Source organism: Citromicrobium bathyomarinum, from assembly GCA_001306305.2.
GTDB classification, from domain to species: Bacteria; Pseudomonadota; Alphaproteobacteria; order Sphingomonadales; family Sphingomonadaceae; genus Alteriqipengyuania; species Alteriqipengyuania bathyomarina.
Map to the genome: position 1 here is coordinate 952,954 of CP155577.1, position 54,210 is coordinate 1,007,163.

At 64.7% G+C, this 54,210-nt stretch carries 63 protein-coding genes and 1 tRNA gene (2 of these 64 cut by a window edge); 38 read left to right on the forward strand and 26 right to left on the reverse strand.

The window, feature by feature from the left end; translation table 11 throughout:
- Positions 1–270: the 3' portion of a response regulator gene (locus tag VO57_004900; GenBank protein XBL70685.1), read on the forward strand. 114 nt of this gene lie to the left of the window's left edge; the window shows 270 of its 384 coding nt (coding positions 115–384); its start codon lies off the left edge, out of view; it ends in the stop codon at positions 268–270.
- Positions 271–282: 12 nt separating this feature from the next.
- Here the strand turns inward: VO57_004900 and VO57_004905 are convergent, their stop codons facing one another.
- Positions 283–1,707, reverse strand: a complete 1,425-nt coding sequence (locus VO57_004905; GenBank protein ID XBL70686.1) for a S41 family peptidase — start codon at positions 1,705–1,707, stop codon at positions 283–285.
- Positions 1,708–1,881: 174 nt separating this feature from the next.
- On the opposite strand from VO57_004905, the gene VO57_004910 reads away from it, so the two are divergent.
- Positions 1,882–2,460, forward strand: a complete 579-nt coding sequence (locus tag VO57_004910; GenBank protein XBL70687.1) for a YbhB/YbcL family Raf kinase inhibitor-like protein — start codon at positions 1,882–1,884, stop codon at positions 2,458–2,460.
- Here VO57_004910 and VO57_004915 read toward each other — a convergent pair.
- Both VO57_004915 and VO57_004920 read right to left on the reverse strand, forming a co-directional pair.
- Positions 2,457–2,858: a hypothetical protein gene (locus VO57_004915; protein XBL70688.1), complete on the reverse strand. Its 402-nt coding sequence runs from the start codon at positions 2,856–2,858 to the stop codon at positions 2,457–2,459. The two genes, VO57_004910 and VO57_004915, sit on opposite strands and share 4 nt — an antisense overlap.
- A gap of 4 nt (positions 2,859–2,862) precedes the next feature.
- Entirely contained in the window at positions 2,863–3,294 is a 432-nt protein-coding gene (locus tag VO57_004920; GenBank protein ID XBL70689.1) for a cupin domain-containing protein, read from the reverse strand.
- A 69-nt stretch (positions 3,295–3,363) separates the two neighbouring features.
- On the opposite strand from VO57_004920, the gene VO57_004925 reads away from it, so the two are divergent.
- A complete protein-coding gene (locus tag VO57_004925) occupies positions 3,364–4,623 on the forward strand; it encodes a dipeptidase (GenBank protein ID XBL70690.1) in 1,260 nt (419 codons plus the stop codon).
- Between the two features lie 15 nt (positions 4,624–4,638).
- On the opposite strand, the gene VO57_004930 is transcribed toward VO57_004925, so the two are convergent.
- From VO57_004930 to VO57_004965, 8 genes are all read right to left on the reverse strand, one after another.
- Complete coding sequence (locus tag VO57_004930) at positions 4,639–4,830, reverse strand: DUF3008 family protein (protein ID XBL70691.1); 192 nt, start codon at positions 4,828–4,830, stop codon at positions 4,639–4,641.
- 10 nt (positions 4,831–4,840) lie between these two features.
- Positions 4,841–5,071 (reverse strand): DUF2945 domain-containing protein, encoded by a 231-nt coding sequence (locus VO57_004935; protein ID XBL70692.1) that lies wholly within the window; start codon positions 5,069–5,071, stop codon positions 4,841–4,843.
- A 21-nt stretch (positions 5,072–5,092) separates the two neighbouring features.
- The gene (locus tag VO57_004940; protein ID XBL70693.1) at positions 5,093–5,407 is read right to left on the reverse strand and encodes a hypothetical protein; all 315 of its coding nucleotides are present in this window, start codon (positions 5,405–5,407) and stop codon (positions 5,093–5,095) included.
- Positions 5,408–5,476: 69 nt separating this feature from the next.
- Positions 5,477–6,298 (reverse strand): 2,3,4,5-tetrahydropyridine-2,6-dicarboxylate N-succinyltransferase, encoded by an 822-nt coding sequence (gene dapD, locus VO57_004945; GenBank protein ID XBL70694.1) that lies wholly within the window; start codon positions 6,296–6,298, stop codon positions 5,477–5,479.
- A gap of 85 nt (positions 6,299–6,383) precedes the next feature.
- Positions 6,384–7,427 (reverse strand): phosphotransferase family protein, encoded by a 1,044-nt coding sequence (locus tag VO57_004950; protein ID XBL71287.1) that lies wholly within the window; start codon positions 7,425–7,427, stop codon positions 6,384–6,386.
- Between the two features lie 256 nt (positions 7,428–7,683).
- Positions 7,684–8,769, reverse strand: coding sequence for a Zn-dependent alcohol dehydrogenase (locus VO57_004955; protein ID XBL70695.1), 1,086 nt, complete (start codon positions 8,767–8,769; stop codon positions 7,684–7,686).
- Positions 8,770–8,838: 69 nt separating this feature from the next.
- Complete coding sequence (locus VO57_004960) at positions 8,839–10,131, reverse strand: acyl-CoA dehydrogenase family protein (protein ID XBL70696.1); 1,293 nt, start codon at positions 10,129–10,131, stop codon at positions 8,839–8,841.
- Between the two features lie 111 nt (positions 10,132–10,242).
- Entirely contained in the window at positions 10,243–11,679 is a 1,437-nt protein-coding gene (locus VO57_004965; protein XBL70697.1) for an MFS transporter, read from the reverse strand.
- A gap of 228 nt (positions 11,680–11,907) precedes the next feature.
- Between VO57_004965 and VO57_004970 the strand changes: the two genes are divergently transcribed.
- From VO57_004970 to VO57_004980, 3 genes are all read left to right on the forward strand, one after another.
- A complete protein-coding gene (locus VO57_004970; protein ID XBL70698.1) occupies positions 11,908–13,086 on the forward strand; it encodes an acyl-CoA dehydrogenase family protein in 1,179 nt (392 codons plus the stop codon).
- Between the two features lie 139 nt (positions 13,087–13,225).
- A complete protein-coding gene (locus VO57_004975) occupies positions 13,226–14,365 on the forward strand; it encodes an acyl-CoA dehydrogenase family protein (protein ID XBL70699.1) in 1,140 nt (379 codons plus the stop codon).
- 123 nt (positions 14,366–14,488) lie between these two features.
- Positions 14,489–15,295: an SDR family NAD(P)-dependent oxidoreductase gene (locus tag VO57_004980; protein ID XBL71288.1), complete on the forward strand. Its 807-nt coding sequence runs from the start codon at positions 14,489–14,491 to the stop codon at positions 15,293–15,295.
- Between the two features lie 76 nt (positions 15,296–15,371).
- Here the strand turns inward: VO57_004980 and VO57_004985 are convergent, their stop codons facing one another.
- The 4 genes from VO57_004985 to VO57_005000 form a co-directional block, all read right to left on the reverse strand.
- The gene (locus VO57_004985) at positions 15,372–16,325 is read right to left on the reverse strand and encodes a DUF1499 domain-containing protein (protein XBL70700.1); all 954 of its coding nucleotides are present in this window, start codon (positions 16,323–16,325) and stop codon (positions 15,372–15,374) included.
- A gap of 83 nt (positions 16,326–16,408) precedes the next feature.
- The gene (gene gmk / locus VO57_004990; GenBank protein XBL70701.1) at positions 16,409–17,074 is read right to left on the reverse strand and encodes a guanylate kinase; all 666 of its coding nucleotides are present in this window, start codon (positions 17,072–17,074) and stop codon (positions 16,409–16,411) included.
- Between the two features lie 66 nt (positions 17,075–17,140).
- Complete coding sequence (locus VO57_004995) at positions 17,141–17,539, reverse strand: hypothetical protein (protein XBL70702.1); 399 nt, start codon at positions 17,537–17,539, stop codon at positions 17,141–17,143.
- Between the two features lie 57 nt (positions 17,540–17,596).
- Positions 17,597–18,109: a ClpXP protease specificity-enhancing factor SspB gene (locus VO57_005000; protein XBL70703.1), complete on the reverse strand. Its 513-nt coding sequence runs from the start codon at positions 18,107–18,109 to the stop codon at positions 17,597–17,599.
- Between the two features lie 85 nt (positions 18,110–18,194).
- Between VO57_005000 and hisB the strand changes: the two genes are divergently transcribed.
- From hisB to VO57_005090, 18 genes are all read left to right on the forward strand, one after another.
- Positions 18,195–18,788: an imidazoleglycerol-phosphate dehydratase HisB gene (gene hisB / locus VO57_005005; GenBank protein XBL70704.1), complete on the forward strand. Its 594-nt coding sequence runs from the start codon at positions 18,195–18,197 to the stop codon at positions 18,786–18,788.
- Complete coding sequence (gene hisH, locus VO57_005010) at positions 18,781–19,398, forward strand: imidazole glycerol phosphate synthase subunit HisH (GenBank protein ID XBL70705.1); 618 nt, start codon at positions 18,781–18,783, stop codon at positions 19,396–19,398. Before hisB ends, hisH begins: the two co-directional genes overlap by 8 nt.
- Positions 19,399–19,495: 97 nt before the next feature.
- Positions 19,496–20,218 carry a 1-(5-phosphoribosyl)-5-[(5-phosphoribosylamino)methylideneamino]imidazole-4-carboxamide isomerase gene (gene hisA / locus VO57_005015; protein XBL70706.1) on the forward strand — a complete coding sequence of 241 codons (723 nt, stop codon included), beginning with the start codon at positions 19,496–19,498 and terminating at the stop codon, positions 20,216–20,218.
- 172 nt (positions 20,219–20,390) lie between these two features.
- Positions 20,391–20,648 (forward strand): hypothetical protein, encoded by a 258-nt coding sequence (locus VO57_005020; GenBank protein ID XBL70707.1) that lies wholly within the window; start codon positions 20,391–20,393, stop codon positions 20,646–20,648.
- A complete protein-coding gene (gene hisF, locus VO57_005025; GenBank protein XBL70708.1) occupies positions 20,645–21,433 on the forward strand; it encodes an imidazole glycerol phosphate synthase subunit HisF in 789 nt (262 codons plus the stop codon). The genes VO57_005020 and hisF overlap by 4 nt, the downstream gene beginning before the upstream one ends.
- A gap of 34 nt (positions 21,434–21,467) precedes the next feature.
- Positions 21,468–21,806 (forward strand): phosphoribosyl-ATP diphosphatase, encoded by a 339-nt coding sequence (locus VO57_005030; GenBank protein ID XBL70709.1) that lies wholly within the window; start codon positions 21,468–21,470, stop codon positions 21,804–21,806.
- The gene (locus tag VO57_005035; GenBank protein XBL70710.1) at positions 21,796–22,170 is read left to right on the forward strand and encodes a histidine triad nucleotide-binding protein; all 375 of its coding nucleotides are present in this window, start codon (positions 21,796–21,798) and stop codon (positions 22,168–22,170) included. The genes VO57_005030 and VO57_005035 overlap by 11 nt, the downstream gene beginning before the upstream one ends.
- Before the next feature lie 106 nt (positions 22,171–22,276).
- Positions 22,277–22,759, forward strand: coding sequence for a YbgC/FadM family acyl-CoA thioesterase (locus tag VO57_005040; protein ID XBL70711.1), 483 nt, complete (start codon positions 22,277–22,279; stop codon positions 22,757–22,759).
- Entirely contained in the window at positions 22,760–23,473 is a 714-nt protein-coding gene (gene tolQ, locus VO57_005045; GenBank protein ID XBL70712.1) for a protein TolQ, read from the forward strand.
- Between the two features lie 37 nt (positions 23,474–23,510).
- Positions 23,511–23,954, forward strand: coding sequence for an ExbD/TolR family protein (locus tag VO57_005050; GenBank protein ID XBL70713.1), 444 nt, complete (start codon positions 23,511–23,513; stop codon positions 23,952–23,954).
- A gap of 13 nt (positions 23,955–23,967) precedes the next feature.
- Positions 23,968–24,789, forward strand: coding sequence for an energy transducer TonB (locus VO57_005055; protein XBL70714.1), 822 nt, complete (start codon positions 23,968–23,970; stop codon positions 24,787–24,789).
- Complete coding sequence (gene tolB, locus VO57_005060) at positions 24,786–26,189, forward strand: Tol-Pal system beta propeller repeat protein TolB (protein ID XBL70715.1); 1,404 nt, start codon at positions 24,786–24,788, stop codon at positions 26,187–26,189. Before VO57_005055 ends, tolB begins: the two co-directional genes overlap by 4 nt.
- A gap of 73 nt (positions 26,190–26,262) precedes the next feature.
- Positions 26,263–26,769: a peptidoglycan-associated lipoprotein Pal gene (gene pal, locus VO57_005065; protein ID XBL70716.1), complete on the forward strand. Its 507-nt coding sequence runs from the start codon at positions 26,263–26,265 to the stop codon at positions 26,767–26,769.
- A gap of 137 nt (positions 26,770–26,906) precedes the next feature.
- Positions 26,907–27,440: a J domain-containing protein gene (locus VO57_005070; protein ID XBL70717.1), complete on the forward strand. Its 534-nt coding sequence runs from the start codon at positions 26,907–26,909 to the stop codon at positions 27,438–27,440.
- 142 nt (positions 27,441–27,582) lie between these two features.
- Positions 27,583–28,023, forward strand: a complete 441-nt coding sequence (locus tag VO57_005075) for a hypothetical protein (protein XBL70718.1) — start codon at positions 27,583–27,585, stop codon at positions 28,021–28,023.
- A gap of 34 nt (positions 28,024–28,057) precedes the next feature.
- Positions 28,058–28,948 carry a hypothetical protein gene (locus tag VO57_005080; protein XBL70719.1) on the forward strand — a complete coding sequence of 297 codons (891 nt, stop codon included), beginning with the start codon at positions 28,058–28,060 and terminating at the stop codon, positions 28,946–28,948.
- A 127-nt stretch (positions 28,949–29,075) separates the two neighbouring features.
- The gene (locus VO57_005085; protein ID XBL70720.1) at positions 29,076–29,312 is read left to right on the forward strand and encodes a hypothetical protein; all 237 of its coding nucleotides are present in this window, start codon (positions 29,076–29,078) and stop codon (positions 29,310–29,312) included.
- A 188-nt stretch (positions 29,313–29,500) separates the two neighbouring features.
- Positions 29,501–31,858, forward strand: coding sequence for a TonB-dependent receptor (locus VO57_005090; protein ID XBL70721.1), 2,358 nt, complete (start codon positions 29,501–29,503; stop codon positions 31,856–31,858).
- Positions 31,859–31,920: 62 nt separating this feature from the next.
- Here the strand turns inward: VO57_005090 and VO57_005095 are convergent, their stop codons facing one another.
- A complete protein-coding gene (locus VO57_005095) occupies positions 31,921–33,237 on the reverse strand; it encodes a cystathionine gamma-synthase family protein (protein ID XBL70722.1) in 1,317 nt (438 codons plus the stop codon).
- A gap of 243 nt (positions 33,238–33,480) precedes the next feature.
- On the opposite strand from VO57_005095, the gene VO57_005100 reads away from it, so the two are divergent.
- The gene (locus VO57_005100) at positions 33,481–34,140 is read left to right on the forward strand and encodes a hypothetical protein (protein ID XBL70723.1); all 660 of its coding nucleotides are present in this window, start codon (positions 33,481–33,483) and stop codon (positions 34,138–34,140) included.
- A gap of 13 nt (positions 34,141–34,153) precedes the next feature.
- Here VO57_005100 and VO57_005105 read toward each other — a convergent pair whose 3' ends face one another.
- From VO57_005105 to pdeM, 3 genes are all read right to left on the reverse strand, one after another.
- Complete coding sequence (locus tag VO57_005105) at positions 34,154–34,705, reverse strand: hypothetical protein (protein XBL70724.1); 552 nt, start codon at positions 34,703–34,705, stop codon at positions 34,154–34,156.
- A 36-nt stretch (positions 34,706–34,741) separates the two neighbouring features.
- A complete protein-coding gene (gene infC, locus VO57_005110) occupies positions 34,742–35,284 on the reverse strand; it encodes a translation initiation factor IF-3 (protein XBL71289.1) in 543 nt (180 codons plus the stop codon).
- A 109-nt stretch (positions 35,285–35,393) separates the two neighbouring features.
- On the reverse strand, positions 35,394–36,110 hold the full coding sequence (pdeM, locus tag VO57_005115) for a ligase-associated DNA damage response endonuclease PdeM (GenBank protein ID XBL70725.1): 717 nt from the start codon (positions 36,108–36,110) through the stop codon (positions 35,394–35,396).
- A gap of 69 nt (positions 36,111–36,179) precedes the next feature.
- On the opposite strand from pdeM, the gene hemF reads away from it, so the two are divergent.
- The 4 genes from hemF to VO57_005135 are packed head-to-tail and all read left to right on the forward strand — an operon-like array spanning position 36,180 to position 41,274.
- Positions 36,180–37,034 (forward strand): oxygen-dependent coproporphyrinogen oxidase, encoded by an 855-nt coding sequence (hemF, locus tag VO57_005120; protein XBL70726.1) that lies wholly within the window; start codon positions 36,180–36,182, stop codon positions 37,032–37,034.
- Between the two features lie 58 nt (positions 37,035–37,092).
- On the forward strand, positions 37,093–38,988 hold the full coding sequence (locus tag VO57_005125; GenBank protein ID XBL70727.1) for a M1 family metallopeptidase: 1,896 nt from the start codon (positions 37,093–37,095) through the stop codon (positions 38,986–38,988).
- Between the two features lie 59 nt (positions 38,989–39,047).
- The gene (locus VO57_005130; protein XBL70728.1) at positions 39,048–41,141 is read left to right on the forward strand and encodes a bifunctional (p)ppGpp synthetase/guanosine-3',5'-bis(diphosphate) 3'-pyrophosphohydrolase; all 2,094 of its coding nucleotides are present in this window, start codon (positions 39,048–39,050) and stop codon (positions 41,139–41,141) included.
- On the forward strand, positions 41,113–41,274 hold the full coding sequence (locus VO57_005135) for a hypothetical protein (GenBank protein XBL70729.1): 162 nt from the start codon (positions 41,113–41,115) through the stop codon (positions 41,272–41,274). Before VO57_005130 ends, VO57_005135 begins: the two co-directional genes overlap by 29 nt.
- A gap of 221 nt (positions 41,275–41,495) precedes the next feature.
- Here the strand turns inward: VO57_005135 and VO57_005140 are convergent, their stop codons facing one another.
- The 3 genes from VO57_005140 to VO57_005150 form a co-directional block, all read right to left on the reverse strand.
- Positions 41,496–42,029 carry a GNAT family N-acetyltransferase gene (locus VO57_005140; GenBank protein ID XBL70730.1) on the reverse strand — a complete coding sequence of 178 codons (534 nt, stop codon included), beginning with the start codon at positions 42,027–42,029 and terminating at the stop codon, positions 41,496–41,498.
- The gene (locus VO57_005145; GenBank protein ID XBL70731.1) at positions 42,026–43,015 is read right to left on the reverse strand and encodes a peptidylprolyl isomerase; all 990 of its coding nucleotides are present in this window, start codon (positions 43,013–43,015) and stop codon (positions 42,026–42,028) included. The genes VO57_005140 and VO57_005145 overlap by 4 nt, the downstream gene beginning before the upstream one ends.
- 103 nt (positions 43,016–43,118) lie before the next feature.
- A complete protein-coding gene (locus VO57_005150; GenBank protein ID XBL70732.1) occupies positions 43,119–43,523 on the reverse strand; it encodes a metallopeptidase family protein in 405 nt (134 codons plus the stop codon).
- An 82-nt stretch (positions 43,524–43,605) separates the two neighbouring features.
- On the opposite strand from VO57_005150, the gene VO57_005155 reads away from it, so the two are divergent.
- Both VO57_005155 and VO57_005160 read left to right on the forward strand, forming a co-directional pair.
- A tRNA-Ser gene (locus VO57_005155) sits at positions 43,606–43,696 on the forward strand.
- Positions 43,697–43,855: 159 nt separating this feature from the next.
- Complete coding sequence (locus VO57_005160) at positions 43,856–44,497, forward strand: integrase arm-type DNA-binding domain-containing protein (protein ID XBL70733.1); 642 nt, start codon at positions 43,856–43,858, stop codon at positions 44,495–44,497.
- A gap of 145 nt (positions 44,498–44,642) precedes the next feature.
- Here VO57_005160 and VO57_005165 read toward each other — a convergent pair whose 3' ends face one another.
- Complete coding sequence (locus VO57_005165; GenBank protein XBL70734.1) at positions 44,643–45,641, reverse strand: biotin/lipoyl-containing protein; 999 nt, start codon at positions 45,639–45,641, stop codon at positions 44,643–44,645.
- Between VO57_005165 and VO57_005170 the strand changes: the two genes are divergently transcribed.
- Positions 45,609–45,809, forward strand: coding sequence for an EscU/YscU/HrcU family type III secretion system export apparatus switch protein (locus tag VO57_005170; protein XBL70735.1), 201 nt, complete (start codon positions 45,609–45,611; stop codon positions 45,807–45,809). The two genes, VO57_005165 and VO57_005170, sit on opposite strands and share 33 nt — an antisense overlap.
- 38 nt (positions 45,810–45,847) lie before the next feature.
- On the opposite strand, the gene VO57_005175 is transcribed toward VO57_005170, so the two are convergent.
- Complete coding sequence (locus VO57_005175) at positions 45,848–46,264, reverse strand: flagellar assembly protein FliX (protein XBL70736.1); 417 nt, start codon at positions 46,262–46,264, stop codon at positions 45,848–45,850.
- A 98-nt stretch (positions 46,265–46,362) separates the two neighbouring features.
- Between VO57_005175 and VO57_005180 the strand changes: the two genes are divergently transcribed.
- From VO57_005180 to VO57_005190, 3 genes are read left to right on the forward strand one after another with little or no spacing between them, the layout of a single operon-like run.
- Positions 46,363–47,454, forward strand: coding sequence for a flagellar basal body P-ring protein FlgI (locus VO57_005180; protein ID XBL71290.1), 1,092 nt, complete (start codon positions 46,363–46,365; stop codon positions 47,452–47,454).
- Positions 47,451–47,765 carry a rod-binding protein gene (locus tag VO57_005185; GenBank protein ID XBL70737.1) on the forward strand — a complete coding sequence of 105 codons (315 nt, stop codon included), beginning with the start codon at positions 47,451–47,453 and terminating at the stop codon, positions 47,763–47,765. The genes VO57_005180 and VO57_005185 overlap by 4 nt, the downstream gene beginning before the upstream one ends.
- The gene (locus VO57_005190) at positions 47,762–48,184 is read left to right on the forward strand and encodes a hypothetical protein (GenBank protein XBL70738.1); all 423 of its coding nucleotides are present in this window, start codon (positions 47,762–47,764) and stop codon (positions 48,182–48,184) included. The genes VO57_005185 and VO57_005190 overlap by 4 nt, the downstream gene beginning before the upstream one ends.
- 150 nt (positions 48,185–48,334) lie before the next feature.
- Here the strand turns inward: VO57_005190 and VO57_005195 are convergent, their stop codons facing one another.
- Both VO57_005195 and VO57_005200 read right to left on the reverse strand, forming a co-directional pair.
- On the reverse strand, positions 48,335–48,754 hold the full coding sequence (locus VO57_005195; GenBank protein ID XBL70739.1) for a flagellar basal body protein: 420 nt from the start codon (positions 48,752–48,754) through the stop codon (positions 48,335–48,337).
- A gap of 23 nt (positions 48,755–48,777) precedes the next feature.
- Positions 48,778–51,540, reverse strand: a complete 2,763-nt coding sequence (locus VO57_005200) for a hypothetical protein (GenBank protein ID XBL70740.1) — start codon at positions 51,538–51,540, stop codon at positions 48,778–48,780.
- An 83-nt stretch (positions 51,541–51,623) separates the two neighbouring features.
- Between VO57_005200 and VO57_005205 the strand changes: the two genes are divergently transcribed.
- From VO57_005205 to fliF, 3 genes are all read left to right on the forward strand, one after another.
- Entirely contained in the window at positions 51,624–52,658 is a 1,035-nt protein-coding gene (locus VO57_005205; protein ID XBL70741.1) for a flagellar motor switch protein FliG, read from the forward strand.
- 4 nt (positions 52,659–52,662) lie between these two features.
- Positions 52,663–53,352 (forward strand): FliH/SctL family protein, encoded by a 690-nt coding sequence (locus VO57_005210; protein XBL70742.1) that lies wholly within the window; start codon positions 52,663–52,665, stop codon positions 53,350–53,352.
- Between the two features lie 179 nt (positions 53,353–53,531).
- On the forward strand, positions 53,532–54,210 hold the start of the coding sequence (gene fliF, locus VO57_005215) for a flagellar basal-body MS-ring/collar protein FliF (protein ID XBL71291.1). The gene runs 857 nt beyond the window's last position; the window shows 679 of its 1,536 coding nt (coding positions 1–679); its start codon is at positions 53,532–53,534; its stop codon lies beyond the right edge, outside the window.

Genomic DNA, 54,210 nt, shown 5'->3' on the forward strand with positions numbered 1-54,210 from the left:
GAGGCGCTGGCGCATATAGAGGCGCAAGGAAGTGTCTCGTGCGCGGTGCTCGACGTGACGCTGCGCGATGGAGAAACCTGCATGCCGGTCGCACGCGAGCTGGAGCGGCGCGAGATCCCCTACATCCTGCACTCGGGCGACCTCAACCGGCAGGAAGGCACGCTTGCCGCGCTCAACGCGCGTTTGATTGCCAAGCCGGCGTGCTCCAGCAAGGTCGTCGATGCGGCGCTCGCACTCGCAGAGCCTGCCGCAACCCGCCAGGCATCCTGAACACTGCCCGGGCTAGAACAGCCCGGGGATGCGGTATTGGGCCGCGCTCGGCTCGGTCGGCCTGATCGCCTGATATTCGACCTGCTTGATCTGTCCGCGCTGGCTCTGGCCTGCCGTCCCTGCCTGACCGATGGCATTGCACGCTGCTCCGCGCAGGAAGCCTAGCGCCGCACCGGTGGAAGCTTCGTCGACCGAGCCCAACGGATCGAAGATGTCGTCCGTCGCTGCGCAGGTCTGCGGATAGACGCTCGCGAGGCCATTGTAATAATCGCCACCGCCGGCGGCATTGACCGTGCGGAACGCGACCACGCGCAGGCGGTCGTCACACTCGGCCTTGTCGCGCGCGATCTGGCCGACCGGCTTGCCATAGGTGTTGCTGCCGACCAGCGCGGTGTTGTTGCCCAGATATGGGATGAAGGCATTGCCGACCAGTTCGCTCGCCGAAGCGGTAGAGCCGGTGCCGATCAGCGCGATCTTGGTCGCAGCGATGGCCTGAGGCCGGGTTTCGAACAGTCTGGTCGCGTTGTTGCTGGAGAGCGAATCGCGGAAGATCGTGCGACTGAATTGCTGGCCTACCTTGTCCGCGCCGAGCAGATCGCCGAGCGTTTCCGCCACCGAGACGAGCCCGCCGCCATTGTAGCGGAAATCGAGGATCACCTCGCTGATCCCCTGCTGGCGGAAACCGTCGATCGCCGCGCGCAACTGCGTACCTGCATCTTCGACGATGAAGGTGCGCAGGTTGATATAGCCGACCGGGGTGCCGCCATTGTCGATCACCTTCACACCGTATCGGTCGGAGATCGGATCGAGCTCGTACTCGCTCTTGATCACGCTGACAGTCGCCTCGGTCTGGTCTGGCTGGCGGATCGTGAAGGTGCGGGTAACGCCAGGGTTGCTGGACCCCAGCGCATCGCTGAATGCCTGCGGCCCGCCAGAGGCAAGCAGGCTGGCGGTGGAGGTACCGTTGACCGCCAAAATCTCGGTCCCACGATCGAAACCTTGCGCGAAGGCTGGCGCATTTTCGAACGCCTCCAACACGAACACCCTTCCCGCCGAGGTGTCGTAGGCCAGACGGATCCCGAAGCCTGCCGAGGCCCCCGAATTGATCAGCCGGGTCTCTTCCTCGATCGACGTGATGTAGGTGAATGAGCGGTCGCGGCCCAGCGCGCGGGCAGGGGCAACCAGCGCGTCGATATAGGATTGCACGGTCGGATAGGCCGCCGGGTTTACGCCGGTATCGAGCAGGTCGGGGAACAGGTAATAGGTGCGCAGCTGGTCGAGCACCCATGCCTTGCGGTTCTCGAGCGAGCAGGCCGAGGTCGCCGGGCTCGGTGTAGGCGTGCCTCCCGTTGCGGGCGACGAATTGCCGCCGCCACCTCCGCAGGCAACAAGCGTCCCGGCGAGTGCCAGTGCAAGCGAGGTGCGACCGATCGACATTGCTTATTTTCCTCTCAACTTCCCGTATCCACGGGATATTCCCCAGCGCCCTTGCTTGTCTATCTCGAAAAGCCCCGTGCGCGCGGTGCTCTTCACTAGCGAGCGAGCGCCGGGCCCTTACATCGATCGCCGCAAACGCCTACCCGGGGGGGAACAAAGGAGATTCACCGACCCATGACCGACTGGCTTTCCGCAGTTCTGCCCTCGTCTTGCCCTGCCAATGCCAAGCTTGCGATCGCGCGATTCGCAAAGCGCGAGACGATCGGGCGCAACGGCTTTTCCCTCACCAGCCCCGCCTTCGGGCAGGGCGAGGAGCTCGACCCGTGCTTCACCGCGGATGAAGAAGACGCGGTTGCGCCGCCGATGGAATGGACCGCACCGCCCAAGGGCGCGGAGGAATTGGTTCTTGTGGTCGAGGATGCGAGCCAGGCCGATCCGACCTGCCACTGGCTGGTCTGGGGCCTGCCCGCGCAGAACGGCAAGCTGCTGGAGGGCGAGACCCCGCCGCGCACGGGTAAGAACGACCAGGGCAATTCCGAATGGCTGCTGCCCAAGGTCGATCCCGATGGCGCGCCGCACTGCTTCGTGTTCCAGCTGTTCGCGCTCGACCTGCCGATCGCGCTGATGCCCGGCGCGGGCAAGGCGGAGCTGTTCGCCGCGATGGAAGGCCATGTGATGGCTGCCTGCGTGCTCTCAGCGAGCTACAGCGGTTCGGATGAAGAGGATCTGGGCGACTTCGAAGACGACGCCTAGACCCGCTTCGCGAAGGGCCAGTCGATCACCCGGCTGGCCCACAGCGCGGCCCAGATGATGACCGGCTGCGCGAACATGCGCGGGATGTGATAGCCGAGGCCGAGGCCGCCATCGGCGCTGGCGAGGTCTGTGATCATGTGCTGGACGTTCGCCGGCCATACGCACAGCGCGTAAAGCGCCAGCCCGATGCCTCCGGCCGCTCTCAGCGCAGGCGAGACGGGCTGCGCAAGCGCGATGGCGCCGAGGATTTCGGCAACTCCGGTGGCGAACACCACCGCCTCGGGCAGCGGCACGAAGCCGGGCATGATCGACAGGAACGGGCCGGGCACTGTGACGTGCAGGATGCCCGCGGCGAGGTAGGCGAGCGTGAGGAACCAGCGGATTGCGGTGCGGGCCATCGCCTCAGGCCCGCTTCGGCGCCCAGCCGGGCGGTGCGAGTTCGAACCCGTCGAAGGAGAAGCCCGGCGCGACGACGCATGAGACGAACGCGTAGCCGTGCGATCCGGGCAGGGGCAGCGCCGCCTGCCACTGGCCTTGCGGCACCACGCCCTGCCATTGCGGCGCGTTCGCGTCACCCAGCACGATCGTCTCGACCGCTGCATCCTCGGTTTCCGCGACCCTGAGCGCCAGCGGGTCGCCCGCGTGCCACAGCCATAGCTCGTCCGCATCGACGCGGTGCCAGTGCGATGCCTGTCCGGCCTCCAGCAGGAAGTGGATCATGGTCGCGCTCGACCGGCCATCCTTCTCACCTGCGCGGAAGGTCTCGCGGTACCAGCCGCCTTCGGGATGGGGGGCGAGGCCGTGGCGCTCGATCATGTCGCGGGCACTGGTCATGGGGCGTCCATCTTCCTTTTTGCTGCTGCGTCGGTATGCCTAGGCCGACAGATGCAGGGGAGTCACCACATGCTGCGCCGTTTCGCCACCGCTTCCGCTCTCGCAGCGCTTTTGTGCGCACCCGCGCTGGCGCAGACGCCCGAAGAGATCGCGCAGGCCGCCCTTGAAGCCGCGCCGGTGTGGGATGGGCACAACGACGTGCCGATCCAGCTGCGCAGCCGCTTCGGCAACGAGCTCGGCGAGTTCGACTTCACCAATACCCGCGCGACGAAGACCGAGACGCGCAACGCGATGCATACCGATCTCGCGCGGTTGCGGGCCGGGCATGTCGGCGCGCAGTGGTGGTCGGTCTACGTTCCCGCCTCGCTCGACGAACCCGAAGCGGTGCAGATGACGCTGGAGCAGATCGACGTCGCCAAGCGGCTGATCGCACTTTACCCGGACGACATGACGCTGGCGCTGAGTGCCGATGATGTCGAGGCGGCGCGGGCGCAAGGCAGGATCGCCGGTCTTATCGGGATGGAGGGCGGCCATTCGATCGGGTCGAGCCTCGCCGTACTGCGCCAGATGTACGATCTGGGCGCGCGCTACATGACGCTGACGCACAGCCGCAACACGCCGTGGGCGGACAGCGCGACCGATGATCCCGAGCATGGCGGGCTGACCGATTTCGGCAAGGATCTGGTGCGCGAGATGAACCGGATCGGGATGGTGGTCGACCTCAGCCACGTGTCCGAGAAGACGATGATGGACGCGCTGGATGTGAGCCGCGCGCCGGTGATCTTCAGCCATTCCTCCGCCCGCGCGATCAACGGCCACGCGCGCAACGTGCCCGATGCGGTGCTGCGGCGTCTGCGCGAGAACGGCGGGATCATCATGGTCACCGCGGTGCCCGGCTTCATCAGCGAGGACGCGCGGGTGTGGAACGCGCAGCGCGATGCCGAGGAGGCGCGGCTCAAGGCGCTCTGGCAGGGGCAGCCCGATGCGGTTGCGGCAGGCATGTCTGCGTGGGACATGGCCAACCCCTATCCGCCCGCCAATATTGCCGACATGGCCGACCATATCGATCACGTGCGCAAGATTGCCGGGATCGACGCGATCGGGATCGGCGGCGACTACGATGGCATTCCTTTCGGGCCTGAGGGGCTGGAGGATGTCTCGACATACCCCGCTCTGTTCACCGAACTGGCGGGGCGTGGATACTCGCAGGAGGATCTGGAGAAGATCAGCCTCCGCAACATGATGCGGGTGATGCGCGGGGTCGAGGCGACCAGCGCCGCGATGGCCGATGTGCCGCCCTACGAGTACCCCACGGGCGGCGGGGAGTAAGGAGGGCCGGCCCGTTCAGTCTCCGTCGACTTCCTCGGGCAGGTCTTCGCGATCGGTGGAGGCCATTTCCTCCAGCTCGTCCTCGGTCATGCTTTCGTACATGCCGACAGACGCGCCCTGAAGGTCGGACTTGTCCGTCTCGCCGCGCTTGGCGGAGAGGGCGGCGCCTGCCGCCTGTTGCTGCTTCTTCGATTTGGCCTTGGGCATGGCGTGATCCTCAGCTGTCTTGTGCTTCGATTTCGGAGCCCAGCTTGAGCACTTCGTCGCCATCATCCTGTTTGATGAGGTAGGCGGGGTCGTCTTGGGAGCCATTCCTGGTGATCTCGCTGCCCTGCAGGGTGCGGGTCACCTCGCGTTCGAAACGCTCCTTGATCTGGCCCTTGGCAGTGCCGTTGCCCCAATCCCACTGCACATACTGATCGCTCTGGAAGCTGTTCGTATTGCTCATGAAATCGGGGCTCCTGGCCGGTTATTCCTGTTCGGTAGCAACAACTTCGTCGTTGGCCGCCGGTTCCTCGGCAACGCCTTCGTCGCCCGGAGCTTCTTCGATGATGCCGTCCGTGTCGCTGCCGATGGGCGCACCGCGTGCTTCCATCGTACCCGTCATCGTGGCCTCTTCCTCAGCATCGCCCTGCATCAGTGCGGGGACGATCCAGATGACCGACAGCAGCACGATCGCGAGAAGCAGGCCGATGCCCAGAACCCAGCGCACGACGCCTTCCTTGCTGCCGCCGCTGACGTCTTCTTCGTCGATACGAACTTTGCTATCGCGGTTATCAGTCATCTCAAATTACCTTTCCGTCCACCGAAAATAACCAACGGCTCGTCTGCCGCGCGGTTCCTTGACTGCCGATCAGTCGCGCAGCAATTCGTTGATGCCGGTCTTCTCGCGAGTCTGTGCGTCGACCGTCTTGACGATCACCGCACATGCCAGCGACGGCCCGCCATCCTTGCCCGGAAGGCTGCCCGGCACCACCACCGAATAAGGCGGGATGTGTCCGCGCAGCACTTCGCCCGTGTCGCGCACCACGATCTTCGTCGACTGGGTGATGAACACGCCCATCGCGACCACGCAGCCTTCGCCCACGATCACGCCCTCGACGATTTCGGAGCGCGCGCCGATGAAGCAGTTGTCGCCGATGATCGTCGGGTTGGCCTGCAGCGGTTCGAGCACGCCGCCGATCCCTGTGCCGGCGGAGATGTGGCAGTTCGCGCCGACCTGCGCGCAGCTGCCGACGCTGGCCCAGGTGTCCAGCATGGTGTTTTCACCCACATAGGCACCGATATTGGTGAAGCTGGGCATCAGCACGCAGTTCTTGCCGATGAAGCTGCCGCGCCGCGCGATCGCACCGGGCACGACGCGGAAACCCGCTTCGCGGAAGCGCGCTTCGCCCCAGCCGGCGAACTTGCTGGGCACCTTGTCGAACGCGGGCGAGCCGACCGCGCCGTCCATCACCCGGTTGTCCGACAGGCGGAACGAGAGCAGCACGGCCTTCTTCAGCCACTGGTTGACCTGCCAGCCGCCATTGCCGTCAGGCTCCGCAACCCGCGCGCTGCCTTCGTCGAGGCTGGTAATCGCACTTTCGACCGCTTCGCGCAGGTCTATATCGCCGGTATCGAGAGAATCGCGGTTCTCCCATGCCTGTTCGATCACCTGCCGGTGTTCGTCGCTCATCCTCAAATCACTCCTGCACCGGGGATCGGCCCCGTCTTCGCCATGCCTGCTAGCGAGCCCCTGCGCGGTTGTGAAGCGCGCCCGCTCAGTCGAGCCCGGCGCGCTTGGCGAAGTCGTAGGCGGACTGCACCAGCGGGCGCACCCGCTCGCTCATCTGCTTGGCATGCGCTGACGAGGCAGTGCCGTCGATCACGCGCTTCTTGATGCCCTGGATGATCCCGGCAAACTTGAACAGGTTGAACGCGAAGTACCAGTCCATGTCGGGCACCGGGTAGCCGGTCCGTTCGACATAGCGCTGGGTGACTTCCTCCGCGGTGGGGATGCCCAGCGCCTTCAGGTCTTTCCCGCCGAGCCCGGCCCGACCGTCGGACGGGTTGTGCCAGTTGAGCACGAAGTAGCTGAAATCCGCGATCGGATCGCCCAGCGTCGACAGCTCCCAGTCGAGCACCGCGGCAACGCGGTTCTCGTCTGCATGGAAGATCATGTTGTCGAGCCGGTAGTCGCCGTGCACGATCCCGCTGGCGTGCTGTTCGGGCACGGTCTCGGGCAGCCACGCGATCAGCGCCTCCATCTCCGGAATCTCTTCGGTTTCGGAGAGCTTGTACTGCTTGGTCCAGCGGGCGATCTGGCGCGCGCAGTAATCCTGCGGCTTGCCGTAGTCGCCAAGGCCGATCTTCTTGGGATCGGTGGTGTGCAGATCGGCCAGGGTGTCGACCATCGCGTGGTAGATCTCGCGCCGCTCGTCCGGCTGGTAGTCGGGCAGGGCGCCGTTCCACAGGTTGCGGCCCTGGATCAGTTCCATGACGAAGAACTTGGAGCCGATCACGTCGCCGTCTTCGCACAGCCCGAAGGTGCGCGGCACGGGGAAGCCGGTGGGCCCAAGCGCGCTCATCACGGTGTACTCGCGGTCGACCGCGTGGGCCGATGGCAGCAGCTTGCCGAAGGGCTGGCGGCGCAGCACGTAATTGCGGCTGGAAGTCGCCACCTTGTAGGTCGGGTTGGACTGGCCGCCCTTGAATTTCGAGAGGGTGAGGGGCCCTTCGAAGTCCTCCACATTCGCCTCGAACCACGCGGTCAGCGCCGCTTCGTCCAGCTTGTCGGCCTCGGGCACGTCGACCGTGCCGACCATTTCCTTCTCGTAGTCGATAGCTGCCACGAACTTCCTCTCCTAAACCAATGGCGGCCAGTCTCTATGCTGGCACCTGTACCGCGCCCGTTCGCGAAATTCCGGTCATGGCGTGCAGTCGCACTATTTCGCCGGGCCGGACCGCAAACGAGAGCGGCAAGTGTCACCTTTCAAAATTCATCACCCTGCGCCGGATGATCTGTCCGACGCAGGTTTTAACGCGCCAGCCCGGTGTAGGACAGGCGCGGTCCCGTAACCGTCAGTCGAACACCACGATGCTGCGGGCGCTGTGCCCTTCGCGAAGCTTGTCGAACCCGGCGTTGATGTCTTCCAGTGCGATCCGTTCGGCAATGATCGTGTCGAGGTCGAGCAGGCCACGCAGGTAGAAGTCGACGAGGCGCGGGAGATCGACCGGGAAGTGGTTCATCCCCATGATTGCGCCCATCAGCTTCTTGCCGCCGAGCAGGTCCATCGCGCCGAGCCCGACCTTGCAGTCCAGCGGCATCATGCCGAGGACCACGGCGGTGCCGCCGCGGCGGAGCGATGCGACCGCGAGATCCGCGCTCGCCTGCCGTCCGACCGCTTCGATGCCGTAATGCACGCCGCCACCCGACAGCTTGACGATCTGCGAAGCGGCATCTTCCGCCAGCGCGTCGATCGTGTGTGTCGCGCCCAGCGTTTCGGCGAGCGCGCGCTTCTCGGGCAGCGGGTCGGCGGCGATAATCATGCCTGCGCCCGCGATCTTGGCCGCGTTGATCGCTGCAAGGCCGACGCCGCCGCAGCCGATCACCGCGACGCTCTCACCCGGCGTCAGCTTGATCGCGTTGAAGATGGTGCCCGCACCGGTGGTCACCGCGCAGCCGAGCACGGCGGCCCGGTCGAACGGCATGTCCTTGTCGATCGCTACGCAGGCATGTTCGTGGATCAGCATCTGTTCGGCAAAGGCCGACAGGTTGAGCAACTGCTGCACAGGCTCGCCGCCCCGGGAAAGGCGCGGGGCCGCACCCTTGCCGCGCCGGGTTCCCTGACCGAGGCACAGCGCCATGCGGCCGGTGACGCAGAATTCGCACTGGCCGCAGAACGCGCTGAGGCACGAGACGACATGGTCGCCCGGCTTCACCATCGTCACTTCGCTGCCCACCGCGCGGACCACGCCCGCCGCTTCGTGCCCGGGCACCAGCGGCAGCGCATGCGGATAGGCACCGTCGATGAAGTGCAGGTCCGAATGGCACAGGCCGCACGCCTTGGTGTCGATCAGAACCTCGTGCGGGGCGGGTTCGGCAAGTTCGATCTCGCCGATCACCATCGGTTCGCTGGGCTTTTCGAGGATTGCAGCCTTCGCCATTCTCAACTCCGTGTGATTTTTCCGCTCGCCCTGAGCCTGTCAGGGCGAGCGGTAGTGTTGCTTCGAGCGTTAGCGCGTCGCGCCCATGTCGCCCGAGCTGTAGGTTTCCATCTCGTCCTCGCTCGGCGCGTGCCGGGCGAATTCCATGCGCGCGATGGAGCGTGCGTGAACCTCGTCCGGGCCGTCCGCCAGACGCAGCGTGCGCTGGTGGGCGTAGGCCTGCGCGAGGCCGAAGTCGTCCGCCACGCCGGCACCGCCATGCGCCTGGATCGCATCGTCGATGATCTTGAGCGCCATCGTGGGCGCAGCGACCTTGATCATCGCGATTTCCTGCTTGGCGGCCTTGTTGCCGACCTTGTCCATCATGTCGGCGGCCTTGAGGCACAGCAGGCGCGTCATCTCGATGTCGATGCGGGCCTGCGCGACGCGCTGTTCCCAGATCGAGTGCTTGTAGATCGGCTTGCCGAAGGCTTCGCGCGCCTGGAGGCGCTTGCACATCTTCTCCAGCGCTTCTTCCGCAACGCCGATGGTGCGCATGCAGTGATGGATCCGGCCCGGCCCGAGGCGGCCCTGCGCGATCTCGAACCCGCGCCCTTCGCCCAGCAGCATGTTGGAGGCGGGAACGCGGACATTCTTCAGGGTGATTTCCATATGGCCGTGCGGCGCATCGTCGTAGCCGAACACCGGCAGGAAGCGTTCGATGGTGACGCCTTCGGCATCCATCGGCATCAGGATCATGGACTGCTGCTGGTGACGCTGGGCGCTGGTATCGCTCTTGCCCATCACGATCGCGACCTTGCAGCGCGGATCGCCCGCACCCGAGCTCCACCACTTGCGACCGTTGATGACGTATTCGTCACCTTCGCGGATGATCGAGGTTTCGATATTGGTCGCGTCCGAGCTGGCGACCTGCGGTTCGGTCATCAGGAAGGCGCTGCGGATCTCGCCGGCCATCAGCGGGGCCAGCCACTGTTCCTTCTGCTCGCGCGTGCCGTAGCGGTGGAGCACTTCCATGTTGCCGGTGTCGGGGGCGGAGCAGTTCATCGTTTCGCTGGCGAAGCCGATGCGGCCCAGTTCCTCGGCGACCATCGCATATTCGAGGTTGGTGAGGCCGGGGCCTTCGAACTCGAAGGTCTCATCGACATGATGGTGGCTGTCATTGCGCGGGGGCATGAACATGTTCCACAGGCCCTTGGCTTTGGCCTTTTCCTTCAGCTCCTCGACCACCGGAATGACCTTCCAGCGATCGCCCTCGGCGTCCTGCGCCTTGTAGGTGGGGACGGCGGGGCGCACTTCCTTCTCGATGAAGTCGCGCACCCGGTCGCGCCAGTGGCTTTGCCGTTCGGTCGGTTGGAAATCCATGTCTTGCCTCTCTTGCTTCGGTCTATCTTCGAATATCAGGTATGCAGTCGAAACGCCTCGTGGCAGAGCCGCGCGCCTGCGCCAACCCTGCAATCGTCGTGTTGTGGGTCCTCAGGGACGCAAAACTTCTCCCGTCGGATCGGTGCGCGCCGCATCGTCGAGCAGGGCGAGCCGTGCCTCGTGGCTCTCTCGCGTGATGGGGAACCGCGCCAGCCAGAAGGCAGCCGTAGCGGCAAGGATCAGCGAAACGAGGCCATAGAGGAGGATCATCGGGGTGAGCACGTCCATCGAGACCGTGCCGGGCCGCGCGTCGGTGGGCAGTTGCGCCAGCGCGATGATTTGCCCGGAAATGAAAATCCCTGCGCCCGTCGCGCATTTCTGGATCAGCCAGTTGCCCGCGTAGAACTTGCCTTCGGCCCGCTCGCCCGTGCGTTCCTCGTACACCTCGATAATCTCGGCGACCATCGATGTGGCGGAGATCATCGACACGATCCCGGAGGTGTTGCCGAGGAACAGGAAGCAATAAAACAGCGCGGTCGACGGCAACGTTCCGGCCTCCGGCCACGCACCAGCCAGAAACAGGGCGTAGGGCGTGAAGGCAAACCCGAACGCCGCCAGCGCACCATAGGCGGCCGTATGCGGCTTGCCGAGGCGCCGGTGCAGCGGGCTCACCACGACGAACATCAGCAGCGCGCTGAAGAACAGCACCACCGGGTAGGCCTGGAACGCCCGCTCGTCGAACTGCCAGACGAAGGCGTTGACATATTGCGAGATGGAGAAGGTCGTGCCCTGGCTGATATAGGCCGCCATGGCGCCCGCGGCGAAGATCAGGAATGCCTTCTCGCTGAAAGCCTGCTTGATCTCGGCAAAAGCGTCCAGCCACCGGAATGGCGGCGGGCGATCGGGCGGAGGATGCGCCACCAGTGTATGCAGACCGATCGCCGACCCGATGACCGAGGCTATCATCAGAAGCCCGCCTGCGATTCCGAAGCCGACATAGCCGTCCGCTTCCAGGATCCCGTCGGGCCCGCGCATGAACACGGTGTAGGCGAGGATCATCATCACGATACCGCCGCTCCATCCCATCAGATAGCGGTAACGGAACAGCGTGGTCCGCTCGTCGTAGTCGGTCGTGATCTCGGGCACGAGGCTCACCTGAGGCACCTCGCAGGCAGACAAGAGCAGCCGCACACCGACCGCAATGCCCAGCAGGCCGAGGAAGCTGGGCGCCTCACCGCCGGGCGGGGACCACAGCATGATCCACGCCACTGCGAGCGGAAAGGGTGCGATGTAGAGCCACGGGAGACGGCGGCCCCACTTGGTATAGGTCCGGTCGGAGAAATAGCCGATGAATGGATCCGCGACCGCGTCGACCAGCAAAGCCAGTGCCAGCGCGAGGCCTACCAGCCCCGCGTCCATGCCCAGCACCTGATTGTAGAAGATCAGCAGGAAGAAGGAAAAACCGCTGTCCTTCACTCCGAAGGCCATCGCTCCCACGCCCTGAATCAGCTTGATGCGAAGCGGAACCGGTCCTTGCGTGAAGGCCATGAAGTGCGAATCTCTCCCGTGCGGAGCTTCTTCGCGCCGCCTTTGACGTTTACGGAACAGTAGGGGTTGCGGGCGGGCGCGCAAGCGCAATCGCTCTGCCGCTACGGCATACCGGTTTTACGAAAGTACGCTTGCGGCGGAGCCTCGCTTGGCCTTACGTAGGCGTCAGCAAAAGCACCGGCGGCGAGAGCCTCACACCGCTCCGCCGCATCCCGAGGAGAGAGATACATGGCCGATCTGGAGCAATTCCGCGCGGAAACGCGCAGCTGGCTCGAAGCCAACTGCCCGCCCGAAATGCGCAAGCCCGCCGAAGACGAGAAAGACGTTTATTGGGGCGGGCGCAACGCCACCTTCAAGAACGAGGCGCAGAAGGCCTGGTTCGAGGCGTGCCGCGACAAGGGCTACACCGTCCCGGCATGGCCAAAGGAATATGGCGGCGCCGGGCTTTCGCCCGCGGAAGCCAAGGTGCTGCGCGAGGAAATGGCGCGAATCGACGCGCGCAGCCCGCTGCACAGCTTCGGCATCTGGATGCTCGGCCCGGCGCTTCTGCACTTCGGCACCGAAGGCCAGAAGCAGCGCTTCCTCAACGAGATCGCGCGCGGCGAGATTCGCTGGTGCCAGGGCTATAGCGAGCCGGGCAGCGGATCGGACCTGGTCTCGATGCAGACTTTTGGCGAGGACAAGGGCGATCACTGGATCGTCAACGGCCAGAAGATCTGGACCTCCTACGCCGACGAAGCCGACTGGATCTTCTGCCTCGTCCGTACGGACAAGGACAACAAGTACCAGGGCATCACCTTCATGCTGTTCGACATGGCGGGCGACGGCGTCTCGACCAAGCCGATCAAGCTGATCAGCGGCAACTCGCCCTTCTGCGAAACCTTCATGGACGATGTGAAGGTGCCCAAGTCCTACGGCGAGGATATCCCGGCCTATGTCGGCGAGATCAATCGCGGCTGGGATGTCGCCAAGTACCTGCTGGGCCATGAGCGCGAGATGATCTCCGCCACCGGCGGCGGCGACCGTGCCTCTTCGCTGGGCGCGGTGACCAGCCGCCAGGGCGAGCTCGACCCCGTGCTGCGCGCCGAAATGGCGCTGTTCGATGTCGATGCGCTGGCGTTTACCGCGATGAGCGAGAAGTTCCTCGACGAGGTGAAGGTGGGCAAGGGCCACCCTGCGCAGCCCAACATGCTCAAATATGCCGGGACCGAGCTCAACAAGCGCCGGCACGAGCTGCTGATGGCGGCCGGCGGCAGCCACGCTCTCGAATGGGAAAGCGAAGAGACCGAGCACGGCAAGCCCGCGCGCAGCTGGCTGCGCACCAAGGCGAACTCGATCGAGGGCGGCACCAGCGAGGTGATGCTCAACGTGGTCGCCAAGCGCATCCTCGAACTGCCGGGCGCGTAACGAGAAAAGCCCTCTCTCCTTCAGGGGAGAGGGTTGGGAGAGGGGGCGGCTACGCTCCCTGGATCATAAACTTTAAGGGCCGGGAAGGGCCAGTCCCCACTCCCCGGCCCTCTCCCCTGAAGGGGAGAGGGAGTAAAACATGCCACTTTACTACGACGACGATCAGGCGATGCTGGCCGACAGCGCGAGCGATTTCATCCGCGAGGAAGGCAGCATTGCCAAGCAGCTGCGCCACTGGCGCGACCGCGACTGCAAGGATGGCTTCGGCCATGGGCTGTGGGAGCAGTTCGGCGAAATGGGCTTCACCGGCATCCTGCTTCCCGAAGAGGACGGCGGGCTCGGCATGGGCCAGGTCGAGGCGAACATCGTGCTCGAGGAAATCGGCGCGAACCTTACCCCGTCGCCCTTCCTCAGCTCCTCGGTTCTTGCGGCCACCGCGCTCAAGCACGGCAGCGACGACACGCGCGGCCGCTGGCTGCCCGATCTGGTCGCGGGCAAGAACGTCTACGCCGTCGCGATCGACGAAGGGCCCAAGCACCGGCCCGAAAAGATCGCCTGCAAGGCAGAGAAGTCGGGCAACGGCTTCAAGCTTTCCGGCAAGAAGGACTTTGTGGTCTACGGCGCCAGCGCCGAGATGATCGTGGTTGCTGCGCGCACCTCGGGCAGCGATAGCGATGCCGACGGCATCACCCTGTTTGCCGTGCCGCAGGATGCCTCCGGCGTGAGCCACGACAGTGTGCGGCTGGTCGACAGCTCGATGGCCAGCCACATCACGTTCGACGGGGTTGAGCTGGATGGCGACGCGGTCATCGGCGAAGTCGATGGCGGGCGCGAGATCCTGAACGCCATGCTGCGCGCAGGCCGCGTCGGCGCGTCGGCGGAAGGCGTAGGTGTCGCACGCGGCGCGATGGACATGACGGTCGACTATCTCAAGCAGCGCAAGCAGTTCGGGCAGCTGATCGGCAGCTTCCAGGCCCTCCAGCACCGCGCAGCGCACCTCTATTCCGAAGTCGAGATCGCCCGTGCGGTGGTCATCAAGGCAGCGCAGCTGCTCGACGCGGGCAGCGAGCAGGCCGAGCTGATGACCTCGGTCGCCAAGGCCAAGGTTGCCAAGGCGGCGGGCCTCGCGGTCAAGGAAGGTGTGCAGATGCACGGCGGCATCGGGATGACCGACGAATACGATATCGGCCTCTACATGAAGCGCGACCGCGCGCTGCAGGAGTTCCTCGGCGACATGTACTACCACGCGGGCCGGGTTGCCGAACTGAGCGGGTATTAGACCTCAATATGTTGAAAAGTCCCTCGTCATTGCGAGCGTAGCGAAGCAATCCAGGGACCTGCGTCATGGATTGCCGCGTCGCCTGCGGCTCCTCGCAATGACGAAGAAAGGATTTCTGTCATGATGAAACTCACCGACCTTTTCGGTCTCGAAGGCAAGATCGCGCTGGTCACCGGCGGCAGCCGCGGGATCGGGCGCATGATCGTGGAAGGCCTGCTCGAAGCGGGCTGCGCCAGGGTCTATATCGTCGCGCGCAAGAAGGAGCAGGTCGACGAGACCAGCGCCGAACTGGGTGACAAGGTCATCGGCCTGGTCGGCGACCTCAGCCAGATGGACGGGATCAAGGCGCTGGCCGACGAACTCGCGAGCCGCGAGGACAAGCTCGATCTGCTGGTCAACAATGCAGGCGCTGCCTGGGGCGAGCCGTTCGAGGAATTCAGCGAGGCCGGCTGGCACCGCACGATGGACCTCAACCTCAAGACGCCGTTCTTCCTCACCCAGAAGCTGCTCCCGCTGCTCAAGAAGGCGGGCACGGCGGAGCGTCCGGCCAAGGTGCTGATGATCGCCAGCATCGACGGGATGAAGACCAACCCGTGGCCGACCTATCCCTATCAGGCGAGCAAGGCCGGGCTGATCCACCTCACCCGCCGCATGGCTGCCGAGCTGATCGGCCACAACATCGTGGTCAACGGAATCGGTCCGGGTGCTTTCCCCAGCGCGATGAACCGCGCTGCACGCGACAACGAGGAACTGGTCAAGCGCGGCATCCCGAGCAAGCGCGTGGGCGTTACCGAGGATATGGCCGCAGGCGCGATCTACCTGCTCAGCCGGGCGGGCGACTATGTGGTCGGCACGACGATCCCGATCGACGGCGGCGTGGTCAACGCCAATATCGGCGCGGGCAACTTCGTCGATCCGTCGGGCGACTAGGCGCAGCGGCACGGGGCGGGCGGCAAGTGGACGCCGGCCCCTTAGATCGCCTGCCGGGGGCACGCTTGCCCGGCCGTCAGCGTGCCGGTGTCGTCCCTTCCTGCAACGCAGTGGTGGTACCCGAGAGATCCGCCAGGAATGTCCGCACGATCGGGGCGAGCACGCCGTAATCGGACCGGCCCTCACGCGTCACCATCCGCACATCGATCAGGCTCGCGCGGCCATCCTGCGCCGGAAGGGCGCGCAGGATGAAGATGAAGTCGACACCCAGCAGGGTATCGCGCCCCTGTGCTTCCAGCGTGGTGTCGCTGTCACCCGGCGCAATCGTCCAGCCGCGGTCTTCCGCCAATCGCTGTGCTTTGGCGAGCACCGCCGCGGGCTGTGCATCGATCCGGACGGAACGGATGTCGGGATAAGCGTCCTGATGCACCGCGGCCCAGCGCTGGCGCGGATTGAGGCCGGTCATGTCGCTGTCGCCCGCGCCGGGAATGTCGTCGAAATTGTCGGGCCGCACGGTGAGGCTTCTGAATTGCGGCGGATCGGCTAGTTCGGTCGAGATATCGTGGATCGCGGGGTGGCCAATCCATGCAAGGCCCCAGCTTGCGGCATAGACAGCCGCGACCGCGCCACCGGCGAGACCGGCGATGACCGGCAGCTCGAAGGCCGATTTGCCTGTCTTTCGCCGACGAAAGATGAAAGCGAGCAGCAGGACGACCGCGATGAGCCCCGCAAGGCCCGCGTACATGACGATAGAGACGGCCTGTCGCCATGCGATACCGCCAAGCGCACTGACGGCGATCATGGCGAGCATCGTCAGCAGCGCGGCGATGCCAACGACACCGAGCATCCAGCCCAATTTGGAGCGACCGCGCGACTTCGACGAATTGTCTGCCGCGTCGCTCGCCCCGTCGTGGCTGGAGGGGGCGCTGGCGGAAGCATGGCCGCCCTGCGCAACATCTTCGTCCTGCGTCACCGCGTCGCTCAGAGGAGGGACGTCTTCTTCGCGAGTGGTCGAGCCGTTATCAGTCATCAGGCCAGTCTCCTCGATGCGCATTGGGGCAACGCCCGCATTGGTCCGCTCTTACTGGCAGAGCTGCCGGGGCAGAGCCAGCGCTACCCCATCAATTCGCGCACGAAGGGGATCAGCCCGGTCTGGCGCGTGCGCTTCATGCGTTCGGCGTGCAGGATCTCGCGCACCTTGGTGAAGCACGCGTCGACATTGTCGTTGATCACGACATAGTCGTATTCGGCCCAGTGGCTGATTTCGGCGCGCGCGCGTTCCATCCTGCTGTTGACCACCTCTTCGCTGTCGAGCGCGCGGGCGGTCAGGCGGCGGTGCAGTTCCTCAAGGCTCGGCGGCAGGATGAACACGCTGACCGTGTCCTGCTGGTCTTTCTGGTAAAGCTGCTGCGTGCCCTGCCAGTCGATGTCGAACAGGTAATCCTGCCCGCGCTTCAGCCCTTCGCGGATGTGGCCCTTGGGCGTGCCGTAGCGATTGCCGAACACGGGCGCCCATTCGTAGAACCCGTCCTCTTCCACCAGCCGGTCGAACTCTTCGTTGCTGACGAAGTGATAGTCCTTGCCATCCACCTCGCCCTCGCGCGGGGCGCGCGTGGTGGCGGAGACCGACAGCATGATCTCCTCGTCCGAGGCAAGCAGCATGCGCGACAGCGTCGTCTTGCCAGCACCGGAAGGCGAGGAGAGGATGAACATGACGCCCCTGCGGTGAAGCGTGTCGGTCTCGTGCGAGTGGGAGGAGGAGTCGGGCATATCCGCCATTGGCCCGTCCGGGCGGGTCAGATCAACCCTTCGCGTCGGCTAAATCCGTAAAGGGTGCGTGCGCGCTTACGCGTCGGCGGCGTCTTCCAGAATCTGCGCATCGCCCTTGGCCCGCGCCTTCTTGGCCTGCCGCCGGTCGTACAGCGCCTTGGCCAGCATTCCGCCGCCGACCACCACCGCGCCGGTGGAGGAGCGCGCAGCGACCTTGGACAGGGCGAGTGCGGTCAGCGTCGATCCCAGTCCCTGGTTCTCTGCTGCGGCTTCGGCGGTATCCTTGCCATAACGCCCGCGCAGCATGCGCTTGTCGACGGCCCGGCGCAGCAGGATCGATCCGGTGCGCACGATCGCGTTGGCCATGATCAGGTTGGCTGCCGGATTGGGGGAGAGGCCCGGCACCGCTTCGCCGCGGGCGCGTGCCTGTCCGCGGGCGACCTTGCGGCGCAGTTCCTCGCGGCGTTTGCTCATCTGGTCAGGCCCCCTGGATTGCAGGCTCCGGACGCGCTGACGAGTGTGTGCGGAGCGTTACTTCTTGCGGCCGAAATCGACCGTGACGACGTTCGAGCCGTCTTCGTTCTTGGTAACGGCCTCGCGCGGATCGCGTTCCGCGTCGTCCGACCCGTCGTTTCCTGCCGCATCGGTCGGGGTGGGGTAGTCCTCCACCTCGGTCGCCTGGAACTGCAGGCCGAAATCGACCGCCGGATCGACGAAGGCGGTGATCGCGGAGAACGGCACCACCAGATGCGAGGATCGCTGATTGAAGCTCAGCCCGACCGAAAAGCCCACTTCGGTCACGTTCAGATCCCAGAACTTGTTCTGCAGGACGATCGTCATCTCGTCCGGAAAACGCTCCCGCAGATGGTCGGGTATCTCGACCCCGGGGACGCCGGTCTTGAAGGTGATGTAGAAATGGTGGTTGCCGGGCAGCGTACCGCCGCCCGCCTCGATTTCACCAAGCACGCTGCCGACCACGGCGCGCAGGGCCTCCTGCACGATCTGGTCGTAGGGGATCAGGCTATCGGGCGCATCGTCACTCATCACGTGGCTAGGTGGCGGCGAGCGCGCGTATGGTCAAGCGCAGAATGCTTGCGCGCAGCCCCGGTCACGGATAGCGCGCGTCCCCATGCGAACCGGTCTGATAGAGCGCGATACCAAGGAAACGCGCATCCGCGTGGCGGTGAACCTTGATGGTACCGGCACCTACGAGGTGGCGACGGGGATCGGCTTTCTCGACCATATGGTCGAGCAGTTTTCCCGCCATTCGCTGATCGATGTGGAGATGAAGGTCGACGGCGACCTGCATGTCGACCAGCATCACACCACCGAAGACAGCGCGATCGCGCTGGGCCAGGCACTCAGCGACGCGCTGGGCGACAAGGGCGGGATTGCGCGTTACGGCACCGCCTATTCGCCGATGGACGAGACGCTGGCGCGGGTTGCGCTGGATATCTCGGGGCGGCCCTGGTGCGTGTGGCGCGCGGGCTTCAGCCAAGCCAAGCTGGGCGAGTGGGACACCGAACTGATCGAACACTGGTTCCAGTCGGTCGCGCAGACCGCCGGGCTGACGCTGCATGTCGAGCTGCTGTACGGTTCCAACAACCACCATATCTGCGAGGCGATCTACAAGGGCTTTGCCCGCGCGATGCGGCAGGCGGTCGAGATCGACCCGCGCAAGGGCGGTGCCATTCCCTCGACCAAGGGCATCCTGGGTGGCTGATCGTGTCGCGCTGATCGATTACGGCGCCGGGAACCTGCATTCGGTCGAAAACGCGCTCAGGCGGGTCGGAGCGGAGGTCGCGCTGGTCTCGGATGGCGATGCGCTGGCGAAGGCAGAGCGGATCGTGCTGCCTGGCGTGGGCGCGTTCGGTGCGTGTTACAACGGCCTCGCGAGTCTGCCCGGGATGATCGAGGCGCTGGAAAGCCACGTGCTCAAGGATGGCGTGCCCTTCCTCGGCATTTGCGTCGGCATGCAATTGCTCGCCGACAAGGGGCTGGAGCATGGCGAGACGCCGGGGCTCGGCTGGATCGGCGGCGAGGTGCGGGCGCTGGAGCCCTCCGAACACGTGAAGGTGCCGCATATGGGCTGGAACGATGTGGTCGTGGCCGACGATGCGAGCGGGCTGGTTCATCCGGGCGAGGCCTATTTCCTCCATTCCTACGCCTTCGATGTCGCGAACAACGCGCACGTCGCCGCGCGCACCGACCATGGCGGAGCGGTGACGGCGGCGGTGGCGCGGGACAATATCCTCGGCGTGCAGTTCCACCCGGAGAAGAGCCAGGCTTACGGGCTGGCGCTGCTGGAGAGGTTTTTGCAATGGAAGCCTTGATCGCCCCTCTCCAAGCTTCACTAGCCCGCTTCGCGGGAGAGGATATGTAGGCTTGGCGACGCAGGAGCCTAGCCGCAATTGGAGAGGGGTACGCAGTATGATCATTTTCCCCGCTATCGACCTCAAGGGCGGCAATGTCGTCCGCCTCGCCGAAGGCGATATGGACCGCGCGACCATCTATGGCGACGATCCCGGCGAACAGGCCGCGCGCTTTGCCGAAGCAGGGGCGAGCTGGCTGCACGTGGTCGACCTCGACGGAGCCTTCGCTGGCGAGGCGGTCAACGCGCATGCGGTCGAATCCATCCTGCAACGCTTCCCAGGCAAGGTGCAGCTCGGCGGCGGCATCCGCACGCGCGAGGGTGCGGAGCGCTGGCTGGAGCTCGGCGTGGCGCGGGTGGTGATCGGCACGGCTGCGCTGAAGGACCCCGAACTGGTCAAGGCTCTGGCGGCCGATCATCCGGGCCGCGTGGTGGTCGCGGTCGACGCGCGCGACGGGATGGTTGCGACCGAGGGCTGGGCGAGCGTTTCCGACCTGCCGGTCGAAGACCTGGCGCGCCGGTTCGAGGATGCGGGCGTCGCCGCGCTGCTGTTCACCGATATCGGCCGCGACGGGCTGCTGAAGGGGTGCAATGTCGAGGCGACTCTGGCGCTGGCCAAGGCGCAATCGCTCCCCGTGATCGCCAGCGGCGGCGTCGCCGACATCAAGGATATCCGCGCCCTTGCACCGCACACCGCTGACGGGATCGAGGGCGTGATTACCGGGCGGGCGCTCTACGATGGGAGGCTCGATCTGGCCGAGGCGCTGCGCGAGGGGGCGTAGTGATCGAGCCCCCTCACCAAGCTTCGCTAGCCGCAGACGCGGCAAGCTGCGCTATCCTCTCCCACAGGGGGAGAGGGAATCGTGCCGCATCCATCCTCTCCCCTTGCGGGAGAGGATACGCAGGCTTGGACCTGCCAGGTCCTAGCCGAAGTTGGAGAGGGGGGATGGCGAGATGACCATCGCCGATATCGCCCTGATCGCCACGGCCGTCATGCTGGTCGTCGCCGCGGTCGACGCGGTGCGGGGCAAGACCGCGCTGGGCAAATTCCGGCTGAGCAAGAAGGATGATGATCCGAGCCGGTTCTGGTTCGCGATCGTGCTCTATATCAACATGGCGTTCGGGATGTTCTGGCTGGCCGGGCAGGTTGCGCCATCGACCTCCACCGGAGAGCAGGCCCCGACCGTCGCCAACGAGAGGCACATGACATGACCGTCCGTATCCGCGTCATCCCCTGTCTCGACGTGGCCGAGGGCCGCGTGGTCAAGGGCGTCAATTTCGTCGATCTGCGCGATGCGGGCGATCCGGTCGAGCAGGCGCATGCCTACGACCTCGCGGGGGCGGACGAGCTGTGCTTCCTCGACATTTCCGCGAGCCATGAAGGGCGCGCGACGCTGGCCGATATCGTGCGGCGTACCGCCGAAGTCTGCTTCATGCCGCTGACCGTGGGCGGGGGCGTGCGCAGCGTCGAAGACGCGCGCACGCTGCTGCTGGCCGGCGCAGACAAGGTCGCGATCAACTCCGCCGCCGTGGCGCGGCCCGAACTGGTCGACGAGATCGCGCAGCGCATGGGCAGCCAGTGCGTGGTCGCCTCGGTCGACGCCCGGCGTGGCGAGAGCGGGCGCTACGAAATCTTCACCCACGGCGGTCGCCGCGCGACCGGGATCGATGCGCTCGAACATGCGACGAAGCTGGCGCAGCTAGGCGCGGGCGAACTCCTCGTGACCTCAATGGACCGCGACGGGACCAAGGACGGCTACGACCTCGAACTGACGCGGATGATCGCCGATGCGGTCGATGTGCCGGTGATCGCCAGTGGTGGGGTCGGCACGCTGGAACACATGGTCGCAGGCGTGCAAGAGGGGCATGCGAGCGCGGTGCTGGCCGCCAGCATCTTCCACTTCGGCCAGCATACTATTGCCGAGGCGCAGGACGCGCTGCGCGCGGCGGGCTTGCCTGCGCGCCACCCGGAACCCTACGCAGGGACGCACGGTTGAGGCGTCACGCATAACCAGAAAGAGGACCGTCTGGATGGAAACTCTCGCTCGCCTGGAAAAGGTGATCCTTGAACGTCGGAATTGCGATCCCGAAACCAGCTATGTCGCGCTGCTCAGGCGCGACGGGCGGCCCAAGATGGCGCGCAAGCTGGGCGAGGAAGCGGTCGAGGCGGTGGTCGCCGGGCTTTCGGGCAGCGACGAGGAGCTGGTCGGCGAGGCCGCCGACGTGCTGTTCCACCTGATGGTGTTGCTGGCCGATCGCGAGATCGCGCTGGACGACGTGCTCGCCGAGCTCGACCGGCGCGAAGGCATCTCGGGGATCGAGGAGAAGGCCAGCCGCGAGAGCCAGGAGGAGACGAGCAATGCCGATTGATCCGACCGCGCCCTATGACGACGACAATATCTTCGCCAAGATCCTGCGCGGCGAGATTCCCTGCACCAAGGTGTACGAGGACGACTGGGCCTTCGCGTTCGAGGATATTGCTCCGCAGGCCGAAATCCACACGCTGGTGATCCCCAAGGGCAAGTATGTCAGCTGGGACGATTTCTCGCAGAAAGCCTCGGACGAGGAAATCGCCGGGCTGGTTCGCGCGGTCGGCACTGTGGCGCGCGCGAAGGGGCTGGTCGAGCCCGGCTATCGCCTGCTGGCCAATGTGGGTGAGAATGGCGGGCAGGAAGTGCCGCATTTCCACGTCCACATCTTCGGCGGGCAGAAGCTGGGGCGGATGATCGCCTGATCGGACCGCTTCTCCTCGCGCGGCGGGCGAACCGCTCCCACCGTGCGACAGTCCGCTTGAATGTGATTGCCGCTGCGAACAGCTTTCCGGTAAAGGCGCGCCCTGAATGACCGACGCACCCGATCCTGTCCGCCCAACGCCGCCCGGAGGCGTGTTCGACGGCTCGCTGCACCTGTACGCGGTGCGGGTCTATTACGAGGATACCGACCTTTCCGGCATCGTCTATCACGCCAACTACCTGCGCTGGTTCGAACGTGCGCGTTCCGACGTGCTGCGGATGCTGGAGATCGATCAGCGCGCCGCGATCGAAGCGGGCGAGGGTGCCTATGCGGTGGCCGATGTGCAGATGCGCTATCTTCGGCCCGCGCTGCTCGACGATGATATCGTCATTCATACGCGGTGCAGCGAACTCAAGGCAGCGAGCGTGCGCATGGTGCAGGAGGCGAAACGTGATGGGGAGACGATTTGCAGCGCGACCTTCCGGGTCGGCTTCGTCGCGCCCAATGGCCGTCCGCGCCGCCAGCCCGATGTATGGCGCCAAGCCTTCACCCGAATTCTCGATACCAGTTCTCTTGGGGAGCATGCCTGAATGATTCTTTCCGACCTGCTTGCCGCCGCCGCGACAATGCCCGTTCCGCCGACCCGGCTGGAGCCGGTGAAGCTGTTCATGGACGCCGATATCGTGGTCAAGGCGGTGATGGCGGCGCTGCTGCTCGCTTCGATCTGGAGCTGGATGATCATCATCTCGGTCGCGATGAAGATCGGCGGCGCGAAGAAGCGCGCGCGCAAGTTCGAACAGGATTTCTGGGCCTCGGAAAACTACGAGGAAACGCTGGATGCCTACCGCAACCAGGATGTCGCGCCCGCGCGCATCGCGTGGGGTGCGATCACCGAGTGGAAGAAGTCGACCAAGGGCGGGGTGAAGGACGTGCGCGGTGCGCAGGGCCGGATCGCCGCCGTGATGGATAGCCATGTCGCGGAAGAAGCGGACCGGATGGCCAACCGGCTGACCTTCCTCGCCACGCTGGGCTCGGTTGCGCCCTTCGTGGGCCTGTTCGGCACCGTTTGGGGTATCATGAACAGCTTTTTCCAGATCGGTGCGCAGAACAATTCCTCGCTCGCGGTGGTCGCGCCAGGCATTTCCGAAGCGCTGTTCGCAACCGCGATCGGCCTGTTCGCGGCCATTCCGGCGGTCATCGCCTACAACCGCTTCTCGGCCAGCGTGAACCGCTACGAAGCGATCCTCCAGCGCTTCGCCGACCGGTTCAACGCGAACCTCGGCCGCGAGCTGGAGCGGGTTTGATGTTCTATTCGGGCCGGCACCGCGGAGGAGAACTCTGATGGCGATGGGCGTTCACTCCCATAAGCGCGGGCGCAATGCCAAGCGCGCGCCGATGGCGGAGATCAACGTTACCCCGCTGGTCGACGTGATGCTGGTGCTGCTGATCATCTTCATGGTCACCGCGCCGCTGCTGACCGCGGGCGTACCGGTCGACCTGCCCGACAGCCGTGCGAACGCGCTGCCGCAGGACGAGGAACCGCTCAACGTGTCGATTGCGGGCGATGGCACGATCTATGTCGGCGAATCCGCAGTGCCGCAGGGCGATCTGGGCGCGGCGCTCGCCACCGCCAGCGAAGGGGTCGCCTGTTCGCAGCGGGAGGTGGTGCTGCGCGCCGACAAGACGCTCGATTACGGGCGCGTGATGGGCGTGATGGGTGAGCTCAACCGGATGGGCTGCAACTCGATCTCGCTGGTCACCAACAGTTCAAGCGACTCGATCTAGCTCCCAGGGCTCGATGGACGCGAAACAGCATACCGGCCTCGATGCCATTGCGCTGATCGTCGCGATCGCGCTGCACGCCGCGCTGATCGCGGTGCTGCTTGTGCAGGGTGCGACGCGCGAAAAGCTGCCCGAGCCGCAACGCATCACGGTCAATTTCGCGGAAGATGTCGGGACGACATCTACCTCGCCCGACCCGGTTCGCGAAGCGCAAGCCTCGGTCGCGCCGGAGCTGGGCGAGCAGGTCTCGCCGCCGATCGAATACGTACCCCCGCCGCCGCTGCCGCAACCCACTACCGCCCCTGCACCCGCCCCGCGTCCGCAGCCGACCGCGCGCGCGACCAGCCGCCCGCAGCCCCGACCGAGCCCGCGAGCGACCGCGCAACCGCGCCCACGCCCGCAGCCGCGCCCCAGTGCCACCCCGACCCGCTCTGGCGGCAGCCGCGTGGGCGACGATTTTCTCGCCGGATCGGGCAGTTCGTCGACCTCGACCGACACGCGCATTCCCGCTTCGCAGATCGGCAACAGTGCGAAGGCCAGTATCGCTGCGGCGATCTCGCGCCAGATCAAGCCGCACTGGCAGCCGCCCAGCGGGCCCGACGTGGAACAAATCGTCAGCTACATCTCTTTCCAGCTCAACGAAGACGGATCGCTGAAGGGGCGTCCGCGTCTGGTGCGCCAGACCGGGGTCAACGAGACCAATCGCGCGCAGGCCGAACGCCATGCCGAACAGGCCATCCGCGCGGTGCAACTGGCCGCCCCCTTCGATTTGCCGCCCGAATATTATAATGCTTGGAAGTCGGTGACTGCCAACCTCGATTGGAGACTCGCTCAATGAGATTCTTGCTGGCTAGCCTGGCCCTGCTGATTGCTTCGCCGGTCCTCGCGCAGAACGAAGACCTGGGCACTGCCCCGCCGGTGGGTGGCGAGGTTGAAACCGTGCCGACGCCGGGCGATGGTGATGAAGACGGGGGCCTGTCGGTCAACGTCTCCTTCGAAGGCAGCCTCGATGACCTGCAGCTCGCGATCCCCGCCTTCGCAGCCGAGCGCGATGTTGCGACCGCCGCCAATGCGCAGGGCACTGCCGCGCTGGGTGCGGAACTCGCGCGGGTGATTACCGCCGATCTGCAGAACAATGGCCTGTTCGCCCCCACCGGGCCGGACGCGCTGCCCAAGCCGAACTACCCGCAGATCACCGATCCGGTGTGGAACATGTGGCGCATGCGCGGGGCAGAGATGCTGGTGCAGGGCTATGTCCGCCCGCGCGCCGACGGCAAGCTGGTGGTTGGCTGCTATCTCTACGACGTCGCCCTGAACGACGAACTCGCCCGCTCGGGCTGGGTCGTCCCGCCGTCCGACTGGCGGCGTGCGGCGCACAAATGTGCCGATCTCGTCTATTCGCGCCTGACCGGCGAAAGCCCGTTCTTCGACAGCCGGATTGCCTATATCGCCGAAACCGGCCCGAAGGATAACCGCACCAAGCGGCTCGCGATCATGGACAGCGACGGGGCCAACCACCGCTTCATCACCACCGGGCGCGCGACCGCGCTGACTCCGCGCTATTCGCCCGATTACCGCAAGCTGATGTACCTCAGCTATGTCGACGGCAATCCGCGCATCTACATCTACGACATTGGCACGGGCAAGCAGACGCTGGTTACCGAAAGCAGCAACCCGACCTTCGCTCCGCGCTGGAGCCCGGACGGGCGCTGGGTGCTCTATTCGATGGCGGTCAACGGCAACACGGATATCTACCGCGTCTCCGCCAATGGCGGGGCGAGCGAGCGGCTGACCGATGCGCCGGGCATCGACGTGGGCGGCTCCTACTCGCCCGACGGCACCCGGATCGTGTTCGAAAGCGACCGTTCGGGCGCGCAGCAGATCTACATGATGAATGCCGACGGATCGAACCAGCGGCGGATCACCTTCTTCGGGGGCCGTGCGGCAACGCCCGAATGGAGCCCGCGGGGCGACCAGATCGCGTTCACCTACATCCCGGGCGACTTCAACATCGCCACGATGAGCCCCGACGGGAAGAACTTCCGCAAGCTGACGGACGGCTGGCAGGACGAGGCCCCCACCTGGGCACCCAATGGCCGCATCCTCCAGTTCTTCCGGACCGAGCGGAACACGGGCCGCACCGCGATCTATCAGGTGGACCTGACTGGCGAAAACCTGCGCCGCCTGCCCACTCCGGTGGATGCATCGGACCCGGCATGGGGCCCGATTCTGCCCTGAGGCGTTGGGAAAAACAGATGCTCTTTCGTGGGGTCGCACCGACGAATGAAGGCAATTTTGTGAGGAGAGACCAATGAATTCTCGTATTGCAGCAGCGATCGTCCTTTCGGCCACCGTTTCGCTGGCGGCGTGTAAGTCGCCCGCACCCGAGCAGCTCCCGCCCGAACCGGGGGTGAGTCAGCCGACCACTGGCGGCAATACCGGCGGGCCGGGTGTCGGCACGCAGGAGCACTTCGTGCGCGCGGTGAACGGCCAGAACGTGATCTATTTCGACACCGACCGCTACAACATCGACACCGCCGATGCCGCCGCGCTGCAGACGCAGGCGCAGTACATGTCGCAGTACCCCAACATCACCGTCACCATCGAAGGCCACGCGGACGAACGCGGCACGCGCGAATACAACCTCGCTCTGGGTGAGCGCCGCGCGAACTCGGCCAAGAACTACCTCGTCAGCCTGGGCATTGCCGCCAACCGCATCCGCACGGTCAGCTATGGCGAGGAACGCCCGGTCGCGACCGCTTCCACGCCCGAGGCATGGGCCAAGAACCGCCGCGCGGTGACCGTCGTCGTCAACTAGGCGGCGAGCGTCGTATTTCGGGAAGGGCGGGTGGCTTGCAGGCCGCCCGCCTTTTCTTTTGCGCTGTAGTGGCGCGAAGAGCCCGAAAGACCGGTTTGCGAGGTTGCGGGCGCGGGCGACCGCTCTAGATTGAACCAATGGCAAAACCGCGCAGATCGAACGATTGGGGCTTCCCGCGCTGGCGCGGCTACGAGGAAAGCCGTGAGGCCGCGACCGTGCGCCTGTGCGATCGCCACGGCTGCGACGAGCGCGGCGACTGCCCCGCACCCAAATCCCCCAACAACCCGGATCGCTGGTATTTCTGCCAGAAACACGCGGCGGAATATAATTCCAAGTGGGACTATTTCGAAGGGCTGGAAAAGGCCGAGGCGGCCGAACGCGCACGCACCGAACAGCGCGACAATGCCGGCTACGCCGAAGCCTCGCATTATAGCTGGGGCGGATCGGGCGACGGATCGCGCTCGGCAGACGAGATGCGCGCGCTCGACGTGCTGGGTCTGGAATCCGATGCCGATTTCGCCACGATCAAACGCGCCTGGCGCGAAAAGGCGAAGACCGTCCATCCCGACGTGAAGCCGGGCGACAAGGAAGCCGCCGCAGAATTCCAGAAGCTGCAGGTCTCCTACGAGGTGCTGAAAGCCGCAGAAGCGCGGCGCGAATGGCACGGCTAGGCTTCTGCCGACTAGTGGGAAAAGTGTCTGGCTCGGTGGTTTCTAAATCACCGCAAAATCCAATGGGCTGGATGAAATGGCACTGAAACAAAAATATGAGAATTTTCTGTTCCTGACGAATTGAGTATCTGAAGGGGTCGGCATGAAGGCGCTGAAGCTGTTCGCGCTTTTACTATTCTTTTGCCATCAAGGTGCCTATGCGCGCTGTGGTATTTCAGATCTTTTTGAATCGGACCCAAAAATTGCGGCCGAGCGCGTTTTCGATGAATCGGATTTTGTTGGTTTTGTTCGTAGAATAGAGAATGCTCAAACGGGCAGTGCTATTTCTCAACAATATGTCGTGCTCATTGCTTTGAAGGGCGAGTTCGACCGGATTGCACTACAGCCTTTCACAAACGAAGGCGTCGTGGTCCTCGGCTCGCGCAATCGGCAGCTGGAGTATGATGAAGGCGAGATTGCCTTTCTTGCTCTGTCGCGGCTCGAGGATGGAACTTTCGTCCAGACCGAATGCCAGGCAGCTTTCGCCAAGATCGAGATATCTTCGGACTTGATCGAAAGTCTCGAAGATCGCGTCGTAGATTGACCATGTGATCAGTGACCTTGGGAGGTCAGGCTCAATGCCCACAAATGTCAGCGGAAATACCATCACGGTCACCGGGGCCTATGGGACGACGTCGATCAGTGGACTATACGGTGCAGAGTATCTTGGGGCGTTCGTTCCTACGGTCAATTTTTCGTCCTTCGACCTGTCAGGCATATCCGTGGATACGGACGATATCGTCGTCATTGGCAAGAAGGACGGGCGCCCGGAGACCACCATCGAGGGTGCGTCGCCTGAGCAGATTGCTGCCATCATGGCAGCGCTGGCGAACTCTTCGGAAAACGATTCGCTCGCCGAAGCTTTTCGAGAAATGGCCGAACTCAATGTTACCCTAGAAATCAATCTGACCGAGGTCGCTCCTTCCGATTTCGGGAATGACGTCGGAGAGGCTGAGTTTCAGGCGATACAGATGCCGAACGGGGACCAGAGTTTTCTTCCCGACTCGACTGCGGTGATTACGATTGTCGGAAGCAGGCTTGATGATCCGCTGTACGATGACTTGTCGTTTATCGAGGTTCTCGGCCACGAATTGATGCATCTCACGCAGAGACCGGGTGCCAGTACGTTCCGGCAGCACGCCCCCGGCGAGGAATTCAGCGGCGAACGCCGGTTTCGCGACGACCTGTTCGACGATTTCGATCCGACCGACTATCTTGAAAGCTCAATAGTAGATCTCTCCCTGACGGCGCCCCCTCATTGGCAGCTTACCCCATACAAGATCAACGGGATCGGCACGGATGGGAACAATCTCTTCCAGATTCCGGATGTGACAGGGGGAACTCACTATTCGAGTTTTTTCCTCGAAACAGGAGCGGGGAACGACGTCATTCTGGTCGATGGCTCCCACTTCGGAACGATCACGGTGTCCCCGACGGGAATAAAGTTCTCTATGGAACCACCGCCCTGAATGGCCTGATCTACGAAGCCGACGTCAGCGTTGATGATATCTCCGTGGGTCGCGAGGGAGACAATCTTCGGATTACCTTCGATAATCTCGACGCGGAACATAATGGTGTGACGATCGTGGACTTTTTTTGCGCAGTGCCTGGCAGAGTGTTACGGTCGGCGATCAGGTGGTCGTCATCAATCAGGACTTGAGTATCACCGACATCCCGCAATTCTACGCCGCCAATACGCCTCTCGACGTGTCACTCGATATGATATTCGCTTCGGGACACGAACCAGCGGCCGGCAGTCCGATTGCGCCAATCATGCCGATGTTTCCGGATGATCAGCTCGGGTGGACCGCCGAACCCGTCATCTTGGTCTAGCCGACTTAGGGGCGCGGCATGCCTCTTGCCATGAGCCACCCGTTCGCCCCCGCTGTTGCGGAGCTGCACCAGGATAAGGACTACGGGTTCTCACCTGGCAGGTTCACCAAAGCGTAACCTCGGCGCAGTGGATCGGTAACACACTGGCCCTAACGACCCTTCGCAATCGCAGCATAAAGGGTCTCACAATGCGTTCGTCTTCCGTTTCCATCCTCCGTCTCGTCTTGCTCGGCACCGCCGCGCTGTCGCCCGTCGCCGCCCTCGCTCAGGCCCCGGTCGAGCCTGCCGATGAAGCCACCGGCGAGGAGGAAATCACCGAAGAAACCGGCAACATGATCGTTGTCACCGCGCAGAAGATCGAACAGCGCGCGCTCGACGTGCCGATCACGATCAGCGCCCTGAGCGGAGATCAGATTGCCAATCTGGGCGTCACCGATCTCGACGAGCTGTCGAACTATGTCCCCGGCCTCAACATCCAGGAACAGAGCGCCAACAACCCCGGCATCGTCATCCGCGGCATCACTTCGGACAGCGGTTCGGCCCAGCAGGGGCCGCGCGTGACGCTCTATTACAACGGCGTCGATATCTCGCGCTCGCGCGGGTCGTACCAGGCGATCTACGATCTGGAGCGCGTCGAGGTCATCAAGGGCCCGCAGGCGACCCTGTTCGGCACCGCCAGCGCTGTCGGCGCGATCAGCCTCGTCTCCGCCAAGCCGAAGCCCGGCTTCTCCGCCGAGATGACCGGCGGCTACGGCAATTACGACGCCACGCTGCTGTCGGGCTTCGTCAACGCAGGGTCGGATGTGATCGCGGGCCGCGTCGCATTCGAATGGCGCAAGCGTGATGGCTACGTCGAGAACCTCGCGACCAATCAGGACGAAGAGCTTTACGCCAAGGACCAGTTCGGCGTTCGCGGATCGCTGCGCTTCACGCCCAGCCCCTTCGTGACTGTCGACCTGGTCGGCACCTACGACCAGCAGCGAAATGGCGGTACGCCGTTCATCTCGGGCACGTTCCCGGCTTTCGCCGGAGCGCCGGGTGGCCCGGCCAACGCTTTCGAACCCGCGAACCTCGCCGGTTCGCCTTATTCGGCGGCGGCGCTGGGCGATGACCAGCTGGGCCTCAACCGCGAAGTCTACGACATCAACCTGACCGCACAGGTGGAACTGAACGACTCGCTCACCTTCACTACAGTGAACGGCTACCGCGAATTCGACAGCGCCGAGGTGTTCGACGCCGACGGCTCGGCAGCGCCGTTCCTCGAATTCGCGGAAATCGCGACCGGGCACCAGTTCAGCCACGAAGGCCGCTTCAGCTATGCGGACCCGAGCTGGCGCGCGTCGTTCGGCTGGAACGTTTTTGCCGAGAAGGGACGCCAGAACGTGCCTTTCTCCACCGAAGAGGGTACCTTCCTGCAGTGCCTGAGCTCGCTGTTCGGTGCGCCGCTGATCCCCGGCATTCCTTGTGTTGCGCCTGACGGTAGCGTGCCTGCCAGCGTGGTGACCCAGCTTGCGACGGGTGGCGCAGCGACCGCGATTCCCTACGCTTCCGTGTTCGAGAACCAGGGCACCAACACCAGCTATTCGATGTTCGGCGACGTGACCTACATCCCGACCCCGAGCATCGAACTGACCGCGGGTGCGCGGATCCTGATCGAGGAGCGCAAGTCGGGCTTCACCGCCACCGTACCCAATTCGGTGCTGAGCGGCGCGCCGCTGATCCCCGGTCAGGTCGACACCGGCGGGCAAACCATCACCGGTGAAGACAGCTTTACCGCCGTGCTGCCGCGCTTCAACATCCTCTATCGCATCAATCCGTTCGTAAACGTGTTCGCGACGGTCTCGAAGGGCCGCCGGTCGCCGGTGGTGCCGGTCAATGCAGGCGGTGTGCAGCCCCTCATCCCCGAGGAAACCGTGTGGAACTATGAAGGCGGCCTGAAGCTGGGCGCCGGACCGATCTCCGGATCGCTGGGGGTCTATTATCAGGTCTACGACAACTTCCAGGTTTCCGTGGCAGACCCCGACAACCTCGGCTCCTTCATCACCGCCAGCGCGGGTTCGGCATCGAACCTGGGTGTCGAGGCGGAACTCGCGGTGCAGGCGACCGACTGGCTGAGTATCTTCGGCAATGTCGGCTATATCAGCGGCGGGATCGACGAGGACGGCGCATACTCTCCCGAATATTCGGGTGCGCGTTTCCGCCTTCAGCCCGAGTGGCAGGCGGCGGGCGGCTTCACGATCGACTATCCGCTGGGCAATGGCGCGCGTCTGTTCGCCACCCCCAGCATCACCTACCGCAGCCGGATATTCTTCGAAGTGCCGAATGATCCGCTGATCTCGCAGGGGCCGGTCACGCTGGTCAACGCGCGGGCGGGCGTATCCTTCGCCGACGACCGGTTCGAGATCGCAGGCTTTATCCGCAACGCTTTCGACGAGGATTATCTCCTCGACGCGGGCAACACCGGCGGTTCGTTCAACGTGCCGACCTTCATCCCCGCAGAGCCGCGCCTGTTCGGGGTCGAGCTGACTGCGCGTTTCGGGCGCTGATATAAAATGGGCGGGGGCCTTGCAGCCTCCGCCCATTCGCATTTTTCTGGTGAACTGACCGATCAGACCGCGTCGAGCGCCTGATCGAAGTCGGCGATCAGGTCTTCTGGGTCTTCGATCCCGATGCTGATCCGCACCAGCGCGTCCGAAATGCCGAGCTGCTGGCGGCGTGCATGGGGCACGGAGAGGTGCGTCATGCTGGCCGGGTGGCTGGCAAGTGTTTCGGTGCCGCCAAGGCTGACCGCAAGCTTGGCGACCTTGAGCGCGTCGAGGAAGCGGAAGCACTCCTCTTCGCCGCCCTTGAGGAACAGCGAGAAGGTGGAGCCTGCGCCAAGGCAGTGGCGGTCGTAGATGTCCTGCTGGCGATCATCCTCGATCATGCCGAGATAGCCCAGGCCATCGACCTTGGGGTGCTTCTTCAGGAATTCGCACACCTTTGCCGCGTTCTCGCCCGCGCGCTGCATCCGCAGCTCCACGGTTTCGAGGCTGCGCAGCAGCATCCATGCGGTGTTCGGGTCGGCGATGCCGCCCATCGTGTTGCGGATCATGCGGACCGGCTTCATCCACTTTTCGTCGCCGGCAATGGAGCCCGCGACGAGGTCCGAGTGGCCGCCGACATATTTGGTCAGCGAATAGCACACGATGTCCGCGCCATGTTCCAGCGGACGCTGCCACAGCGGGCCGAGGAACGTGTTGTCGATCGCGATCGGGCAATCGGCGGGCAGAGCAGCGTCACGCACATCGCGGACCATCTCGATATCGACCAGCGCATTGGTCGGGTTGCCCGGGCTTTCGAGGTAGATCATCGCGACCTTGCCGCCGTTCTCGGTCGCCATGTCCTTGGCCTTGGCGACCACATCCTCGAACTGTTCGCGCGTCGCACCGGCGGGGAAGTCGATATACTTCACCCCGAACTTGGCGAGGATCTTGGCGACGAAGCCTTCGGATGCTGCATAGAGCGGGCCGGAGTGGACGATCACGTCGCCCGCGCTGCAGTAGGCCATCATCATCACGCAGATCGCGGTCATCCCGCTGGAGAAGCACAGCGAATCCTCCGCGCCGTCCCAGATGGCGAGGCGGTCCTCGAGGATTTCCTGGTTCGGTCCGTTGAAGCGCGAATAGACGAGGCCTTCCGCGCCGCCTTCACGCAGGCCGGTGATGCCTTCGAAGTGGCGCTTGCCCGCAGCCGCGCTTTCGAAGGCGAAGGTGCTGGTCAGGAAGATCGGAGCCTTGAGCGATCCTTCGGACAGTGCCGGGTCGTAGCCGTGGCCCATCATCAGGGTCGACGGCTTCATCTTGCGCCCGTCGATCTTCGTGACTTCGGGCTTGGGCTTGCGGCGGGGGGTGGGGGTTTCGACTGCGTCGACGGCGTCGGTCATGGGGAACGGCCTTCCTCAACTATACCCCCAGGAAGGCGGGGGCTTGGGCTGGAGGCTGTGCCGGTGGCGGCCCGCTCCTAACCTCCGCAGGAACGCATCTCCACCAGCTGCCGGTTTTCGAACGCGCCAGTACCGCCGGGAGTTTCCGCGATCAAGCGACCCTGAGCACAAGGGGGGCAGGGGGCGGGCTCGACAACGGCCCGTTCAGCGTCGATCCATTGGCGCTGGAGCAATGTCAGGGGCATGTTGAAGCGATCCCTGATCCTCGCCGTCGCATCCGTTGCGTTGCTCGGTACCGGCCTTGCCGTCGCGCCCGTGGCACCGGCGGCGGCGCAGTCTGTACGTTCGACCTGGTCGATCGGCCCGGCCGTGCGCGGCAAGAACTCGTCATACCGGATGCCCGCGACCATGCAGGATACCGCGCGTGGTGCGGTGTTCGATTTTCCCTATCCCAGCCCGGCGGCAGGTCACGTCCATTACGTGACCACGGCAACCCGGCCGCTTGCGGGCGCGAAGCGGATTACGATGCGTTACCGGATCGATGCCGCACGCGGAGTGCGCTTCGTGCCGGAGGAAGACCCGCAGAACACCGCGACCCTGTCGCTCTATTTCCAGCGCGCAGGCGACCGCTGGACGATGCGCACGCCGCACCACCGCTGGTACGCGCCAAATGAGAAGGTCATTCCGCTCAGCCGCGGTACGCACGAGGTCAGCATCGATCTGGACGAGGAGTGGATCGCGATGGTCGGGGGCACCAGCTATTCGCTGCCCGAAGCGTTCGAACGCGCGCTGGATCGGACTGCGCAGGTCGGTTTCGTGTTCGGTTCGCCCGCGCTGCGCGGGCACGGGGTCTACGCCACCGGCCCGGCGCGGTTCACTCTGCTGGATTTCCGGATCGAGTGATCCGCAGGGTGGGCTAGCTCGAAGAAACAGAGAAGCGGCGGACGCGCCACTGCAGCTCTTCCTCGGTCGCACCGGGGACATCGTTTACCCGGCTGAGCACGATCTCCCCGGTCAGTGTCTGTCCGGTCCCGCCCCGAATGGCAATCGGAACCTCGTAGTAGATGGTCCCCGCCGCACCTTCCATGGTGCCGCCCGGCGCCGAGACGGTCAGGTCGCCGAGACCGGCGAAGGTCTGCGTGAACTGGTCACGCGGCAGCTTCTCCCGCAATTCGGGCACCATCAGGTTCCAGGCCTGATCGAACTCCTTGAGCTCGATCGCACGGGTGAAGGACAACAGCACGTTGCGCGCGCCCTTTTCCCCTTTCTGCGCCTCGGGAGTGAGCGTGGCGGGTGTGAGGTCGGGAATCCCGTCGTTCACGCCCGCCGGCTGCTCGGTATCGCTGCCCGCCTGCTGCGTATTCTCGCCACTGCTTGCGGCCTGGTCCGGCTGCGTCTCCCCTCCCGAATTGCAGGCAACCAGCGCGAGGGTCGCTACGCCGATTCCGGCAAGGGAGACTATGCGCATGGGGAGGGCCTTGGGCTGCAGAGGTAGAAGAGGCAGTTACTTGGGCGCGAGGACCATCAGCATCTGACGGCCTTCGAGACGCGGGAAGCTCTCGACCTTGGCGATCTCTTCCACATCGTCGCGCACGCGGTTGAGCAGGTCCATGCCCAGCTGCTGGTGCGCCATTTCGCGGCCACGGAAGCGCAGCGTGCACTTAACCTTGTCGCCGTTCTCGATGAACTTCACCACATTGCGCATCTTCACGTCGTAATCGTGCGTGTCGATGTTCGGACGCATTTTGACTTCCTTGATGTCCTGCGTCTTCTGCGTCTTGCGCGCGAGGTTCGCCTTCTTCTGCGCTTCGTAGCGGTGCTTGCCGACATCGAGGAACTTGCACACGGGCGGGTCTGCGTTGGGCGACACCTCGACCAGGTTCAGGCCAACTTCCGCGGCGCGTTCGATCGCGTCACGCGTGCTGAGGACACCGATGTTTTCCCCGGTCTCGTCGATAACGCGGACCTTGGGCGACTGGATAAAATTGTCGTAGCGCGGGCCGCTCTTGATAGGCGGCTGAAGGGAACGACGGGGGGGACGTGCTATGGGATGCTCTCCTAGAGTAATGAACAGATGTCCGCGCTATTTAGGTGTTTTCGGCGCAATGCGAAAGGGGGCTGCGCGAGGAACCGCGCTTTGCGGCGGGCAGACCGCGTCAGGCCGCGCGTTTCTCGGCCCGCCACAGCGGCAGACGGACCAGTTGCCCCCGCACGGCGCACAGCGCCTCGATCGTTTCGGCGGGGCTCAGGCTCTTGCGAATCGCCGGATCGTCGGCCGCCATTCCACCTGTCAGCGCGCCGAAGGCGGGCAGCACCATGCGCGGAGGTCCATCGCTGCGCCGGGCGATCACCGCACACGGGCGGCGCACGCGGCGACCGCGCAGGGTGATAGAGAGCTTGGGGTGCCAGTGGCCGGAAAGCTCTGCCCGCGTCTCGCCGGCCCGCGCCTCGTGGCGGCAGATCACCCCGCCGATTTCCAGCTCTTCGTGCAAGGCCCCGCCGCACTGCGCGGCTGCCCCGGCTGCGTCGGGTGGGCCGTCGTGGTTGCCGGTGATCCAGACCCAGTCGACCCGAGCGGTGAGCACGCGGAGCATGTCGCACGCGCCCTCTTCCAGGCGGCCTGCGCCCTCCGCGTCGTGGAAATTGTCGCCCAGCGTCACGACCCTGCGCGCACCGGTCTCGTCCACCGCCTGCGCCACCCGTTCCAGCGTGGCGCGGCTGTCGTAGGGCGGCAGCGGCTGGCCGTGGCTGGCGAAGAAGCTCGCCTTTTCGAGGTGCAGGTCGGCGACGAACAGCGTCGCCTCGCGCGGCCAGTAGACCGCACCGTCGCTGCGCAGAAGCAGCTCCGCCGTGTCGAACGAAAGGGGAACCATGGGGTCCACTTGCCCTAGGCTGGCAGGATTGGCAAGGGATGCACGACGCCACGCAAGGATGCGAAGACAATGCCCGACTGGTCTGCCCAAACGCAACAAGCGCGTACCTGGTTCGAATCCCTGCGCGACCAGATCTGCGCCGAGTTCGAGGCGATCGAGCGCGAGGCAGGTTCCGACGCGACCTTCCAGTACACCCCCTGGGAGCGCGAGGAAGAGGGTAACGACAGCCCGGGCGGCGGGGTGCAGGGCCTGATGAAGGGCAAGGTGTTCGAAAAGGTCGGGGTCAACGTCTCCACCGTCCACGGCACCTTCGCACCCGAATTTGCGAAGACGATCAACGGGGCCGAGGACGATCCCAGCTTCTCCGCCACCGGCATCAGTCTGGTCGCGCACATGGCCAACCCGCACGTGCCCGCAGTGCACATGAACACGCGATTCCTCGTCACCGGCAAGGCCTGGTTCGGCGGCGGCGCGGACCTCAACCCGCCGATCCCCTACGAGGAGGATGCGCAGGAATTCCACGCCGCCTTCCGCGCCGCCTGCGCGAAGCACAATCCGACCTATTACGAACGATTCAGCAAATGGGCGGACGACTATTTCTACATTCCCCATCGCGGCGTGCATCGCGGGGTCGGCGGGATTTTCTACGACCATCTGGAATGCGACGACGAGAGCGGCTTCGCCCGCAATCTCGATTTCACACAGGATGTCGGGCGCGCCTTTCTGGAGATTTTCCCCAAGCTGGTCCGCCGCCGGATGGAAAGCGAATGGACCGAGGCGGACAAGCGCACCCAGCTGGAATGGCGCGGGCGCTATGCCGAATTCAACCTGGTCTACGACCGGGGCACGCTGTTCGGCCTCAAGACCGGCGGCAATGTCGACGCGATCCTGATGAGCCTGCCGCCGGAAGCGGTGTGGACCTAGGCACCGAACGCGCTCCCCCGCATTGAACTGACACGACCCGAATTTCCCGGAGAACCCCATGTTTCGCGCCACCCTGCTCGCCACCGTCGCCCTGTTCGTAAGCGGCTGTACCACGATGGACAGCGCGCAGGAGGCTCCGGTCGAGCGTAGCGCGATGGTCTCCCCGATTCTGACCACGCCCGATGCGGTGGACGACCAGACCTATGCGCAGCCGCAGGTCGCGCGGGTCACGCATGTGGCGCTGGACCTGGACCTGGATTTCGACGCCAAGATGATCGGCGGCGGCGCGGTGCTGAACATTCTCGCCAAAGACGATGCCAAGCAGATCGTGCTCGACAGCAACGGATTGCGGATCGATCGGGTGACCGACGGGCAGGGCAATTCGCTCCCGTTCACGATCGGTGAGGCAGAGGAGGGCAAGGGTGCTCCGCTGACCATCCAGCTGAACGGCGCGCGCCAGCTGCGCATCGCCTATCGCAGCGCGCCCGATGCCGACGCGCTGCAATGGCTGACGCCAGAGCAGACCGCCGGGGGCAAGTACCCGTACCTGTTCAGCCAGGGGCAGGCGATTCTCAACCGCACGTGGATTCCGACGCAGGACAGCCCCGGCATCCGCCAGACCTGGGAGGCGCGCATCACCGCGCCCAAGCCGCTCGATGTCGTGATGAGCGGCGTGCGTCAGGGCGAGCCCGAGGATCTCGGCAATGGCCGCCGCGCATTCCGCTTCGTGATGGACAAGCCGGTGCCGCCCTATCTGATCGCGATCGCCGCTGGCGATATCGATTTCCGCGCCACCGGCCCGCGCACCGGCGTGTGGGCCGAACCGGCCACGCTCGACCGGGCGTATAACGAGGTGGCAGATACCGAACAGCTCGTCGAAGCTGCCGAGGAACTCTACGGTGATTATCGCTGGGGCCGGTACGACATGATCGTGCTGCCGCCCTCGTTCCCTTACGGGGGCATGGAAAACCCGGTGATGACCTTCCTGACGCCGACTTTCATCGCGGGCGACCGGTCGAACAACGGGCTGGTCGCGCACGAACTGGCGCATAGCTGGTCGGGCAACCTCGTCACCAACGCGGTGTGGGGCGACGGCTGGCTCAACGAAGGCGTCACTTCCTATTTCGAAAACCGCATCGTCGAGAAGGTTTACGGCAAGAGCCGCGCCGAACAGGAGGCCGCGCTCTCCTACGCCAACATTATCGAGACGCTGGACGAGGTCGGCAGTGACGCGCCAGGCACCGCGCTCCACAACGAAGGCGATGGTGAGCTGATCGGCAGCGCGATCGCCTACGACAAGGGGCACTTCTTCTTGCGCACGGTGGAGCGCGCGGTGGGCCGCGAGCGGTTCGACGCATGGCTGCGCCAGTGGTTCGACAACCACGCGTTCCAGCCAGCGACCAGCCAGATGATCTACGACGACATGCTGGCGAACCTCGTCACCTCGCCCGCCGAAGCGAAGCAGTTGAAGCTGCGCGAATGGATCTTCGAACCCGGCCTGCCGAGCAATGTCGCCAAGCCGGATCCTGCAGCCTTCGCCACGGTAGACGCGGCGGTGACCGCCTATGCCGACAACGGCACCATCCCCACCGGCTGGAGCGGCTGGACCGCTGCCGAGCAGATGCGCTTCCTCGACAACATTCCCAAGGAGCGAACTGCCGCGCAACTTGCCGCGCTCAATGATGCGCTGGGCCTGTCGGAGACGGGCAACAACGAAGTGCTGTTCCTGTGGCTCGAACTGGCGCTTGCCAACCGGTACCAGCCTGCCGTGCCGCAGGCCGAGGTGTTCCTGAGCGAGATCGGCCGGGCCAAGTTCGTCCGTCCGCTATTCGCGGTGCTGTGGGACCAGGGCGACTGGGGGCGGCCTATCGCAAAGCGCATCTATGCCGAAACGCGTGACGGCTATCATGCGGTGACGCGGGCCGGGGTCGACCGGCTGATGGCAGCCGATTAACCAAGAGGCGATTTTGCGCGTTGCAATAATGTGCGCTGCACCGCACATTTGCTGGTGAAATGCTGCGCCAATACGAACTTGTTGAAAGGGTCAAGGCCTACGACCCGGACGCCGATGAGGCGATGCTCAACCGTGCCTATGTGTACACCGTGCAGAAGCACGGGACGCAGAAGCGCGCGAGCGGGGACCCCTATTTCAGTCATCCGGTAGAGGTCGCCGGGCTGATGACCGATCTGCGCCTCGACCAGCAGACCATCGCCACCGCGCTGCTGCACGACACGGTCGAGGACACGCTCGCCACGATCGAGGATATTGAGGCCAATTTCGGGCCGGAGATCGCGCGGCTGGTCGATGGCGTGACCAAGCTCTCCAAGATCGAGCAGCTGCCCGAGAACGAGCGCGCGGCGGAAAACCTGCGCAAGTTCCTGCTCGCGATGAGCGAGGATATCCGCGTGCTGCTGGTCAAGCTGGGCGACCGGCTGCACAACATGCGCACGCTCCACTTCATCAAGAACGAGGACAAGCGCCGCCGGATCGCGCGCGAGACGATGGATATCTACGCCCCGCTGGCGGAGCGCGTGGGCATGTACGAATACATGCGCGAGATGCAGGCGCTCGCGTTCGAGCAGCTGGAGCCGGAAGCGTACGCGACGATCACCGGACGGCTTGCGGAAATCCGCAGCCAGGACAGCGGGCAGGTCGATGCGATCGCGCTCGCGATCAAGCAGGCGCTGGCCGAGGCGGGGCTCAGCGTCGAGGTGTCAGGGCGCGAGAAGCACCCCTATTCGATCTGGAAGAAGATGGCCGAGAGGCATCTGCCGTTCGATCAGGTGACCGACATTTTCGCGTTTCGCGTGATCACCGAAAGCGTCGAGGACTGCTACCGCGCGATGGGCGTGCTGCACACAGTGTGGCAGTTCATTCCCGGCAAGTTCAAGGATTACATCTCCACCCCCAAGAGCAATGGCTATCGCAGCCTGCACACCTCGCTGATCTACGAGAATTCGATGCGGGTAGAGGTGCAGATCCGCACGCAGGAAATGCACCGGACCAACGAGTTCGGGCTCGCAGCGCACTGGGCGTACAAGCAGCATGACCGGCCCGACGGGCAGGTCGGCTGGTTGCGCGACCTGATCGAGATCGTCGACGCCAGCCATGACCCCGACGAGCTGCTCGAACATACGCGGCTGGCAATCTATCAGGACCGCATCTTCGCGTTCACCCCCAAGGGGGCGCTGTTCCAGTTGCCCAAGGGCGCGACCCCGGTCGACTTCGCGTTCGCGGTGCACACCGATCTGGGTGCGCAGACGGTCGGCGCGAAGATCAACGGGCGGCACATGCCGCTGCGCACCCCGCTGGCGAACGGCGATGTGGTGGAGATCATCAAGGGCAGCGAGGCGGAGCCGCAGCTATCCTGGCTGGGCTTCGTGGTGACGGGCAAGGCGCGCGCCGCGATCCGCCGGGCGGTGCGCAACAAGGAACGCGAAGATGTCGCTGAACTGGGCTCCAAACTCTACGACCAGATCGCCGCGCGCACCCCGGCCAAGGTCGGCAAGAAGGCGCTGCGCGAGGCGCTGAAACGCCTCGGCATGGAGGAAGAGGAAGACCTGATGTATGCCATCGGGGCGGCGCAGATCACCGATCACGAGGTGATGGAGGCGCTGGTCCCCGGCAGCACCGCCGATTTCGAGGATGACCCGGACTGGGGACGGCACAAGAAGCAGGCGCTTTCCATCCGCGGGCTCAAACCCGGCAATGCCTACACGCTCGCCCAGTGTTGCCACCCGGTGCCCGGCGACCGGATCGTCGGGCTGCGGCGCAAGGGGGAGAGTGTGGAGGTGCACAATATCCAGTGCCTCAGCCTTGCCAGCGGGATCGACAACGACTGGCTCGATCTCGACTGGGGCAATCGCTCTGGCCTTGCGACCGGGCGGCTGTCGGTGACGCTGTACGACCGGCGCGGCACCATTGCCGAGATGGCCAATATCGTTGCGCGTAACAACGCCGATGTCCGCAGCCTCGACAAGGTGCGGATCGAAGACCCCTTCGCGACCTACGAGATCGATATCGAAGTCCAGGATCTCGCCCACCTCACCCGCATCCTCAGCGCGCTGAGGGCGAGCGATGCGGTGGCCCAGGCCGACCGGATATGACCGCGCTGCTGGCCTATATCACGTCCAGCTGGCCATCCCCGAAGGCGGAGAGGATAGCGCGCGCGCCTTCTTCGTCGATCTGATCGGCATGCGCGAAGTGGCCAAGCCCGACACGCTCTCGCCGCAGGGCTGATGGTTCGCGGCGGGCGAGGTCGCGCTGCATCTGGGCGTCGACCCCGATTTTACCCCTGCGACCAAGGCGCATCCCGCGTTCCTCACCAGCGATCTGGATGCTCTGCGCGTGCGGCTTGAACAGGGCGGTGTGGCCTGCCGCGACGACAAGCCCGTGGCAGGCTACCGCCGCTTCTTCACCGCCGACCCATTCGGCAACCGGCTGGAGTTCATGCAGAAGGTCTAGCGGTTGGCGAGATCCGCAGCCCGGGGCCAGTGCATGCGATAGCGCACTTCGTCGGGCGCCTTGTCCCAGTCGGAGATGAGCCTTTCGGCGATCTCCCCGCCGAGCGCGCGGTAGAAGCCGACCGCAGCTTCGTTGCGTTCGAACACCCACAGGTAGAGCCCTTTGTGCCGATCGCGCGCGGCGACCCGCCGTGCGGCCTCGCTCAGCAGCGCCTTGCCCACTCCCTGTCCGCGCACCGATGCGGCGCTGTGCAGGTTGTCGACGAAGCCGCCCCAGCCGGGCTCGCGCTCGTGGAACAGGCTGGCGAAGCCGATGATCCCCTGTTCGCTTTCGGCGACGACAACCTCAAGGTCGTCCGGCCCGGCGGTCAGACGCTCATGCCACACCGCGCGTCGATCTTCCTCCACCGGCCCGGCGAGATAGGCGGGGTCGAGGATGCCGGCATAGGCGCCGCGCCAGTTGGCCGTGTGCAGCGCCGCGATCGCGCCTGCATCGCCAGCATCGGCAGTGCGAAGCGCAAATGTGCTCACTCGGCGTCCGTCCTGCGCACGGGCACCGGGATATTGCAGACGTCCGCCCCGCCGGCAGGCTGGATGAAGAACGGATCGCGCCGGTTGGCGCGCGCATCGGCATAGCGCGCGAAGCTCTCGCTCGCGGTGGAGAGGTATTCGAAGTGCGGCTGCTCGCTCTCGGGCAGATCGGCGGCCATGCGGACCGAGACGATCGGCACGCGCTTGCTCTCGTCCTCGTAGAAGCCGAGCGGGCCTGTGCCACGCGGCAGGCTGGAGAGGTATTCGATCCCTTCCACGATCCGGCCCACGACCGCGATATTGCGGTCGAGATGGCGCGGCGCGTGGCCGATCACGGTGTAGAGCTGCGATCCGTCGCCGGTATCGGGCGACATGTTGCGACCCACGCCGACCATGCCGTAGCAGTGCACCGGCCACTGGACCGCGAGATGCATTCCCTGCACGCCGGCAATCGGCCAGCCGTCGCGAAAGCTCGCAAAATCGGCATAGGCGTCGGTCATCATCGGGGCGGGCCAGTCCTCGAACACCTGCGGCTGGCGCTTGGCCTGCAGCACCGGTCCGGTGAGCCAGTTGGGCGATCCGGCGACATACTCGCCCTCGGTCATCACCTTCAGCCCCTCGGGCACGGGCTTGGGCTCGACGCCCATCTCCGGGTCGGGCTGGCCCCACTGGACCACGTAATTGTCCTGCACGCGCAGGATCTGGCTGCCGTCCCAGTAATTCGCGCGGGCGAGGGTGCGGATGTTCGCGACCCAGCCCTGGCTGAAGGGCGCGCCGATCAGCTGCATCACGATCCTGCGCTCGGTCCCGTCGTCGAGCGGGGGCAGCGTCATTACCACCAGGTTCTCCGGATCGATGGCGATCCAGTCATCGGTGGGCGCCGAGCTTACGATTTCGCCCGGGGACGGCGGAGGTGCTTCGGCTTCTTGCGCGAAGGCGGTACTGGCGAGCGCAAGAGCGGCACTGGCGGCAAAAAGAATACGCATTGGCTTCCCCCTCATGGCGAGCAGCGCGAAACAATCCGGAGCGGAGCGCATCGCCGCCCCAGATTGCGTCCTCGCGATGCTCCCCGCAATGCCGAACGCAAATCTAGCGGTCGACCATGTCTTCCAGCGCATGCATGTCGTCGTCCGAGAGGCCGAAGTGATGGCCGATCTCGTGGATCACGACATGCCGCACCAGGTGCTCGAGAGTCTCATCGCCGCGCTCTGCCCATTCGTCGAGAATCGGGCGACGGAACAGGCGTATGCGGGTGGGCAGCGTGCCCGACATCTCAATGCTCCGCTCGGTCAGCGCGTGGCCCTCGTACACACCGGTCAGTTCGAAGGGATCTTCCATTCCCAGCTCGCGCAGGGTCTCCTCGTCGGCGAAGTCCTCCACCGCGAACACCACATCGCCCAGCTGTTCGGCAAAAGCCTGCGGAAGCGCGGCGATCGCCGCCCGGCCAAGCGCTTCCATCTCGTCCAGCGTCACGGGAAGTCCGAATTCTCTCATGCCCGGTGCCTAGCGGAGCATCCGCGTCTTGCGAAGCGCACGGAACGCAGCTAGGTGCGCTCCCTTCCCGAACGGGCGATGCGGAGCGGTGGCCGAGTGGTCGAAGGCGCACGCCTGGAAAGTGTGTATACGGTAACCCCGTATCGAGGGTTCGAATCCCTCCCGCTCCGCCACGGGCCTTTTTAAGGCCCTTCAATCACCTCCAGATCCGTGCGGAAAGCTTTGCAATTCCGCTGTTTGCGACTCCTATCCGGTCCAGCCCATTTCACTCCTAGCTAGATGCGTGTCGGGGTATTTTGGGGGTAACGAACGGACCGAACTGGGGGTATCGGATGCTGACGGACAAGGCGGTGCGCGCTGCTGCTTCGAGAGACAAGGCTTATAAGCTTGCCGACAGCCGCGGATTGCATCTTCACGTGTCTGCCAGCGGCCACAAAAGCTCGCGCTACAAATACCGGTTCGAGAACAAGGAACGTCTATTGACCTTGGGTGCATACCCCGAGGTATCGCTGGCCGATGCTCGCGAGAAACGCGATGAGGCGAAGAAGATCCTGCGGGATGGTCGCGACCCCCGGCACAGCGCGAAGCGCAGCCGGCTGATCGGCCGGAACGATTCGGCAAGGTCGTTCGAGGAGATGGCCCGCGCCTGGCATGCACTTCAGGTTGCGCGCTGGAAACCGGTGCACGCCAACGATGTCATCACCAGCCTTGAACGCGACGTCTTTCCGCATCTGGGCGCGATGCCGCTGGCTGATATCGACAAGCCGCTTCTCCTCTCGGTTCTGCGCAAGGTGGAGAAGCGCGGTGCCATCGAAACAGCGCGGCGGATGAAGCAGCGCGTGGCAGCGATCTACCGCTACGCGTTCGCAGAATTTCGCTCGAATTTGGGGCGACCCGAGGCCATGCCCGACATAACTCGCACCATGAAAGTCAAATTTTCCAGTAGAATCGATCGCGCTTTGGAAAAGCCATAATATTTATATAATTGAATTTCTTACTATCTGATTTTGTATATTCTTTATTCCCTCGGCGAGAAAATTCAATCGTCTTGGAGTGAGATAATGCGATCGGGTAAAAAGAGCTACAAATCGATTTTTACAAAACCTAAGTCCGAAATTCTTATTTTAAATTCGGCTCCACCACGCATAGGACGGCCTCGACCTGCACCTGCCCGCCCTCGCTGGCGTTGAGGTCGGTCACAGTCCCGTCGAAGGGCGCGGTGAGCGCGTGCTCCATCTTCATCGCCTCGAGTACCATAAGGCGCTGTCCGGCAGTGACGGTGTCACCGTCGGCCACATCGACAGCGATGACCTTGCCCGGCATGGGAGCGAGGATGGCACCGTCGCCGGCTGCTGCTGCGCCCGAACCGCGCGACTGGCGTTCGAAGACAAAGCTTTGCCCGCCGGCGAAGACCACCGCGTGCTTGGGGTCGACGAAACCCGTCGCATCGGCTGCCGTCGTTGCCCGAGCAGCCGAGATATACCGCGTCTCGCCCCTGTGATGGAGTGTCGCACCAAGCACGCTCGGTGCGTTCAAGCGCAGGCCGATGGGCAGGCCTTCGTGCTGCTTGGCATCGGCCAATGCTACAAAGTCGGCAGCGCTCTGCCAGATGGCGTCCCCGGCTTCGTCCGAAGAAACCAGCGTTTCGATTTTGGCGGCGATGAAGCCGGTATCGAGATTCGCTCCGTCGAAATCCGCGTCTCTCAGACAGTTCGCGATGAAGGCGGCGTTGGTCTTCACCGGCCAGATCTCCACGCTTTCCGCGATATCTGCCAATTGGTCGATCGCCTCGCTACGGCTTTCGCCCCAGACAACGAGCTTTGCAACCATCGGATCGTAGAACGGCGAGATTATGTCGCCTTCCTCGACGCCGGTCTCGATCCTACCTTCGGTGCCGAGGTCGAAATGATCGAGCCTGCCGGTCGAGGGCAGGAAGCCGCCATTGGGATCTTCGGCATAGAGCCGCGCTTCGATGGCGTGGCCGTTGATCGACAGCTCCTCCTGCTTCAGCGGTATAGGCTCGCCGCTGGCGACGCGCAGCTGCCACTCCACCAGGTCCACCCCGGTGATCTCCTCGGTCACCGGATGCTCCACCTGCAGGCGGGTGTTCATCTCCATGAAGAAGATATTGCGAAAGACAACGACATTCCGATTATCGAGAAACCGCCGCTCGCGCGTGCACTGCACGCCAGCGCCAAGCTCGATCAGCCGATCCCGGCAGAGCATTACCTCGCCGTGGCCGAAATCATCTCCTACGTGATGAAGCTCGCGCAAGGACGGCGGTAGCAACCGCGCCTTTGCGCCTCGCCGCCGATGCGGAGGGTCTAGACCTCGATATCGAATTTAGCCAGTTCGACGCGCACGCGCAGTTCGATATCGGCGATGATTTCGGCAAGCACAGGATCGGCGGGCTGCTCGACCTGAGCGACCCATTCGGCCAGCTGCTCCAGCCGTTCGGGCGTCACCTCGCCGGTGGCCAGTTCCACCTGCAGCGCTTCGAGTTCGTCGAGCCCGTCCAAACCCTGTTCGGCCATCTGCCGGCGGCGTTCGCGGTCTGGATCATAGGCGGCAAGAGTCACCAGCATCTGCACCGAACCCAGCGGCTGGCCGGGCTGGACGGCAGGCTGTTGCGGCACCTGCGCGGTGGGCACGTCCGGCTCTTCCCCGAGGTTGAACGTCGGGGTCTTGCGGGCGAACCCCGCAAGCAAAGCCGGGGCAGGCAACAGCGCGCTGATCTGCACGATAAACTCCTACCAAAGTGCGATTCTTGTCCTCCTCTATTCTATAAGAAAGAGAAGCCATTTTGGTAAACAGGAACGAGAATATGCGCATTGTGACAATGGTCGTCACCGCTTTGGCCCTGCTTCTCGCAGCGCCCGCGCAGGCCCAGTCAGGTTCGCGGATCAAGGACATCGTGGATGTCGAGAACGTGCGCACGAACCAGTTGGTCGGCTACGGCCTCGTGGTCGGCCTCGCCGGGACCGGAGACCGCACCCGCAACGTCCCGTTTACCGAGGAATCGCTGCAATCAATGCTCGAACGCATGGGTGTGAGCGTGCGCGACATGCAGCTGCGGACCAAGAACGTCGCCGCCGTCACCGTCACCGCGACCCTGCCGCCTTTCGCGCGTGCCGGTTCGCGGATCGACGTGCAGGTCTCGGCGATGGGCGATGCGACCAGCCTACAGGGCGGCACGCTGCTCATCTCCCCCCTGCGCGCCCTGAACGGAGAGATCTTCGCGGTCGCCCAGGGCCCGCTCGCCGTCTCGGGCTTCAAGGCTCAGGGCGCAGGTGCCAGCATCAGCCGTGGTGTTTCGACCTCCGCGCGGATCGCCGGTGGTGCGATCGTGGAGCGTGAGGTTCCCTATGTGCTGGGCAGCGCGGACAGCCTCAAACTGGCGCTCAAGAACCCCGATTTCACCACCGCCGATCGTATCGTAAGGGCGATCAACCAGCGCTTCCCGGGTGCGGCGCGGATGCTCGATCCGGCGACGGTCGAGCTGGGCGGGGCGGGCGGCTATGGCGGCTCGCTTCTCCAGCTCCTGCCCGAGATCGAGAACCTCCCGGTCGATGTCGACCAGCCTGCGCGGATCGTCGTGAACGAGGCGGCGGGCACGGTGGTGATGACCTCCGACGTGCGGATCAGCCCGGTGGCGATCGCACAGGGCGGGCTGACGATCAGCGTCGCCGAAAGCCCGATCGTATCGCAGCCCGGCCCGTTCTCCGGCGGAGAGACCACGGTGGTGCCGCGCACCCGGCTGGAGGTAGATGACGGCAGCGGGGCCTCGCTTGCGATGCTGGAACAGGGCACCTCGCTCCAGTCGCTGGTCAACGGCCTCAACCGGCTGGGCGTGTCGCCGCGCGACCTGATCACGATCCTTCACGCACTCAAGGGCGCGGGCGCTCTGCAGGCGGAGATCACGATCCAATGACGAGCGCAGCTTCAGCCACGCCCTTTCAGGGGCTGCCGGCGGCGGTGCCCAGCGGCGCATCGCCCGGCGCATCGCGCGCCGAGATCGCCAAGACGGCCGAGGAATTCGAAGCGGTTTTCCTGGGCGAGATGTCCAAGCTCATGCTCGAAAGCGTCGAAATGGGGGATGAGTTCTCCGGCGGCCATGCCGAGCAGATATTTCGCGGAGTCCTGGCTGAAAAGCTGGGTGCGGAAATCGCCAGACGGGGCGGCGTAGGCCTGGCCCCGTCGGTGATGGAACAGATGATCAAAATGCAGGAGGGTTCTCAATGATCGAAACAATTCTCGATGCTGCCCGCTCGATTGCCTCGCTGATGGATGAGGAAACCGAAGCACTCGGCCAGCGTGGACGCCTTGCCGACCACGCAGACCTGGTCGCCGCCAAGCGCCGCCTGGTGGCGCAGATGGAGGCCGAGATCGTGCGGCTCAACCGCGAAACGCCCAACTGGCTGCGCGATCTGGACGCAGAGCAGGACGCCGCACTGACCGAGGCGATGGGCACGCTGCAGGCCGCGGCCATGTCCAATGCGACCGTGGTCAGGAGGCAGCGGGACCTTTCCAACGATCTGATCGACGCGGTTGCGGCCGAAGCGAAGCGGCTGACCGGGAATTCCAGTTGCAGCTACCGCGACACCGGTTCGGTGACGTGGCGGCAGGATTCCAGCCCGATCTCGGTCAACACCAGCCTCTAATACGACGATCCCGGCCAGCCTCGGGGCTGGCCGGGATTGCCTGATTTCTCCGACCACTAACGGGTCGGGCCCCGAACGACATTCCAACACATACAAAGCGACCCCGGCTGGCACCAACGCCAGCCGGGGTCGCTTTGTTTTTAGATCGGCTTATCCGTTGCCGCGACCGGTCGCGGTTTTGAGCAGTTGCATCTGCTTGCGATAAAGGTTGGTCAGCGCGGTGAATTCGGATTGCACCGCGCCCAGCTTCAGCACCTGTTCTTCCAGCGTGACATTATTGCCGTCCGGCTTCGTCTCGACGATATTCTCGTCCAGGATGATCGCGCTCGATGATTGCTGGCGTGCACCAAGCGCGCGCATTTCGGAACTGATCTGGACGGTGGGCCGCGCAACGCGCCCCGCGCCGCTTGCATCCACCATTCCCGCAAAGCTGGGCGCTTCGACTTCGCGCGCCTTGTAGCCCGGGGTATCGCCATTGGCGATATTCTGCGCGATCACCTGCTGGCGATCCGAAAGATGCCGCATGGCGACACCAATGCCCCGCAGGAGGGCTGGACTCGTTTCACTCATGCCATGCTCCCTGGTCTGAGTTGTTAGAACAAGCCGCCGGAGTTGAACCCGGCGGTAAGGCTGCTGATGCGGGCGAGCGCATCCTGATAGTTTGCGATCTGCGCCAGCTGGCGCGGGGATGCGCCGCCGGTGGAACCGGCGCCGCCATTCACGATCGCGGCCTTCCCATCGTCCCAGTAGAGCGAGCGATAGGCGGTCTGCGTCATCGAGATCGCGCTCTTGATGCGTTTCGTGGCAAGCGCCGCGCCTTCGCGGGTCGAAATGTCGAACGCATGAGTCAGGTCGAGGCCGTAGCTGCCGCCCGGCACAACCTTGGGTGCGCGCTTGTCGTAGGCCGGCGGTGCGACAAGCTTCGCTTCGGGCAGACCCAGCTTGGCGAGCGCATCGCGCCCTTCACCGCCACTGACCAGCTCGATCGCCTGACCTGCCTTCGCGGTAATGCTCAGAGTGCGGCCATCATCGCCCGATGGCGTGGTGACAGTCGCCTTGGTGCCGGTGATACGGCTGATCTTCTGCGACAAGGTCGCCATGGTCTCGTCTGCGGCGATGGTGATCTGCCGTGCGATTCCGTCGTTGACCTTGATCGAGAACTGGTCCCCTGCGCGCAGGCTGGTCTGCGAGGTCAGCAGGGGGGAATCGGTGCTGTCGAGCCGCCCGCGCTTCAGACCGAGCGCGCCCAGCACGGTCGACCCGCTGGTGGCCGCGGCGATGCGGACCGGCTCGGTCGTGCGGGTGGCGAGGCCGAATTGCTGGATATTGGCGATCGCGCCGGTTCCGGCATCCAGCCGTGCGACGAACCCGTCGCTCGTGCCGCTGCGCGTCCCGCCAAGGTCGCCCGTGGTCCGTCCGCCAGCGTAGAGACTGCCGCCCATGAACGCGATGCTGTCCACCCGCTCGTCTGCCCCGGTGGCGATATAGCTGACGTCGCTGGTGGCGAGATCGGCGCTGACCCGCGCGACGAACCCGTCGCGCCCGCCCTGCATTGCGTTGAGCTGGTTGCCGGTCACCGCGCTGGAGGCCGAGCCGCCGATCCCGATGGTGCCGTCGGCGGCGACCGCCAGCACGCGGGCATCGACCCGACCGAGATCCATCGAGCCGAGATCGTTGACCAGAGAGGTGCTGTCGATCCGTCGCAGCGTGCCGACGCCGCCTTCGCTGGTGAGCGCGAGCAGCTCGCCATTGCTTCCGATCGCCAGCGCATTGACCGTGTCGCTGCCGCCGCTGTCGATCCGGCGGCGCTCGCGCAGCTGACCATCGGCGTCGAGGCGGGCGATGAACGCATCGCCGCCGCCCGTCGCGCCGCGCCCGCCGACGAAGATCGAACCGTCTGCGGCAACCGCGAGCGCGCTTGCGCTGTCACTGCCAACCGCACGAATGACGGTGGAGGACAGCTCCGCGCCGTTCGCGTCGAAGCGCGCGACCATCATGTCGCCGTCGGTGTTGGCCCCGTCGAAGCTGCCGGTCACCGTGCCGGCCACCACGATCTGGCCATCCGGGCCGAGGGCGACCGCCGCACCGCTGGCAGAGCCGCTGGCACCAAGCGCGCGTTGCCAGACCACTGCGCCCTCGCTGTCGAGCTTAGTCAGAAACAGGTCTTGCGAACCGGCGACCCGGTTGGAATCGAGATCGCCCGAAGTCGTGCCGACGACGAAACTGGAGCCGTCGGCAGCAGTGACGACCGATTGCGCAGTGGTGGCGGCAAATCGCTCTGTCGAAGGCGGTTCAACGCCCTCGATCGGCGCATATTTCGGCGCATTCAGCTCCGCACGTTCAGTCGCCAGCCGGTCGAGCCCGGCGATCTGGGACAGGGTCGATCGTTGGGCCGCGCCTGCCGGATCGGATATCCGCATCACCTGCGTCGATGGGGGGGCATCGGGATCGGTCTGGCCGGTGACCACCATCAGCGCATCGGGCGCATCGATCTGGTCGATCGAAACCTCTTCCAGGCCCGGGTTCTCGATCTTGAAGCCCCAGCTTCCGGTGCTCTTGTCCGGCACGAAGCGGACCAGCCAGCGGGGCACCGGGTTGCCGTCTGCGTCGAGGTTGACGCTGCCGTCGGGTGCACGCATCGGCACGGCGGCGATCGCATCGTTGATCGAGCCCGAAATCGAATCCAGCGTGGGCGGCTGCGGCCCTCCGGCCAGGTCGACATTGATCACGTCGCTCGCATCGCCGCGACGAATGGTGATGGCGAAGCGTTCCGTACCCGTAAGCGCGGTGAGCGGCGCATCGCGCGCTTCGGCCACGCCCTTGCCCGCGATGGTGCCAATGGGAGCATCCGCGGCGACCGCGACAGAGCGGACGCTGGTGCTGGGCTCGTCAAAGGCGAGAGTCAGCTTTTCGCGGGGTGCGGAGGCGACGAAGGCCTCAAGATCCTGCAACCCCTTTGCGAACACGCCCTGCAGCGTCTCGCGCACGGAGTCCGTGGGCCCAGCGGTCGCGGCTTCTGCGAGCATGCGGAGCCGGTCTAGCGCGCGGTAGGTGGTGAAGGCGGTGGCCACATCGCTCGGCAGCTTGCGGGCGCCGGTGGGCCCTGCATCGATTATCGACGACATGCGCCGGATTGCGGAAACCTGCGATGACAGCGACGTTCTGGGCTGGGCCTCCTTCCACGGCGGCGTGGTTTCGGGCGTCGAGAAGTTCGCTTTTGCTCGCCGAACGGCGAGCGTTTCGAACCCTCCCGATCCGGGTGAGAACATCGCGAAACTGTTGGTTCCGCTGAGCAGGCTGAGGCCTGCGAGGCTGCTGTTGAGGTTTGTCGGCACCTTCTTGCTACGTCCGTCCAATCGGCTGTTCGTTCCTCTATAATAGGACGAGCGCTCCCATCATGCGGGATGGGCGCTGGGATTTCTTTCTCTGGGGAACTGACATGACCATGGCCGCCAATCTCGTGGAGCCTGCCGAGCTCAAGAAATATTCGGGGCCGCAGCGTGCTGCTGCGCTGATGCTCGCGCTCGGCCAGGAACACGGGGCACCGATCTGGGAGCAGCTGAACAACGACGAGATCAAGGAACTGTCCGCCGGGATCGCGCAGCTGGGCCGGTTGCCGGCCGTGGCGGTGGAGCACTTGCTGGTCCAGTTCAGCAGCGAAGTCTCCAGCATGTCGTCGCTGCACGGATCGTACGAGACGACAGAGCGACTGCTCTCCGGCATCCTCGGCGAAGACAAGGTCAAGGAGATCATGGAGGACATCCGTGGTCCCTCGGGCCGCACCATGTGGGACAAGCTGTCCAATGTGAACGAGGCGGTTCTCGCCGCCTATCTCCGCAACGAATACCCACAGACCGTGTCGGTGATCCTCAGCAAGCTGCGTGCCGAGCATGCAGCGCGCGTGCTTTCCGAACTGCCCAGCGACTTCGCGACCGACGTCATCCAGCGAATGCTGCGGATGGAGCCGGTCCAGAAGGAAATCGTCGCCGAGATCGAGCAGACGCTCAAGAGCGAGTTCATGACCAATCTGGCGCGCTCCCAGAAGCGCGACCCGCACGAGATGATGGCCGAGGTGTTCAACGCGCTCGACCGGTCCGCCGAGGAGCGGATGCTCAGCGCGCTCGAAGAGTGCAATGCGGAATCGGCGGAGCGCATCCGCGCGCTGATGTTCACCTTCGAGGATCTGGGCAATCTCCTGACCGCATCGATCGCCACGATCGTGAAGAACGCCGATAAGCGCGAAATGGCGCTGGCACTGAAGGGCGCGCCGGAAGAAATACGCACGCTGTTCCTGGGTGCGATGACCGAGCGCGCGGCCAAGATGCTGCGCGAAGACATGAGCGCGATGGGCCCGGTGCGCGCACGCGAATGCGACGAGGCGCAAGCCGCGCTTGTCCGCCTGGCCAAATCCCTTGCCGATCGGGGAGAGATCGTTCTGGTCGATCCGAAGTCCGATGAATCGATGATCTACTGATCGCATGACGATGCACGATCATAACCTTCATGTCCGGCCGTTCGGCTTCGACCGCACGTTTGCGATGCCGGTTCGCGAACCGGCACGGCAATATCGACGCAAGACCGACGCGGCCGAGTTGGCGCACGACGTAGATACCCTGCGCAGGCAGATCGCCCGGATCGAAGAGAGCCATGCGGAAGAACTGGCCCGGACAAGAACCGAAGCGTTCGAGGCCGGGTGCAGCCATGTGCGCGCAGAACGAGATGCGGCGATCCTTTCTGCGCTGGATGCGGTTCAGGCATCGCTGGACGAGCTTTCCGAGCAGTCCGGAGAATTGCAGGCCCAGGCCGAGGCCGATGCGATCGAGGTCGCCTTTGCGGCGGCCGAAGCGCTGGCCGGACAGGCTGTTGCGCAGCAGCCCGGTGGCGCGGTCGACGAAGCGATCGGGCGCGCGCTCGCGCAGGTCGCCCGAGGGCAGGAGATCGATGTAAAAGTCCACCCGGATCTGGTCGAGGATATCGAGGCGCGGATCGCCGAGCGGCAGAGCCGCGACCGCCGTCGTCTGGCGCTGGTCGTATCCGGCGACGCATCGCTCGCCCCCGGCGATGCGGTGCTGCGCTGGGATCGTGGCGGGGTGATCGTCGATGCGCAGAGCCGCCGCCAAGCGGTGCTGGACGAGCTTGCTCCGATCATGGATCACTCCCCCGAGTGACCTGGCGCGCCGGGCTTTTGTGCACCCGGCAAAAATTTCCCACCGGCAAAAAATGCCGCCCCGCAGCCTTTCTATAATGATCCCGAGAGCCGGCGATTTTGTCGGCGCAATCCTACGGGGTCACCTTGGAAGCACTGCGCAACTTTGCCGGACAACTCGGGCCACGCCGGGTGCTGATGATGGGCGGCGTGGCGTTCGCGCTGCTCGCAGCACTGGCGATGGTCGCGATGAGCGGTGGCTCGTCCGACAAGATGGGTTATCTCTACACCGATCTGGACCCGACGGCGGCGCAGGCGATTACCGAGAAGCTGCGAGCGCAGAACGTGCCGTTCTCGCTGTCGGGCGACGGCACTGCCGTGATGGCCCCGGAAAATCGCCTTCCCGAATTGCGGATGAGCATGGCGGGCGAACAGTTGGGCGGTGCGATCGGCTATGAAGTGCTCGACACCCAGCAGGCCTTCGGCGTGTCGTCTTCTCGCGAGAAGATGAATGAGACCCGCGCTATCGAGGGCGAGCTTGGGCGTTCGATCGCGACCTTGCAGTCGATCGTCAACGCTCGGGTCCATCTGGTCATGCCCGAACGCGCATTGTTCGCGCCCGAAGCGCGCAAGGCGAGCGCGTCTGTAACCGTCAAGACCCGCGGCAAGCTGTCGTCCGGCAATGTCGAGGCGATCCGCTATCTGGTCGCCGCAGCCGTGCCCGAATTGTCGCCGGAATCGATTTCCATCGTCGACCAGACCGGCGCGCTGTTGGCGCGGGCTGGAGAGGCGGGCGAAGCCGGCGCCAGCCAGGCCGACGAACGCCAGGTTGCCACCGAGGCGCGCATTCGCAGCCAGATCGAGGCGCTGATCGAACCGA

What these genes read in the sequence shown, in the direction of transcription:
- VO57_004930 (XBL70691.1), bottom strand. Translation starts at nt 4,830, where the DNA reads ATGCCCAAGGCCAAATCGAAGAAGCAGCAACAGGCGGCAGGCGCCGCC.
- VO57_005210 (XBL70742.1), top strand. Translation starts at nt 52,663, where the DNA reads ATGACGATGCACGATCATAACCTTCATGTCCGGCCGTTCGGCTTCGAC.
- hisB (XBL70704.1), top strand. Translation starts at nt 18,195, where the DNA reads ATGCGAACCGGTCTGATAGAGCGCGATACCAAGGAAACGCGCATCCGC.
- VO57_005105 (XBL70724.1), bottom strand. Translation starts at nt 34,705, where the DNA reads ATGCGCATAGTCTCCCTTGCCGGAATCGGCGTAGCGACCCTCGCGCTG.
- VO57_004920 (XBL70689.1), bottom strand. Translation starts at nt 3,294, where the DNA reads ATGACCAGTGCCCGCGACATGATCGAGCGCCACGGCCTCGCCCCCCAT.
- dapD (XBL70694.1), bottom strand. Translation starts at nt 6,298, where the DNA reads ATGAGCGACGAACACCGGCAGGTGATCGAACAGGCATGGGAGAACCGC.
- VO57_005160 (XBL70733.1), top strand. Translation starts at nt 43,856, where the DNA reads ATGCTGACGGACAAGGCGGTGCGCGCTGCTGCTTCGAGAGACAAGGCT.
- VO57_005050 (XBL70713.1), top strand. Translation starts at nt 23,511, where the DNA reads ATGGCGATGGGCGTTCACTCCCATAAGCGCGGGCGCAATGCCAAGCGC.
- VO57_004960 (XBL70696.1), bottom strand. Translation starts at nt 10,131, where the DNA reads ATGGATTTCCAACCGACCGAACGGCAAAGCCACTGGCGCGACCGGGTG.
- VO57_005180 (XBL71290.1), top strand. Translation starts at nt 46,363, where the DNA reads ATGGTCGTCACCGCTTTGGCCCTGCTTCTCGCAGCGCCCGCGCAGGCC.
- VO57_005095 (XBL70722.1), bottom strand. Translation starts at nt 33,237, where the DNA reads ATGACCGACGCCGTCGACGCAGTCGAAACCCCCACCCCCCGCCGCAAG.
- VO57_005055 (XBL70714.1), top strand. Translation starts at nt 23,968, where the DNA reads ATGGACGCGAAACAGCATACCGGCCTCGATGCCATTGCGCTGATCGTC.
- hisF (XBL70708.1), top strand. Translation starts at nt 20,645, where the DNA reads ATGACCGTCCGTATCCGCGTCATCCCCTGTCTCGACGTGGCCGAGGGC.
- VO57_005195 (XBL70739.1), bottom strand. Translation starts at nt 48,754, where the DNA reads ATGAGTGAAACGAGTCCAGCCCTCCTGCGGGGCATTGGTGTCGCCATG.
- tolB (XBL70715.1), top strand. Translation starts at nt 24,786, where the DNA reads ATGAGATTCTTGCTGGCTAGCCTGGCCCTGCTGATTGCTTCGCCGGTC.
- VO57_004910 (XBL70687.1), top strand. Translation starts at nt 1,882, where the DNA reads ATGACCGACTGGCTTTCCGCAGTTCTGCCCTCGTCTTGCCCTGCCAAT.
- VO57_005130 (XBL70728.1), top strand. Translation starts at nt 39,048, where the DNA reads ATGCTGCGCCAATACGAACTTGTTGAAAGGGTCAAGGCCTACGACCCG.
- VO57_004965 (XBL70697.1), bottom strand. Translation starts at nt 11,679, where the DNA reads ATGGCCTTCACGCAAGGACCGGTTCCGCTTCGCATCAAGCTGATTCAG.
- hemF (XBL70726.1), top strand. Translation starts at nt 36,180, where the DNA reads ATGCCCGACTGGTCTGCCCAAACGCAACAAGCGCGTACCTGGTTCGAA.
- VO57_005205 (XBL70741.1), top strand. Translation starts at nt 51,624, where the DNA reads ATGACCATGGCCGCCAATCTCGTGGAGCCTGCCGAGCTCAAGAAATAT.
- VO57_004980 (XBL71288.1), top strand. Translation starts at nt 14,489, where the DNA reads ATGAAACTCACCGACCTTTTCGGTCTCGAAGGCAAGATCGCGCTGGTC.
- VO57_005165 (XBL70734.1), bottom strand. Translation starts at nt 45,641, where the DNA reads ATGGAGATGAACACCCGCCTGCAGGTGGAGCATCCGGTGACCGAGGAG.
- pal (XBL70716.1), top strand. Translation starts at nt 26,263, where the DNA reads ATGAATTCTCGTATTGCAGCAGCGATCGTCCTTTCGGCCACCGTTTCG.
- VO57_004955 (XBL70695.1), bottom strand. Translation starts at nt 8,769, where the DNA reads ATGGCGAAGGCTGCAATCCTCGAAAAGCCCAGCGAACCGATGGTGATC.
- VO57_004970 (XBL70698.1), top strand. Translation starts at nt 11,908, where the DNA reads ATGGCCGATCTGGAGCAATTCCGCGCGGAAACGCGCAGCTGGCTCGAA.
- gmk (XBL70701.1), bottom strand. Translation starts at nt 17,074, where the DNA reads ATGGCGGATATGCCCGACTCCTCCTCCCACTCGCACGAGACCGACACG.
- VO57_005185 (XBL70737.1), top strand. Translation starts at nt 47,451, where the DNA reads ATGACGAGCGCAGCTTCAGCCACGCCCTTTCAGGGGCTGCCGGCGGCG.
- VO57_005000 (XBL70703.1), bottom strand. Translation starts at nt 18,109, where the DNA reads ATGAGTGACGATGCGCCCGATAGCCTGATCCCCTACGACCAGATCGTG.
- VO57_005020 (XBL70707.1), top strand. Translation starts at nt 20,391, where the DNA reads ATGACCATCGCCGATATCGCCCTGATCGCCACGGCCGTCATGCTGGTC.
- VO57_005150 (XBL70732.1), bottom strand. Translation starts at nt 43,523, where the DNA reads ATGAGAGAATTCGGACTTCCCGTGACGCTGGACGAGATGGAAGCGCTT.
- VO57_004905 (XBL70686.1), bottom strand. Translation starts at nt 1,707, where the DNA reads ATGTCGATCGGTCGCACCTCGCTTGCACTGGCACTCGCCGGGACGCTT.
- VO57_004925 (XBL70690.1), top strand. Translation starts at nt 3,364, where the DNA reads ATGCTGCGCCGTTTCGCCACCGCTTCCGCTCTCGCAGCGCTTTTGTGC.
- VO57_004995 (XBL70702.1), bottom strand. Translation starts at nt 17,539, where the DNA reads ATGAGCAAACGCCGCGAGGAACTGCGCCGCAAGGTCGCCCGCGGACAG.
- VO57_005075 (XBL70718.1), top strand. Translation starts at nt 27,583, where the DNA reads ATGAAGGCGCTGAAGCTGTTCGCGCTTTTACTATTCTTTTGCCATCAA.
- VO57_004935 (XBL70692.1), bottom strand. Translation starts at nt 5,071, where the DNA reads ATGAGCAATACGAACAGCTTCCAGAGCGATCAGTATGTGCAGTGGGAT.
- VO57_005135 (XBL70729.1), top strand. Translation starts at nt 41,113, where the DNA reads ATGCGGTGGCCCAGGCCGACCGGATATGACCGCGCTGCTGGCCTATAT.
- VO57_005035 (XBL70710.1), top strand. Translation starts at nt 21,796, where the DNA reads ATGCCGATTGATCCGACCGCGCCCTATGACGACGACAATATCTTCGCC.
- hisA (XBL70706.1), top strand. Translation starts at nt 19,496, where the DNA reads ATGATCATTTTCCCCGCTATCGACCTCAAGGGCGGCAATGTCGTCCGC.
- VO57_004940 (XBL70693.1), bottom strand. Translation starts at nt 5,407, where the DNA reads ATGACTGATAACCGCGATAGCAAAGTTCGTATCGACGAAGAAGACGTC.
- VO57_005030 (XBL70709.1), top strand. Translation starts at nt 21,468, where the DNA reads ATGGAAACTCTCGCTCGCCTGGAAAAGGTGATCCTTGAACGTCGGAAT.
- VO57_005170 (XBL70735.1), top strand. Translation starts at nt 45,609, where the DNA reads ATGCTCCACCTGCAGGCGGGTGTTCATCTCCATGAAGAAGATATTGCG.
- pdeM (XBL70725.1), bottom strand. Translation starts at nt 36,110, where the DNA reads ATGGTTCCCCTTTCGTTCGACACGGCGGAGCTGCTTCTGCGCAGCGAC.
- VO57_004985 (XBL70700.1), bottom strand. Translation starts at nt 16,325, where the DNA reads ATGACTGATAACGGCTCGACCACTCGCGAAGAAGACGTCCCTCCTCTG.
- VO57_005070 (XBL70717.1), top strand. Translation starts at nt 26,907, where the DNA reads ATGGCAAAACCGCGCAGATCGAACGATTGGGGCTTCCCGCGCTGGCGC.
- VO57_004975 (XBL70699.1), top strand. Translation starts at nt 13,226, where the DNA reads ATGCCACTTTACTACGACGACGATCAGGCGATGCTGGCCGACAGCGCG.
- VO57_005040 (XBL70711.1), top strand. Translation starts at nt 22,277, where the DNA reads ATGACCGACGCACCCGATCCTGTCCGCCCAACGCCGCCCGGAGGCGTG.
- VO57_005090 (XBL70721.1), top strand. Translation starts at nt 29,501, where the DNA reads ATGCGTTCGTCTTCCGTTTCCATCCTCCGTCTCGTCTTGCTCGGCACC.
- tolQ (XBL70712.1), top strand. Translation starts at nt 22,760, where the DNA reads ATGATTCTTTCCGACCTGCTTGCCGCCGCCGCGACAATGCCCGTTCCG.
- VO57_005100 (XBL70723.1), top strand. Translation starts at nt 33,481, where the DNA reads ATGTTGAAGCGATCCCTGATCCTCGCCGTCGCATCCGTTGCGTTGCTC.
- VO57_005125 (XBL70727.1), top strand. Translation starts at nt 37,093, where the DNA reads ATGTTTCGCGCCACCCTGCTCGCCACCGTCGCCCTGTTCGTAAGCGGC.
- VO57_005145 (XBL70731.1), bottom strand. Translation starts at nt 43,015, where the DNA reads ATGCGTATTCTTTTTGCCGCCAGTGCCGCTCTTGCGCTCGCCAGTACC.
- VO57_004950 (XBL71287.1), bottom strand. Translation starts at nt 7,427, where the DNA reads ATGGTCGGCACGGTCGACGTGCCCGAGGCCGACAAGCTGGACGAAGCG.
- VO57_004915 (XBL70688.1), bottom strand. Translation starts at nt 2,858, where the DNA reads ATGGCCCGCACCGCAATCCGCTGGTTCCTCACGCTCGCCTACCTCGCC.
- VO57_005080 (XBL70719.1), top strand. Translation starts at nt 28,058, where the DNA reads ATGCCCACAAATGTCAGCGGAAATACCATCACGGTCACCGGGGCCTAT.
- VO57_005190 (XBL70738.1), top strand. Translation starts at nt 47,762, where the DNA reads ATGATCGAAACAATTCTCGATGCTGCCCGCTCGATTGCCTCGCTGATG.